Genomic DNA, 57,671 nt, shown 5'->3' on the forward strand with positions numbered 1-57,671 from the left:
AAAATAAGCAAGTAATAGAAAGTAATAAGAGCAAAAGAGAAACCCACAAGAATTATAAGCTTACAAAACAGCTTAATCTTGCGGGGTTTACTTATTTCTTATTTAAGAGCTCAAATATCGCTATTTAACGACAGCCCCATTTTTATATAAAAAAAGCCCTAAATGAATTTATTCATTTAGGACAAGATTTCTTTCTATGAAGAGGATAGATTGGGTTAGTAATTACCACCCATTCCACCACCCATAAGCATAAGCATTAACATATAAAGCATCATATTATTGTCCATATATGAGCCTTTTCCACCATCATTAAGCATTGATAAAAGTAATAACATCATCATCATATTATTATTATATTGCATTAGTAGTCCTCCTTTCAGAATTAAACTTTTCTTACAATTTCCTCAGTTTATCGTAAGTATAATATATTTTATGAAGGAGTATTTAAATGTGTGTTTGTATACATTTATTGCAAGGCTACTAATTAAGAAATATTTCCATTAGATTAGTTAAAATGTTGTTATCAAGCACAAAATTATCATTATCCATGATAAGCAATACTAAAATAAGCAAGAATATATCATTTATATCATCTTTATTCTTATTCTTATATTTATTATTAGATTTTAAGAATCCATCTGGAATATCATTTAAAGAATAGTAAGTATTAATACTTTCTATCATATAAATTTTCCTTTCTAATGATAGTATCTATAATAGTTAATCTTTATTATCTATTACAATAGTTATGAAATAAATGAACAGTATATTCATTTATATAATATTTATTAGAAATATCTTCCAAAAGAAATATCAATAAGTCTGATTAGGACCAAAGTATTAATAGAAGTTGCTTACAGCCTATGAAACTATTGACATTCTAAGTACAATCGTATACAATAATACCATAATTGAATATATATAAAATTTTTTGCATATATAGTAAAAAATTTGCTTAAGAGATCATTCTTACTTTTGTAGATTAATCTACTTAAAAAATAGATAAGGAGGAATTACAATGGGTTTAAATTTAACACAAAAGATTATAAAAGATCATTTACTTGAAGGTGAAATGATTCCAGGTAGTGAAATCGGTATAAAAATAGATCAGACCTTAACTCAAGATTCTACAGGTACAATGGCTTATTTGCAATTAGAAGCAATGGAAATTGATAAAGTAAAGACTAAGAGATCGGTTGCTTATATTGATCATAATATGTTACAACAAGGATTTGAGAATGCTGATGATCATAAGTACATACAAACTGTAGCTCATAAACATGGAGTGTATTTTTCAAGACCAGGAAATGGTATATGTCACCAAGTACATTTAGAAAGATTTGGTGTGCCAGGTGAAACTTTATTAGGTTCAGATAGCCATACACCAACTGGTGGTGGAATTGGTATGCTTGCTATTGGTGCAGGCGGTCTTGATGTAGCAGTTGCTATGGGAGGCGGAACATACTATATTACAATGCCAAAAGTAGTTAATGTTAAATTAACAGGAAAGCTAAAACCATTTGTTACTGCAAAGGATATTATCCTTGAAGTATTAAGAGTTATGACTGTTAAAGGTGGAGTTGGCAAAGTAATTGAATATACTGGAGAAGGGGTTAGTACTCTTAGCGTTCCAGAAAGAGCAACTATAACTAATATGGGTGCTGAACTTGGGGCTACTACTTCAGTATTCCAAAGTGATGATGTAACTCTATCATTCTTAAAGGCTCAAGATAGAGAAGAATTATGGAAAGAATTAAAGGCTGATGAAGATGCTACTTATGATGAGACTATAAATATCAATTTAGATGAACTTGAACCTCTAGTAGCAATGCCACATAGTCCAGATAACGTAGAAAAAATATCCAATATCAAAGATTTGAAAGTCTGTCAAGTCTGTATTGGAAGTTGTACCAACAGTTCATATCTTGATATGATGAAAGTATCTAAGATATTAAAAGGTAAAACAGTTCATCCTGATGTGAGCTTAGTTATAGCACCAGGTTCAAAACAAGTACTTAATATGTTAGCTGCCAATGGTGCATTAGCTGATATGATAGCTGCAGGAGCAAGAATATTAGAATCAGGATGTGGACCTTGTATAGGTATGGGTCAGGCTCCAGCAACAGACGCAGTTACACTTAGAACTTTCAACAGAAACTTTAAAGGACGTTGTGGAACAGTTTCAGCAGGAGCTTATCTACTTAGTCCAGAGGCTGCAGCGGTTAGTGCATTATCAGGGAAATTGACAGATCCAACTACTTGTACTACTGATATAGATGTTACTATGCCAGATAAATTCTATATTAATGACAATATGGTAGTTCCACCTGCTAAGGATGGTAGTAAAGTAGAAGTTGTAAAAGGACCAAATATCAAACCATTCCCACTTAATGAAGAACTTAAGGATGATGTTGAAGGAAAAGTTTTAATTATTGTAGAAGATAATATAACAACAGACCATATTATGCCTTCTAATGCTAAGTTATTACCATTTAGATCTAATATACCTCACTTGGCTAACTATTGTTTAACACCATGTGACGAAGAGTTTCCTAAGAGAGCAAAAGCTAATGGTGGAGGGATGATTGTTGGTGGAGACAATTATGGACAAGGGTCCAGTAGAGAACATGCTGCACTAGTTCCACTATATCTAGGGATAAAAGCAGTTCTTGCTAAGAGTTTTGCAAGAATTCACAAAGCTAACCTAATCAATTCAGGTATTTTACCACTTACATTTATTACTATGGCAGATTATGATACTATCAGTCCCTATGATGATTTATCAATGGATAATGTAATAGAGAGCGTAAAGACAGGAAAAGTAATTGTTCATAATAAGACTAAAAAACTTGATTATGAAATGAATATAGAACTATCTGACAAAGAATTAAAAATGATTATTGCTGGCGGTAAAATCAACTTTACAAGAAAAGAGGCTATGCCTCGTCTTGCGTAGTAAGTTTCAGTTGTTAGGAAAGTTTCATTGACACATATGAAAATGTTCCTATTTCATATGCTTAAAAGTAAAACTTTCCTATAAGATAAAAAATTTGTAAGATAAACGATACTTTACTAAGAAAGGGATGGAATAGGCATGGATTATATGAATAAATTCGAAGAACTTATCAAAGAACAAAAAGCTAGGGTAAAAATGATGAAGGAACAAGGTGATTTTGTCAATTATGATGAATTAGATACTATAGTAGTTGGTGTAGTTGGAGGAGATGGAATAGGTCCAGCTATAACTGATCAGGCACATAGATTATTAGAGTATTTATTAGCAGATGAAATCAAGAGTAAAAAAGTAACTTTTAAGATTATTGATGGATTAACAATCGAGAATAGAGCAAAAACTAATAAAGCTATACCAGACGATGTTCTAGAAGAATTAAAGCAATGTCATGTAATATTAAAAGGACCAACAACTACACCAAGAAAAGGGGATAAATGGCCAAATATCGAAAGTGCTAATGTTGCAATGAGAAAAGAACTAGATCTATTTGCAAATGTTCGTCCTGTTAAAGTTCCAGATAAAGGAATCGATTGGACTTTCTTCAGAGAGAATACAGAAGGTGCATATGTTCTTGGTAGCAAGGGTATTAATATTGATGAAGATATTGCTATAGATTTCAAGGTTATCACTACTGGGGGAGCAGAACGTATTGCAAGAGCAGCATTTGAATTCGCTAAGAAAAATGGCAAAAACAAAGTTACAGTAGTAACAAAAGCCAATGTTGTTAAAACTACAGATGGTAAGTTCTTAGAAATCTGTAAAGAAATAGGTGAAGAATATGAAGGTATTGAAGTTGATGACTGGTATATTGATATCATGACTGCTAAATTAGTAGATGAAAAAAGAAGAACACAATTTCAGGTAATGATTCTTCCTAATCTATATGGAGATATTTTAACTGATGAAGCAGCCGAGTTCCAAGGGGGAGTTGGTACAGCTGGAAGTTCAAATATCGGTAAGAAATATGCTATGTTTGAAGCTATTCATGGTTCTGCTCCTAGAATGGTAGACGAAGGTAGAGATATCTATGCTGACCCTTCAAGTATTATAAGAGCTGCTGGTATGTTATTAAATCATATCGGTTATTCAGAAAAGGCAGATAAACTATATAAAGCTCTTGAAATCTGTAATACAGAGAAAAAATATGTTATAACAGGAAGAGACACTGGAGCGACAAATGAAGAATTTACAAATTATTTAATGAAAACAATTGAAAAATTATAGATTATGTGTATAATATATATGTTGCATAGGAATTTTTATTTATACTTTACATAAGGTTAATATTGTAATATTATTTAAAAGAGAATTAGTGTAATATATATAGCATGCACAATTAATATTTGGAAGATATTATATTAATAAGTGTATCCTATAAATAAGAGGAGGCACACCAGTGAGCGAGTATAATCTTCACGAAGAAGTAACTGATAAATACTCTTTAAGAGGTAGAGTTTTTAATAAAATACGAGAAGATATATTAAAGGGTAGATATAAGAATAGTGAACCTTTAAAAGAAACACAGATATCTAGAGAATTAGGAGTTAGTAGAACTCCCGTAAGAGAAGCCATAAGGCAACTTGAATTGGAAGGTCTTGTAACAATTATACCAAACAAAGGTGCTGTAGTTTCTGGAATTGATGCTAAGGATATACAAGATATATATGAAATAAGATCATTGATAGAAGGACTATCTGCTAGATGGGCAACTACTAACATAAATGAAGAACAACTTGAATTACTAGAAGAAATTGTTTATTTATCTGAATTTCATTATAAAAAGGGACATTTAGACCAGCTTTATGAATTAGATACCAAATTTCATGAAGTGTTATACCAAGCTTCACATAGTAAGATATTAAAACATGTTTTGTCGGATTTTCACCATTATGTTCAAAGAATAAGAAGAGCTTCTATTTCATCTGAGGCAAGAGCTAAAAAATCAGTTGAAGAACATAAAGCGATTGTAGAAGCGATAAAATCGGGTGATGAAAATAAAGTAGAAGAATTAACGAATCTACATGTAAAAAACACCTTAAAGAACGTTGTAGACCATAAATTAATGGATATAATAGGAAAATAATATAAAAGGGAGAATTACTCTAACCAAGTAATTCCTCCCATTTTTCATATAAATTCTCTAATTCATTTTCGTAATGAGTTTTTTCATCAAGAAGCTTAGCAGCTTTTTCAGCATTAGTATATATTTCTTCAAGACATAGCTTTTTATCAATTGTTGAAATGTTATTTTCAATTTCATGAATATCAGCTTCTGTTTTTTTAATTAGATTATTAAGTTTACGTTTATTAGCTTGTTCATCTTTACTTTTTAGCCAGTCTTGTTTGTTAGAAGTAGCAATTGGTTTATCCTCATGATTTTTATTATTCATGCTATTTTCTAGCTCAAGCAATCGTTGTTTTTCTTCTTCTTGTTTTTTTTCTATTACATAACTATAGTTTCCTAAGTAGTTTTTTAATATATTAGGAGTAAGTTCTAATACCCTTGTTGCAATTTTATTTATAAAATAACGATCATGCGAAATAAATAGAACAGTACCAGTATAATTTTTGATAGCTGATTCAAGAATTTCTTTTGATATGATATCAAGATGATTAGTAGGTTCGTCTAATAACAAAAAATTAGCATTTGACAACATCAATTTTGCAAGTATCAATCTACCTTTTTCGCCACCACTAAGACTAGATATTTTTTTGAATACATCATCACCAGTGAATAAAAAAGCTGCTAATGTATTACGTATATGACCTGTATTCATATTGGGATAAGCATCTGATATCTCTTCAATCAAATTATTATCCCCATTTAGGGTGGTATGTTCTTGGTCATAATAACCAATGTTCACTTTAGCTCCTAGAGAAATAGTTCCCGTATCTCCAGTTAGCCCATTACTGATGATACGAAATAATGTTGTTTTACCTGTTCCGTTATCTCCGATGAGTGCTACTTTTTCACCTCTTTTAATCTGAAAATTAAGATTAGAAAATAGGTGTTTATTATCGAAGGATTTGGATACATCTGTAGCAGTAAGTACATCATTACCACTTATGACTCTCGGTGATAGTTTAAGATTCATTTTATCATTAATTAGTGTAGGTTTATCCACCATATTGATTTTTTGTAGTTGTTTTTCACGGCTTTGAGCTCGTTTGATAAGTTTATCTCTACCGTGGGACCTAAGTTCACGAATAACTTCTTCCTGCCTTTTTACTTCTTTTTGTTGTTCTATATAATGTTTAACTTCAATATCTTGATTAAGGGCTTTATGTTTAATATAAAAGCTGTAATTACCATTATAAATATGTGACTGAGTGTTTTCTATCTCTATAACCTTATTAACTATTTTATCAAGGAAATAACGATCGTGTGAGATAATTATAACAGTACCTTGATAATTGCATAAGAAACCCTCTAACCATTCACATGCTTTAATATCTAGATGGTTAGTTGGTTCGTCTAATAGTAATATATCTGGTTTTTCAAGAAGTATTTTTGCTAGTGCTACTCTTGTTTTTTGTCCTCCTGATAAGGTGGATATATTAGCGGTAAAATCTTCTTCACCGAATCCTAGACCTTTTAACACTCCTTTTATATTACTTTTATAGCTATATCCATTATTAAGTTCAAAAGTATGCTGTAGATTTGAATATGATTTCATAAGTGAGTCTAGAGCTTCGCTATCATTATCTAGTTTAGACATTTTTGATTCATATTCTCTTAATGTATTTTCCATTTGTATTATTTCTTTGCATGTCAATAGCATTTCATCATAAATAGTTTTTTCCGATGATAGAGTACTATTCTGTGATAGATAACCAAGTTTTGTTAAGCTATTAATTATAACTTGTCCTGAATCCGCTTCCAATTCATTAGTAATAATCTTGAACAGTGTTGATTTTCCGGCTCCATTAATACCTACTATAGCTGCCTTATCACCTTTTTCTAGCCAGAAGTTTACATTGTCTAGTACTGTATTTGTTACAAATGCTTTGCATATATTTTTACATGATAAAATCATAGTTGCCTCCTATAAATATTAAAATTACCATACTATGATACCATTAATCACTGGTTTTGAAAAGTTTAAGGGTTAAAATTAGAGGTTTTTGGTAAATATATAAATATCTATTGTGATAATTCTTTGCCAAATGAGAAATAACCTATTTTGTTCATACATAAGAATAAATTTCTTTGGGACAACATATATATGATAAAAGAACTTTTCTAAAGGGGATGATGACTTGAGTCGTAATGCAGGTTATATGAAAAAATTGAGAAAATCTCGTGTGGAGAGAAAACAATGTATAAGATGTGGTAAACCTCTATCACAAGAATCGCTTATTAGAGGTGTTAAGCAATGTGAAAAATGTCTTGATTATCAACGTAAAAGAAAATTAGGACAAATAAGTTCTAAGGTTAATACTACGTATTTTTATAATAGACAATACAAAAAAGATGAGATAAAGAGAAAAGAGCTAGGGAATTATATGGTTGAAAACAAAATAACAATCAAGGATCTAGCGAAAGAATCTAATTTATCTCAAAGAACTATACAAAGAATTTTATACACTGATGCAAACTATACAAAAAAAACTAAAGATGCTATTAATAAATATTTAGGAAAAGAACTTTTGTAGATAACAATATTAAGTTAATAAAAAAATATAAAATAAAACTTAGCAATTAAAAAGGGTATAGAATTAATTTTTTATATCTATTTTATATGTTACAAGTAATATGTGGCATTTATAAAACACAAATATGTATGAAATGTAGGATATTAAAATTTTTTATAAGCATAATTTTCTAGAAAAAGTTGTAAAATATCAGGGGTTTATGATATAATTTATAAAATATAGATTGTATACAATAAACAATTGATTGTTTTTATCTATATTTACTAAATATAGAATTTGTGTTAATAATTTTTACTGTGATATACATAAACAATAAGAGTTTATCAGCATTTGATTATTTGACATAGATTTAACAACCATATATAATTATTTGTATAAAAGTTCCAAAATAGTATCAAGGATTGGGGATTGATTATATGATACAAAAGAAAATATCAACAGCGGTAATTAAAAGATTACCAAAATACTACAGATACTTAGGAGACTTATTGGAAAAGGATGTTGTAAGGATTTCTTCTAAAGAGTTAAGTAACAGAATGGGTGTAACGGCTTCACAGATAAGACAAGATTTAAATAATTTTGGGGGTTTTGGTCAACAAGGTTACGGCTATAATGTCGAATATTTATATAACGCTATAGGTAAGATACTTGGTCTTGAGAATAAATATAATACGATTATTGTTGGAGCAGGAAACTTGGGTCAAGCACTTGCTAATTATACTAATTTTGATAAAAGGGGTTTTGAAGTTAAGGGATTATTTGATGTTAACCCGAGGCTTATTGGAATAACTGTAAGAGGCATTGAGATTAAGGATTTAGATGAAATGGGAAGTTTCATTAAAGAAAATAGTATTGATTTGGCAATCCTAACATTACCTAAGCAAAAAGCACCAAAAGTTGCTAATGATTTAGTGAGTTATGGTATAAAAGGAATATGGAATTTTGCTCCTATCGACCTAAAATTATCTAATAAAAATGTTATAATTGAAAATGTGCATCTGTTGGATAGTCTAATGACTCTATCATATAATATCAAAGAGAGAATATAAATAAGAGTCTATAGTTTGTGTTTTAGAATGAATAACTATTCTTAGAGGTATTAGGTACTCATATATATGGGTACCTTTTAATTATATTGTGCTATAGAATATAATAGTTTATTACGATATAATTAATATAGAAAATTTTTATTATATTACTAAGCAGGTATAAATTAAGTACATATAAATAATGAGGACGTGAAAGCATGTTTTTTTCAAAGAAAAATGTAGAGAAACCAATTAATATAGAAAAAAGAGTACATATATTAACATTGGATAATAGATGGCATGAGCTATTTAATAATAATAAAAAACCAAAAAAGATAGTTGAACTTGAAAAAAAGCTTAATAAGCTTCTTGGTGAACAAGGACAACTTACTAATGATATAAAAGAATATACTTTACTTAAAAAGAAAATGATGGTTGATATAGTTGATAATATGAAAGAAGCCATAGAAGATGAAGATGATAAAGCAATAGGAGAAATGGAAAAAAGCAAGAAATATATTAATGACATAAAAATAAAGATGGATAAGATGGAATCAAGAATGGAGAATATGCCAAAAGAGATTCAAACAACTAACAAAGAATTACTAGAATATACCATGCAAGATTGTTATATGCGAATGTTTAATACTAAGAATGAATTAGATGAATTAAATGAATGGGTTGAAAAAGTTAGGGCAGAATTAAAAGAAAAAGCTGTCAAACAGACAGAAGCGAAGGAAGAATATGATATGATGTATTCTTATATGCATGATCTAGTAGGATATGAAATTATTGAATTATATGATAAAAAATATCTGGGAGGAAGTAAATGATAAAAGGAATAGGTAATGATATTATTGAAGTGAGTAGAATAGAAAAGGCCGTTCTCAATAAAAGATTCCTAGAAAAATATTTTACATCCAACGAGAATAAATTATTTGAAACAAAAAATTATAGAGGCGAAACAATAGCTGGCAATTTTGCTGTCAAAGAAGCAGTCTCTAAGGTTCTTGGGACAGGGTTTTTACATTTTACTCCTATTGATATTGAGGTTTTACGTAATGATAAAGGTAAACCCTATGTAGTTTTATATAACGGAGCTAAGGATTTGGCGAGACAACTTGATATTTCTACGATACATGTATCAATATCACATTCTAGGGATAATGTAACAGCTATTGCATTAGGGGAGTAACTTAGTTAAAAAGGAGAGAGTTGAGTTGAAGGTTGTCAAAAGTTATGAAATGAAGGAAATTGATAGGTATGCTATTGAAGAGATAGGTATACCTGGTATTGTTTTAATGGAGAATGCAGCAATGTCTGTAGTGAGCGAAACTATACAGTTACTGAAGGGGAGCAATAATGTTGTTATTTGCTGTGGTACAGGAAATAATGGCGGAGACGGATTTGCAATAGGTAGAATACTTAGCTGTAATAATATAAAGGTCTCTATAATCATAATAGGTGATTCTAGCAAAATCACTGGTGATGCCAAAATAAACTATGATATAGCTAGACAATTGAATATTAATATACATGAATTAAATGATGAGAGACAGATGACAGAGTTAAAAAATATAGTTAGTGATTGTGATGTTATATACGATGCTATTTTTGGGACTGGTCTATGTAGAGAGATAACAGGAAAATATTTAGAAGCTATCAATATCATTAATAGAGCTAATGCTTATAGAATAGCTATTGATATACCTTCTGGAGTGAATGCTGATGATGGTAAGATTCTAGGGAATTCAGTGTGTGCTGATAAGACAATTACATTCTGTCTGCCTAAGGTGGGTTTGCTTTTGTATCCAGGAGCTAACTATGTTGGTGATCTGGTTGTTGCAGATATAGGTATACCTAATATATCTATCGATAGAATTAATTCTTATACCACAATAATGGATGATAATCTAGCAAAATATTTTATGCCTAATAGAGTAAATATGTCTCATAAGGGTTCTTATGGGAAAGTCTTAGTTATTGCAGGTACCAGTAAGATGACAGGGGCAGCCGTTTTGACATCTCTGTCGGCTTATCGTACAGGAACAGGATTAGTCAAGGTATTTATTGAAGAGTCTGTATCTAGTGTAATTACGACAAAAGTTCCAGAAGCAGTTATTGAGACATATAGTAGGGATAATAATAATATATCTAATGAAGACAAAGATAAACTATTAGAAATGCTTGGGTGGGCTGATACAATTGCTATAGGACCAGGTCTTGGGAATGACAATATTACAAGAGAGATACTTGAAATTGTAATTAGTAATTTTAATAAGACCATTGTTGTTGATGCTGATGGAATTAACGCATTATCAAAAGATAAAGAGATATTGAATAATCGAAAATGTGAGATAATAATTACTCCACATCTTGGTGAGATGTCAAGGCTTACTGATTATGATATTGATAAGATTACAAATAATACAATAAGTGTTGCAGTAGAACTTAGTAAGACCTATAAGATTACATGTGTCTTAAAAAGTGCTAGAACCATAATTTCTTCTCCTAATGGGATGGTTAATATTAATATATATGGTAATTCAGGAATGGCAACAGCTGGTTCAGGAGACGTTTTGACAGGTGTTATTGTATCATTGTTAGGGCAAGGATTAAATGCTTCAGATGCGGCAATATTAGGTGTCTATATCCATAGTAAAGCTGGTGATAAGGCTAAAGATGATAAAGGAGAACATGGGCTTATCGCTAATGATATAATATGTAATATACCTTATGTAATTAAATCAAGTCTTAATGAATAATAATATAATATATAAGTTTTTATAATAAGTTAGGAAAGTAATTATACTATCCTAACTATATTTTTATTATTTGAAACTATAAGGGCAACACTACTGGCTTAAAATTACAATAAGTAGTATAATATTAGTGTTTAAAGAAAATATTATTGATTGAAATGGGATAGATGTTTAAGTTCAATATATATATAATGTTTAATATATGGAGGAAAGTGAGAGAATGTACGAAAGAGTATATGCCCGTATAGACTTGGATGCAATAATACATAATATAACTAATTTCAAGAATAGAATATCATCAAACAGTACATTAATGCCTGTTGTGAAAGCAGATGGTTATGGTCATGGTGCGGTTCCTATCTCAAAAGAATTAATTAATTGTGGAATTGACAGATTTGCTGTTGCGACTATAGAAGAAGGTATTAGTCTAAGGAAAAATGGTATTGATAAAAGAATACTGATTCTAGGATATACTCCAGTTGATTTAGCTGATAAACTGGTTGAATACGATTTAATTCAGACTGTATATAATTATACAGCAGCTAAAAACATATCAGATATAGCTTATAAAGCTGGTAAAATAGGTAGAGTACATATAAAATTGGATACTGGAATGGGTAGAATAGGTTTTATCCCTAATGATGAATCTGTTAGTATAATCAAAGATATATATAATTTGCCTAATATTAAGATTGAAGGTATCTATACTCATTTATCTAAAGCAGATGAATTAGATAAGACTTTTACTAATAATCAATTAAAGATTTATAATGAGTTTATTAGAAAATTAGAGAGTAATGGTATCTATATACCTATTAAACATGTAGCTAATAGTGCAGGAATAATTGACTTGGATAGTACACATTTGGATTTGGTGAGACTTGGTATATCATTATATGGATTATATCCATCTAATGAGGTAATTAAGGATAATGTAAAATTACAGCCGGTTTTATCACTAATCAGTCATATTATACATATAAAAGAAGTAGAGAAAGGTACTCCTATCGGTTATGGGGGAACATATACAACAAAGAGGAAGTCAAAAATAGCAACTATTCCAGTTGGCTATGGAGATGGATATGATAGGCTGTTATCTTCCAAAGGTAGAGTATTAATTGGTGGGCAATATGCCAAAATATTGGGTAGAATATGTATGGATCAATTTATGGTAGATATTACAGATATAACGGATGTGAAAGATTTTGATGAAGTAGTTTTAATCGGTAAGCAGGGACATAATGAAATTACCGCCGATGATATTGCTAAGATAAAAGGTACAATAAATTATGAAGTTGTATGTCAGTTAGGTAAAAGAATACCAAGAGTGTATTATAAGGATAATAAATATATGTATTCTATTGATTATTTTGATTAGACACTTGGCTGTTAATTATATTCCGTTAAATAATATTAAAATTTTCTTATTAATGTATATTAATTTAATTATTGGTGATAATGGTAATATAAGAAAATAGGAGTTGAACTTTTACATAAAGTACGATCTATATAATTAAAATATATATTAAGAACGTATACTGAACTGCAAAAATACACATATAGATAAATTATTATAGAGATGTGTTATTAGTTGAAAGTGAGGTTAAGAAGTTCAGCAAGATTTAGCGGAGAGTGAGTAATGTGGTAGTAAAACGTGGGGATGTATTTTATGCAGACTTAAGACCAGTAATTGGTTCTGAACAAGGTGGTATACGTCCAGTACTTATCATTCAAAATGATGTAGGAAATAAATATAGTCCAACAGTAATATGTTCAGCAATAACATCGCAAATAAATAAGGCTAAGCTTCCAACTCATGTTGAAATCGAGGCAAAGAAATATGATTTAGTAAAAGACTCGGTTGTTTTGTTGGAACAAATTAGAACTATTGACAAAAAAAGATTAAAAGAAAAAGTGTGTCATTTAGAAGATAAGGTGATGGAAAAAGTAGATAAAGCTTTAGTAGTTAGTTTTGGCGTTGATACATAGTTAAGAGACTTCCGAAAGGAAGTCTTAATTATTTGCAATTTTATAATATAAGTTTATTTGAGTTTCTTATTATTGCGAGTAAGTCAGAAAAATATTTTGCTTTAACTTGTATTCAGTATGACACAAAAATTATTATTCTAAATTTGTATAATAATTGGCTATGTAGATTTTGTGAAAATAAAAATTGTAAATCAAATATATCTCTTGCGTTTTTTGGGGATTTGTATATAATGATAGATAATGAATATAGCAAATATAATTTGACGAAAGGGTACATCATGGATTTTAATGCAATTATTAATCAAATATTAGTACTGTTTATTGTGCTTTTTTTAGGTTTTTTTATAAGAAAGATAGATATAATTGATGAACATGCAAGTAAGAAAATTGCTAGTCTTGTTGTTAAGGTAACAGCACCATGTCTTATCATCAATTCGATGATGAAGAAGACGGAGCTTGGTAATAGAGAGATATTGGAAATGCTTAGTTTATCAATTGCGGTGTACATATGTATGTTTATCATGACTTTTATAATACCTAAATTATTGAAGGTAGAAAAAAATAATATTGGTGTATATAGATTTATGATTATGTTTTCAAATGTTGGGTTTATGGGATTCCCAGTTATTGAATCCATTTTTGGCAAAGAAGCTGTGTTCTATGGTGCAATATATAATTTACCGTTTTACGCACTTGTATATACTCTGGGTATATATTTAATTTCTATGGATAATAAAAAGAATATAAAGTTTAAGATAAAGGATATTTTTAACCCAGGAGTATGTGCTGTAATAATTGGATTGATTATTTTTTCCTTTAAATTAACATTGCCTTATGTTGCGACCAAGACTATTGATATGATTTCTAGTCTTACAACACCATTATCCATGATTGTTATAGGAGCATCATTAGCTGGTATTAAGATAAAAAATATATTTTCAAATACTAAACTATATATTTACAGTTTTCTAAAACTATTAGTTTTTCCAATTATAATCTTAATTATCGTAAGACAATTAGGGTTTAATGAGATTATGACTGGTGTACCAGTTATAATTACAGGAATGCCTGTTGCTGCGAATGCGGTAATTTTGAGTAAGGAATATGATGGTAATGATATACTTGCATCGGAAGGTGTGTTTATAAGTACCATGCTATCAATAATAACTATTCCGATATTAGTGTTTCTATTAAGTAATTAAGCTGAAATTAATAATTATAGAGGTGATTAGTAAAATGGTTAACCGTATTATAAAAAATGATAAAAAGTTTTATTCAAAATTATTTGCAATAGGTCTTCCTATTGCTTTTCAAAACTTGATAACGTCCGCACTTAATATGATTGATGTATTTATGATAAGTTCTTTAGGAGTTACTGCTGTTGCAGCAGTTGGTGGTGCCAACAAACTATACTTTTTACTAAATTTATTCCTATTTGGAACCAGTAGTGGTACTGGTATTTTTTCTGCCCAATATTGGGGGAAAAAGGATGTTAAGAATATTAAGAGAATATTAGGATTATGTTTAATAATAAGTGTTTCAGGGGGAGCATTATTTTCAATAGCAGCAATATTCTTTCCTAAGTTCGTTATGCACATATTTTCTACAGAGGAAGAAGTTATTATAGAAGGTATTAAATACTTAAGAATTATTGGTTTTAGTTATTGTTTCACAGCTATATCATTTGCATATATATTTGTGCTAAGAGGAATGAATCAAGTTAAAATGCCTATGATTATAACTATTATTAGTATTTGTATTAATACATTTTTAAACTGGGTATTAATATATGGTAATCTAGGAGTTGAACCTCTAGGAGTAAAAGGTGCGGCTATTGCAACATTAATTGCAAGAACAGTAGAATGTTCCCTATTAATTACTAGTGTTTATGTACTGAAATTACCTATTGCAGGTAAGATTAAAGAGTTATTTGATATTAGTAAAAGTTTTGTCTCAAAATATTTATATACAGTTTTACCAGTTATGTGTAATGAAGTTATGTGGTCACTTGGGGTTGCTACTTATTCTTTTGTGTATGGAAGAATGGGTGAGGATGTCATGGCAACTATGACTCTGAATCAGACTATTGAACAATTATTTATGGTCATGTTCTTTGGAATATCTAGTGCTTGTGCTGTGATATTAGGTAACGAAATAGGTAATAATAAGACCCAAAGAGCATTTGAGTACAGTAAAAAATTCATTAAGATAACTGTCATAACTGCTGTTTGTATGAGTTTACTTATTATAGGTGCTTCAGGTTTTGTAGTAAATCTTTTTGACGACCTGACAGATGTGGTTAGGTATAATTCCAGACTATGTTTAATTGTATTTGGGTTATTTGTACCATTTAAAGCCTTGAATCTAATACTAGTCATTGGAGTTCTAAGAAGTGGTGGAGATACTAGGTTTACTATGATTTTAGATATGTGTGGTGTATGGTTAATAGGGGTACCATTAGCTTTCTTAAGCGGATTAGTATTAAAATGGGATATTCAATTTGTTTATGCATGTATATTATCAGAGGAATTTTTCAAGATGACATTTGCATTGAAACGTATGTATTCTAAAAAGTGGTTGAATAATCTTGTTTAACAACTTTGTATAACAAACACAATTAGTAGTTAGTATATTTTAAAGGGAAGTTTAAAACCATTAAACTGTTCCCTTTATTTTTTTTGCAAGTTTATAATGACTTTTAATTGCATAAATTACAGTAAATAAGATAAAATATTTATTAATATTGAAATATTTTATAAAAATATTGACAATTTAGACAAATGATAATATAATAACAATGAAATATTAAATGAGTAATACTTAATTAAAAACAAACCAAATATCAAATATAAAAATAAAAAATAACATAAAAAGATGTTTGGTGCTTATTAGCACTTAACATAAATGATAAACTAACCTGTACAGATAGTTTAAAAAAAATTAAAAAGTACTGTTGATAAAAAACAGTAAAAAAACGGAGGAGAATTTTATATGAAAAAAGTATTAGGAATTATTTTTTGTTTTGCATTATTATCACAAAGCGTATTTGCAACTAGTAACTCTAGAACCGATAGTATTCCACAACTATATGGAACAATAAGATCGGATGTATGGATTCAAGCATATGCAGATTCTGACGGTACTGGACTGTTCCAAGTTACTGCTGATTACGATAGTTCAATATATACTAGACCTTCATGGATAAAAACTAAATGGGATTTTTATGCAATTGGTATATCTGCAAGTATTAATTTTAAAGCAGGTTCAGGGTCTATTTCAGGATATGGATACACAAATAGTAGTGGCGGATATTGGAAAAACACCAATGGAGCAAGTACAGCTTGGTATAGAGGAAGAGTAGGAGCTAACGGACTTACTATATATGTTGGTTGTGAAAATACTGCTTCAGGTTATGCAGCAGGAGTACCATTTTCAACTACTGCAAGAGTATAGTTAATATGTATAGTTGATAAAGATTAGGGCTGTTTCATTGAAACATTATAATATAATGTTTGATGAGGCAGCCCCATGTAGTATGAATACAATAAACTAAAATTATGGGGATAATAATATGAAGAGATTAATATACATATGTTTTATAATAATAATAGGAATAATTCTAATCTATATAGTCGATAGTCATCAATCAGCAGAAACGATAAAGGATGATAAACATCTAGTTTATGATGAGTCAATGGATAAGTATTTTACAAATTTTATAACAAATGAAAGCATAGAGTTAATGGAATATACTGATACAACATCATTAGAAGACACTATAATAAACATTAGAATATTAAATAAATATGGTGAATTAGACTCTGAAAAGATAGATATAAAAAGTCTAAAAAAAATGATTACTGAAGAATTAAATAGTACCGAAGAAAATAAGGGAATGAGACTATATAATAAGTATGAACTGCTCTCTTCTGTAAATAATTTTTGTGATGAATTGGGATTAAATGCAAGTGATTTTATAGATATTAATTATAATTCATTGGAAGATATAAAGAGTATAAGAAAATTAATTGATGAGGATAATAAAACCCTTGTTATGTATTTACAAATATTATCCAGAATAATAAGTATTAGTGATACAAATGAAGAGATTACATGTGTTAAAGATATAGTGAAAAGTATTAGTAATATTAGCTATGAACAGTACTCAAAACATGAACAAATGATGATCGGGTTTAATTTAATAGAAATAAAAAGAAAACTTGGTATTGAAGATGTTGACTTAGAAGATAAATATAGTCAGCAATTAAGTAATATGATTAATGAATATAATATATATGATGATATAAATATTGGAGATATAGTTGTACTTAACAAAGGTATTCAGTTATTCGCTAACTTATTTACAGATAATGAAAAAGTCTTGAGTATAATGGACAAATTAAGTTTAATGCTGACAAGTAAAAATGATTACTTTGCTTTTATTAAGATTAAGTTTTATGAAATAGCTAGTCAAATTAATTATTATAATAAAGATGTTTATGAATGGGTAAAAGCTATGCCCAGAAATGAAGGATACATTTATTATAAACCTGTAGATATTATACCAACTATAAGAAGTTTATATTTATTTTTAAGATCTTATGAATTAAATAATATGAAAATAGTAGATGTTGAAAAAAATATAAATAATTATTTGGAGTTAATATTAGATTCTAGCAACAAGAATAAACTGAATAATACAGAAATATATTATGGATATAAACTTAAAAAATATGTAAAAAATAAAAAGTTAGATAGTATTATTGAATTAAGTATAAAAAATAGTTGTAATAATATTAATAAAGTAGAAATAACAAAAAATAATGTATATGAATATGTTTTACTTTCAAAAACACTAAAAATGAAAGGAGACAATCACTATAAAAAGATTTCAGATAAGATAATAGCTTTTCTGGAAGATGAATCTAATTATGTTAATGATGAAGAGAGACTTTTCATGAAAATCATGAAGTTAAATATGAAATCCTATATGAATAAAAAAGAATTCGAAGAAGATATTATAAAATATGAAGATGATATATTAAATTATAATGGTGAAACAGAACTTTTACTTATCCATACTTATCTAGAAATATTTCAAAATTTAAAACAGGAGATATCCAATGAATCTAAACAAAAAATCAATAATAAATTAGAAGGATATAAGATTTATGGAGGGTATTGCAAAAGACATTCAAAATATGTTAGTTTATTTGATACTCAATTAGCAGAGGAAATAAAATATATGCTGTTAGATTAATATTTTTCTAATTATCATAAAATTATTAGATAGGAGTTGTATTTATGAAAGAAACTATTCTTAGACTTAGTAAAGTATCTAAAAAATATAATAATAAAGTTGTATTATCTAATGTGGATCTTGAATTAAACAAAAGTGAGTTTATTTTAATAAAGGGAGAATCTGGCGAAGGGAAATCAACGTTATTAAATGTAATAGCCTTCTTAGAGCCTATTGATTCTGGTAAGATTTTTTGGAGACAAAAAGATATAAGTACTATGGATATAAAAGATAAGAAAAATATTAGACGATCTAATATAGGATACATATTTCAAGATTATAATTTATTTGAAAATCTAACTTTGGAAGAGAATTTAAAGGTCTTTTTAAGATTATCAACTAATAAAAAGGAATTTGAGATAGAAAAGGACATTGACAAATGTTTATTAAAATTCAAAATGAGTGATAGAAAAAAGATATTTATTAAATTTCTGTCTGGAGGAGAAAGACAACGAGTTGCTATTATGAGAGCATTTTTAGTTGATAAATCTATTATATTAGCCGATGAACCTACAGCAAATATTGATGAAATAAATAAAAAGCGGATTATAGATTATTTTAATGAATGGAAAAATGAAGGTAAAGCTGTTATATTGGTTTCTCATGATGATTTCTATGATGATATTGCTGATAAGGTATACATTTTGAAAAAAGGAAATATTAGCATAATGAATAGAGGTGTAGTAGAATGAAAACAGTATTATTATTTTGCAATAGAAATTTTCGGAAATTCATTGGAGTTATATTTTCATTAATGACATTTATGCTGATTTTTAATCTTATATTAGGTATTGTTCTTTCTGTATATGACAATATGAAAATAGGAATAGTGGATAATAATTCTCTTTATTTCATGGAGGTATATAATGAAGATGAACCAATGAGTATGCCATATAACTTAAAAGAAGATTTGGAAATGCAAAAAGGTGTTGCAGGAGCATTTTTTGATTCTTCTCACCCTGTTAAATTAATTGATAATGAAAATAACAGTCTTGATATTACAAATATTTTTGGCGTTAGTATAGATGTATTGAAATTTTTTGGTATTGATAAAGATAATGTTGAAAACAACTTTATCTTCCTAAATAAATCATATAAAAACAATAAAAAATTTAAAGATATTAAAATGGGAGATAGAATATATATCAAAGATTATAAGTATGTAAAAGACGGTGAGTTATGGAAGAGTGAGGAGTATCTAATTGAGAGAACTTTTTATGGATTTGTTGATACTAAAAATTTATCTATGTTTAACAGTGATTTATCACTTATCGATTATGATACTTCCAAAAAGATTGCTAGAGGGATGACAAAAAACGGTGATCCCTATTTTACAAGATTGATTGTTATAGCTCCAGAAGTTGATATGCTTGAAGAAATATCTGATTATATAAAAGAAAAGAATTCTGTAGTTAAAACAAGGTACACGTTAGAAACAACAGGTAATTTACCTAGATTTGCAGTAATTATTGTTACTATTAGTATTTTTATTATTGTTATACTATTTTTAATAAGTACTTTTAGTGTTTCTTCTAATTTAACACAAATATTTAATTTGAGAAAAAGAGATATAGCTTTATTTGATATATTAGGCATAGAGGAATCAAAAGTTATGAAAATGTTTATTGGAGAAATATTTATTTATGGAATAGTAACTTTTTTGTTGACTTCTATCATAACATTTGTTTTATTTTATGGATTCAAAAGCTTTTTAGGTTTTGATATATTGACCAATTATCAACATATATATTATTTATTAAATTTTGTGCTTTCAGTAGGAATACTCGTTATAAACAGTTTTATAAAACTTAAAAAAATATTGAATACAAAAAATACTATGGAGTATTATAAGGAAGTGTTAAAATAATGAAGAAATATTTAAGCTTAATACTAGTAATTATATGTGCAATTATAGTTGCATTAGTCAGTTGCAGTAGAAGATTTGATTACTACCTAGATAATGGTAATAAGAATAATAAACTGAATATAGATGAAAGGGATTTACAATATCTAGAAGTTAGTGATGGTTATATTAGCATTACCCAATATAATGAAGAAAAATCAAAAGTAGAAAAGAAGTATATTAAGGATAAATTAACTAAAAAAAATGATTTATTAACCTCTAGTAATAATGGTAACTTTGTTTTAGAACAAAAAAATATGGGGGTTGGCTCAGATAGAATTATTTCTTTAAATCAGTTAAAAAGCTATAATCTTAAAGAAAATGGTTATCAAATAATAAGTGAAAATGATAATAACATACTACTTCAGGTATACAATCATAATGAACATGAATGGACTTTGAAATTCTTTAATAAACATCAATACAATCTATTAGACATTGACTTTTCTAAAACAATTAATAAAACTAATTCAGAAGTAAATGAAGGGATATCATTAGAAGAAAAAACATTTATCTTTCTTTTTAGAGAAGAAGATGGAACATATTTGTGTTATGTAAATGATCAAGATGTTAAATATACTAAAATTAGCGATGAAATAATGAGAGATATTAAACTGATTGATAGTGATTATAATCATATTTTGTTATATAAAGGATACAAAGAAGGAGATAATTATGGCATTAGTTATCCTAAAATTATAAGTTTGGCTTACGATATTAATAATGACAAATTAGTTGTAAATACAGAAAAAGTTATAGAACTACAAAGTACTGATGATCTAAATGGAAGTGATTGTGTTGGTTTTGTTAGAAAAGATAATAATTACTATCTATTACTTCATTATAGAGGGGTAGGACTATTAAAATTATATAAATTTAATGAATCTGGCGAAGGTAAAGAAATAAAAATGATTAATCAATTTGATCTTAAAAAAGTAGTAGAAGTAAATAAGGAATTTAAATGCTTTGATGGTCAAAGAGTAGTTACTTTTGATTTAACACAATACTAATTAGAGTGATGAATAGTTAATATAGATTAACTAAGATAAACTCGCAATGGTGATATTGTCAATTTCATTAAAACATGTTAAAATTTACAGGTGATTAATGTGAAGGAGTGAATATTTTTATGTCAGGACATTCAAAGTTTGCGAACATAAAACATAGAAAAGAAAGACAAGATGCCAAAAAGGGAAAGGTTTTTACTAAAATTGGTAGAGAAATTGCGGTTGCAGTAAAAGAGGGCGGTTCTGATCCATCTCTTAATTCTAAGCTACGAGATGTAGTTGCAAAAGCAAAAGCCAATAATATGCCTAATGACACTATATCAAGAAGTATCAAAAAAGCTTCTGGTGAACTTGGTAATATTAATTATGAGCATATTATATACGAAGGTTATGGACCAAGTGGAGTAGCTGTTATAGTAGATTGCTTAACTGAAAATAAAAATAGAACAGCTGCTAATATAAGACATGCTTTTTCTAAAAATAGTGGGAATCTAGGTACAACTGGTTGTGTTTCATTTATGTTTGACAAGAAAGGTCAAATAATTATAGAACGTACAGAAGATATAGATGAAGATGAACTAATGATGATAGCTCTTGATAGTGGAGCTGAAGATTTTGTTGCAGGAATAGATTTCTATGAAATCATTACTACACCAGAAGATTTTGGTGCTGTAAACACTGCTGTTGATGAAGCTCTAATTCAATCTGTATCAGCTGAAATTACAATGCTACCACAAACAACTACCAAACTTACAAGTGAAGATGATATTATGAAAATGGAAGGTCTTATAGATCAACTTGAAGAAGATGATGACGTTCAAAATGTATGGCATAATTTTGACGAAAACTAAAAATTGATAATATAAGAAGCATTAGTCTTTATATCTTTTTAAGATATAAGGGCTTTTTCTATTTTATGCAATAATTAGATATCACCTTATAAAAAATGTCTTAATAAAAATTAATTTAATATTTAAAATTTTAAAATAATATGTTATAATTGAATTGAGGAGGGGTAGTATATGAAAATTTGTATGGTTTTTGTATTATGTGGGTTGATTTATGGTGTGTTTGTAGCAATTCTCTTCTGTCAGATAAGTAATAAAAAGCGAAGTATTGCTTCTTTTGGAATAGGTTGTATAGTAAGTGCGTTTTTGGCTATCTACGAAATTTTTACAGATGGACTTGGTATAGATAAAACAGATGTATTCATTTGGTTTGTATTATTTTTTATAATTGGATTTATACTTTGCTTTGGAATATACATATATTGTTTGAACATACAGGAAGATAGAAAGTATAAAGTAAAACCTATCGATATACTCATGAACAACTACAATATATTAGAAGTACAGTCCAAAGATATGGAATCAGAGATAGAGAGTAGGAATAAGCTTAAGATAAAAGAGTTATTAGAAAAAGAAGAGGATATTAAACTAGCTAAACAAGAATTAAATGCTTTAGATAGAAAGATAAGAAATCAAATAAATCAAGGTATTTATATAAATATAGATAAACAAATTCCTATAACACAATACTTCATTGATAGGCTTCCGGAGTATGTAGAAAATGTTGCTAATTATACTATTGAATTATATGAAAAAACAAATATGTTCATAAAAAATTATTGTAATCATAGAAATAATAAAGACCAATTTGTACAAGGCTTTATATATGCAGTAGCTGTAATTACATGTAAGGTATTATTTGATACCAATAAAGATGTAAATGTCTGCATCAAATATTTTACGAAAGAATTCAATAACAAAGTATTTACTGATGTTAATAAAACTGATAATATATATAAGGTAACAGGAGATAAAGCAGTATTTGCAAAAGGTGATGAAAATATTAGCGCTAATTCTGGTAATTTTGAAGATGTTATGGTTATAGAATTCAATAAAGTGCATATAATTAAAATGGAGATAATGATTAGGAATAATTCGAAATATAAAGAGTTCACGTGCTTTTTAAAATATTGTAAGATTGACCAAATCATACAATTTTTCCTATTAGAGTTTATTGATGCATGTGATATTATAAATATAAGGGAGGCTAATAATGGCTAAGATTAACACAGTAGAGGCATTTATAAAAGCTTCAAAAATAATCAGTGAGACAAATGATCCTGTTATACTACAAAGAATAAATAATATACTATATCGTTCATTAAAACATAATGATGTATCAGATAATACAGATTATATTTATTTAACTAGAGAAGAAAAGAAAATATTTAGCGTTAGATAAAGCTATTTAACAAGAATAATTATTACTAAAAAGTTATAACTAGCTAACATAATTTACTAGATATGTAAAAATATAGATAAAATACTTATATTATTATAGGTAATTAGTACTATTTGGTTAATTATTTGACATATTTTTCTAATAGTTGTGTATAATTAATATATAATAATATATAAATGATAGGTACAGAGAAAGAAATAATTGGGATGGGTGTGGTCGTAATGTATGTAAATGACTTCGAAGTTAAAACTTTGGTTGAACTTACAGAACATTTTATTGACTTCTTGGACGTGCTATATAAAAAAGGAACCATAACAGAAAATCAATTTTTAGAAATGACAGAAAAGAAAATTGAATTTATTAATAAGATGAAGAATAATAATATTTCCTTAAAAGCATAGTCGTAATATACGACTATTTTTTTGTATGAAATAATGGTAATATAAATTCAAGAAAATCTTTAAAGATATTATTATAGCATGATATAATATTTATCTATGCTAGTAACTGCATAAAATATTCAAGTGGGAAAGTTGATAACAAGGAGATTAATTTTATGAATGAATTAAATAGAATGAAAGAATTGGTTCAGCTGTTAAATAGAGCAGGCGAAGAATACTATCAAAAGAATAATGAAATCGTGAGTAATTATGAGTATGACAATCTATATGATGAATTGATTAAACTGGAAAAAGAGACGGGTATAACAATGAGTGATAGTCCTACTAATAAGGTTGGATATACTCTTTTAAGCTCCTTGCCAAAAGAAAAGCATAAAATGAGAATGTTATCCCTAGATAAGACAAAAGAAATATCAGCACTGAAAGAATGGATAGGGGATAAAAAAGGGATGCTATCATGGAAATTAGATGGCTTAACAATAGTCTTGACATATAACGAAGGTAAGCTGGTTAAAGCAGTCACAAGAGGAAATGGAGAGGTTGGAGAAGTAATTACTAATAATGCTAAAGTTTTTAAAAACATTCCTCTTAATATTTCATACAAAGATGAATTAATCATTAGAGGAGAAGCAGTAATTAAGTATTCTGATTTTGAAATCATTAATGAACGTATTATTGATAAAGATAAATATAAGAATCCTAGAAATCTATGTAGTGGTACTGTAAGACAGCTTAATAATAAAATCACAGCTAAGAGATATGTGCATTTTTTTCCTTTTACTTTAGTTCAAGGAGATAATGTTGAGTTTTGTGATTCAAAAATCAATCAGTTGGAATGGTTACAATCTCTTGGTTTTGATACTGTAGAGTACAGTATAGTATATAAGGATAATATTGAGGATGAAATCAAAAATTTTGAAGATAAAATACAGGAAAATGATTTTGGTTCAGATGGTTTAGTACTAACTTTTGACTCTATTTCTTATTCTAGGAGTTTAGGACAAACAGCAAAATTCCCTAGACATTCAATAGCATTCAAGTGGAGTGATGAAGTAAAAGATACTAAGCTATTATATATAGAATGGAGTGCTTCTAGAACTGGAGCTATTAATCCTATTGCGGTCTTTGAACCTATAGAGCTTGAGGGAACTACTGTAAAAAGGGCGAGCCTTCATAATCTAAGTATATTAGAGCAACTGGAATTGATTAAAGGTGATACCATTGAAGTGTACAAAGCCAATATGATTATACCACAAGTTGCTAATAATTTGTCCAAAGATAAAACTGATAATCAAACATCAAGAGAAGTTTTGATTCCTAGCAAATGTCCAGTCTGCGGTGGTGAAGTTGAGGTAAAACAAGTTAATGATGTAAAAGTTCTATATTGTATTAATGAAGAGTGTCAAGCCAAGAAAATAAAATCATTTACACATTTTGTTGGTAGAGATGCTATGAATATAGAAGGGTTATCCGAATCTACAATACAAAAATTCATTGATAAAGGTTTTATAAAAACTTTTGCGGATATCTACAGAATTGAAAAATATAAAGATGAGATAATAGATATGGAAGGATTTGGCGAAAAGTCATATATTAATCTCATCAAATCCGTAGAAAAAAGTAAAAAGGTATTACTTCCTAATTTTATTTATGCACTAGGAATAATTAATGTAGGATTAAGTAATGCAAAATTGATTTGTAAACATTATGATTATGATCTTGATAAAATATTATCTGCATCAGAAGAAGAGTTAACACTTATTGAAGGGTATGGAAGTATTATTGCCAAGTCTTTTGTCAGGTATTTCAGTGATGAAAAGAGTATGGAAGTAATTAATGATTTGCTTGATTATGTTATCATTCAAAAAATAGAAAGTACCAATAATAACATTTTGGAAGGAAAGACTTTTGTTATAACTGGAAGTTTAACTATATATGCAAATAGAAAAGAATTAAAGGAATTGATTGAGAGCTTAGGTGGAAAAGTAACAGGAAGTGTTACTGGCAACACAGATTATCTTATCAATAATAACGTGGAATCATCATCTTCAAAAAATAAAAAAGCAAAAGAGTTGGGTGTACCAATTATAGATGAAGAAACCTTTCAATCCCTATTATAAACTCAAAGAGTAATAAAGTATTGTGTTAAAGCATGCCTTATGGTAGAATGTTATAAATCCAAAAAGGGAGGAATTAATGTGAAGATTACAAAAGAACAAGTTGAACATGTTGCTAATCTTGCCCGATTAAATCTTACGGAAGAAGAAAAAGAACAGATGACTACAGATATGGAAGTTATTATTGAATTTGCAAACAGGATTAATGAGATTAATATAGATAATACTAATCCTACAGCTCATATTATACCTATTAATAATGTATTTAGGGAAGATACAGTTAATCCTTCTTTTTCTAGAGATGAATTATTAAGTAATGCACCGAACAAGGAAAATGGATGTTTCAGTGTTCCAAGAATCGTTGAGTAAATTAAATAGCAGGGAGGCAAGATAATGGATTTAATTAAAATGACAGCCCACGAACTTAAAGATAGATTAGAATCAAAGGAAATAAGTAGTGTAGATATCACTAAATCTTATATAGATAGAATTGATAAAGTTGAAAGTAGTGTGAATGCTTATATTACATTAACTACATCACAGGCTTTAGCTAGGGCAGAAGAGATTGATGACAGAAGAGCTAAAGGTGAAAACTTAGGTATACTGGCAGGAATTCCTATAGGAATTAAGGACAATATGTGTACCAAGGGTATAAAAACGACTTGTGCTTCTAAGATGCTTGAGGATTTTGTACCTCCTTATAATGCAACTGTTACCCAGAAGTTAAATAATGAAGGTGTAGTATTATTAGGAAAACTTAACATGGACGAATTTGCTATGGGTTCATCTAATGAAAATTCATATTTTCATAAGACTATGAATCCTTGGGATCTAACTAGGGTTCCAGGAGGTAGTTCAGGTGGTTCTGCAGCAGCTGTTGCAGCTAATGAGGCCGTTTTTACTCTAGGTTCTGATACTGGAGGTTCTATTAGACAACCAGCTCATTACTGTGGAGTTGTAGGAATGAAACCTACTTATGGAACAGTATCACGTTATGGTTTGGTAGCATTTGCTTCATCACTTGATCAAATAGGACCTTTGACAAAAGATGTTGAAGATATGGCTCTTGTACTAAACACAATTACAGGATATGATAAATTAGATTCAAGTTCTTATAATAAAAAATACGAAGATTTCGGAGAAAATCTTACAAAAGATATAAAAGGTAAAAAGGTTGCACTACCAAAAGAGTATTTTTCTGATGGAATCCAACCTGAGATAAAAGAAAAAGTTATAGATGTTGCTAAGAAATTAGAAGAATTAGGTGCAATTGTTGAAGAAGTAAATATGAACATGACTGACTTGGCTTTGCCAGCATACTATTTAATATCTTCAGCTGAAGCATCCTCCAACTTAGCTAGATATGATGGCGTAAAATATGGATATAGAGCTAACAACTATGATAATCTAGTGGATTTGTACAAGCAGACTAGAGATGAAGGGTTTGGCAAAGAAGTTAAAAGACGAATTATGCTTGGAACATATGCCCTTAGTTCAGGATACTATGATGCTTATTATAAAAAAGCTCAGCAGGTAAGAACATTAATTAAAAATGAATTTGACAAAGTGTTTGAAAAATACGATATAATATTAACTCCAACAGGACCATCTACAGCATTCAAAATAGGTGAAAAAATAAATAATCCTATAGAAATGTATATGAATGATATATGTACAGTACCTATAAATATTGCTGGAGTACCAGCATTATCAATGAATTGTGGATTTGATAGTAACAATATGCCAATAGGTGTACAATTTATTTCAAAAGCATTTAATGAAAGAACAATATTACAGATGGCATATGCTTATGAACAAAATAGAGATCTACCTAATATAACACCACAGATTTAAATTATACTATAAGCTATAAATAATAGATTCTAAACAGAGGTGAAGAAATTGAGCTATTCAGATTATGAAGTAGTTATTGGATTAGAAGTACATTCCGAGCTAAAAACTAAAACAAAAATATTTTGTAGCTGTACAACAGAATTCGGAGGGGAACCTAATACACATTGTTGCCCTATTTGTACAGGTATGCCAGGTACATTACCAAAACTAAACGAAAAAGTTGTAGAATATGCTATTAAAGCAGGATTAGCAATGGATTGTAATATAAATGAATTCAGTAAACAAGATAGAAAAAATTATTTTTATCCAGACCTTCCAAAGGCTTATCAAGTATCACAATATGACCTTCCGTTATGTTATGAAGGTGAGATAGAGATAGAAGTAAATGGAGAAATTAAGAAAATTAGAATTAATAGGATACATATAGAAGAAGATGCTGGGAAATTGATTCATGAATCCGGCGAAGGCTCTATAGTAGATTACAATAGATGTGGCGTTCCGCTAATTGAAATTGTTACTGAACCTGATTTTAGATCTTCAGAAGATGTTAGGATTTTCTTGGAGAAGTTAAGGACAATCCTTCTATATGCAGATGTATCTGACTGTAAAATGAATGAAGGTTCTCTAAGATGTGATATAAACTTGTCCATTAGAAAAAAAGGTGATACCCAATTAGGTACTCGTACTGAAATGAAAAACATGAATTCCTTTAATTATGCAGTTAAGGCTATTCAGTATGAAGCAAAAAGACAAATAAAAGTTATAGAAAGTGGCGATAAAGTCATTCAAGAAACAAGAAGATGGGATGAATCAAAAGGTATAACAGTATCTATGCGAAGTAAGGAAGAAGCACATGATTATCGTTATTTCCCAGAACCTGACCTTATGCCTATAATAACATCAAAAGAAAAAATTGAAGAAATAAGAAATTCATTACCTGAAATGCCTGATAGCAGAGTTAGAAGATATGTAGAGGAATATAAGATAACAGAGTACGACGCTAGATTAATTGCTGCTTCCAGAAATATGGCTGATTATTTTGAAAAAGCAGTAATAGATATTAAGAATAAAAAAGCGGTAGCTAATTGGATTATAACTGAAATCTATAGTAGATTAGATGAAGAACAAAAAGAACAAGCTAAAATACCGTTTGAACCTGATGTTCTAACAGAACTTGTTAATCTAATTGAAGATGGTACAATTAGTAATAGTATAGGTAAAAAAGTTTTTGCTGAGTGTTGGGAAACAGAAAAACGTCCAGGTGAAATTGTTGAAGCAAAAGGACTTAAGCAAATTAGTGACGATAGTCAGTTACAAAGTTTAGTAAAAGAAGTTATAGAAGCTAATCCAAAAGCTGTTAATGATTATTTGAGTGGAAAACAAGCTGCAATAGGAGCGTTAGTTGGTCAAATGATGAAAGCGACTAAAGGGAAAGCTAATCCTAAAATGGTTAATGAATTATTAAGAGGAGCAATTAGTAAGTTAAACAATTAAAAAAACTTAAAAAGGTGCTGTTTCATAATTATAAACAGTACCTTTTTTAATATTTTAAGGTTAAGTACTTATAGAAGATTCTTCATTAATATCTTCTTTTTTCGAGATGTAATAAGGACAGTCAATATTGACGTTTTTATTATTACTTATGTTGTTAAGAGTTACAGAGACAGATAAATTGCATTTTCCTTCTTTTTGATAAATGCAGTTGTGTGTGCAATTAATATCCATAAGATAAATGCACCTCCTGTTATGGTATTTTATCCATAATTACTGAAAATAAACCAAAACTTACAGTTAAATGTTTGTAAAAATTATAAAAGGTGATAAATATGTTAATATTTGGATGGGGATATAAAACAATTAAGAAATACGGAAATATAGGTAAAAGTAAATGTAATATTTGTAAGTTAGTAACAGATTGGCAATTGGTTAAAGTAACTACTTGGTTTACATTATTTTTTATACCTATTATACCTGTTAATGTAAAAAGAATAATTATATGTACTAATTGTAATGGGAGACATATAGTTGATAAGCAAACTTTTGATAAATTATTAAATATCATAAAATCTAATAAGGGTAATATTAATTTACAAGAGATGCAATATTACAATAAAACGGAAACACAAAAAAATTATTTAAAAGAGATGGAAGAGTTTAGAAAAAGTAAAGATAATGAAGATAAACAAAATGTTGATAAAAAACTTACTGAAAAAGATATTGTAGATGGAACGAGTACACCTAACACAAGGCATTCACTTAGAAAACAATTTGAAGAAATGGGATTGCAGAAAGGCATGACTGTAATTATACATTCTTCAATGAGTAATATTGGATGGATAAGTGGAGGGGCAGTAGCGGTTGTTCAAGCTTTAATGGATGTCATTACTGATGAAGGGACCATTATTATGCCAGCACATACTACTGATTATTCGGATCCTGCGGATTGGGAAAATCCACCAGTACCAAAAGATTGGGTTTCTATAATAAAAGAGCATATGCCTGCTTTTGATAAAAATATTACGCCAACCAATAAAATGGGGCGTATAGCAGAAACATTTAGGACTTATCCAGGAGTATTACGAAGTAGTCACCCACATGTTTCTTTTACTGCTTGGGGTAAGAATGCTGAAGACATTACCAGGAATCACTCATTGGAGTATAGCCTAGGATGTAATTCACCACTAAAAAAAATATATGATCTAGATGGGATGATTTTATTATTGGGTGTAGGCTATGAAAATAATACTTCCTTTCACCTAGCTGAATATATGATTAGTAAGAAGAAAGAAGAAAATCTGGGAGCACCTATACTTTTAGACGGCAAAAGAAAATGGGTTGAGTATAAAGATATAGAACTTGATGTAGATGATTTTGATAAGATAGGATTAGAATATGAAGAAATCAAAGGAGTCATCAAACATAAGATAGGTAAAGCTGAGTCTAGACTGTTTAGTCAAAGACAAGCAGTAGATTTTGCCATAGAATGGATGAAAAAAAATAGATAATAATTAAGGAGTTATGTAGAATGAAATATATTAAGATGTGGATATTTCTAATAACACTTATTGTAATTACAGGTTGTTCGAAAGAAGTAATTAAGATTGAAGAAGATGTTTACAAAAAATCACAACAAATTCTTCCTGATGATACGTATATAATGTCTGATATAAATGAAGATATCTCTCTTGTATATGGTGAAAGTAAAACTATCTACATAAAAGAGGATGATGAATATATAGAAGTAAGTAAGACGCTCTGTTCATATCCTAAAATCGCACCTAATGAATCAGCAATAGTATTTGTTACAGGTGAACCAGACTATCCAGGTGAATTATACTTATATAATTTGAAAGATCATGAAAAGACAATGCTACTAGGTAATGATGAAGGTAGTAATACGCCAAAAGATGTAGAATGGTTAGATGATAAAAGATTATTAGTAATTAGAGGGTTTGGACATAAAGCAGTAAGATTAGGCGGGGAAATATCCATTTATAATATTGAGACAAAAGAGGTTATCCCATTACTAGTACCTGCTGAATTATCCGAATATAGAACTATAAAAAAGAAAGATGATATTTTTGAAATTGAATATGCTACATGGGAAGATGAAACACTTAGTAAAACCAATTCAAAAATCATAATATATAACATTACAGAAATTGAAAAATTAGTTGATAAGTAAAAAGAATATAATTATAAAATTTAATAAAAATAATTAATATACATATAATAATGTTAATAGTATGGAATAAATTAACTAGAATTTTTTGCAGAGAGGTAGATATCATGAAAAAATTTATTATGTTACTATTAATACTTAGTACTATGATTATATGTATAGGATGCAAAGGAAATAGAGTAGATAACGATAATTATAATAGAGCCAAAGATGTATTTTTGGAAGAAATTTATCCAAGATAGTAAAATCGGTCAAACAATAATAAAATATAGTTGATTTTCTAAAACTGATACTCTTAAGAGTAAGGTAAGAAAACCAACTATATTTATTCATATTAACGTAACTTTTTCATCGCTAGGATTAACATACATTGAATAGTTAGTATGATAAATAACATAACCAGGTACTGAGCCAGCTGGTTTTTTAATATGCTTTCTTAATGTATAATCAACTGCCACTTTAGTTGAATTATTCGCTTTGCTATAATAAGCGGCTAGAGCAGCCGCTTCTTCATAAGCTGTATCACTTAATTCTCTGCCATTAGTTTTGACAATTATATGTGAGCCAGGAACTTCTTTTGTATGAAACCACCAATCATTAGCGCTAGCAGTTTTCATAGTCAATTCATCATTTTGTAAGTTGTTTTTACCAACATAGATGTCAAAACCATCAGAAGACTTATAATGGAAAGGCTTGGATTTTTGCAATGCCTTTTTATTCTTGTTTTTTCTGAATCTAAGATAACCGTATTCCATTAATTCTGTACGTATCAATTGTAAATCTTCTTCTGCCTCAACAAAATTTAGAGAATTCTGTATAGATTCAAGATGGCTAATTTCACTTTTGGTATCTTTTATCTGTTCAGTCAATGCATGAAAAGTTCTTTTAAGCTTATTATATCGATTATAATATTTTGCAGCATTCTCAGAGGGTGATAAATTAGGTTTTAGACTAATAGTGGTTTCTTCGTTAGTGTAGTAATTGAACGCTTTCAGTTCTTTATCTCCTTCTTTTATTGCATATATGTTAGCTGTAATTAATTCTCCTTTAATCTTATATTTATCTCTTGATTCCGTATCTTTTATCTGCTTTAACTGTAAATCTAATTTCTTATAACATCTCTCAAGATTTGTTGCTATTATTTTCTTGATATCACTGGATTTTTGGCTTATCCTGGAGGTATTAGAACTTTTGGCATAATAACTATCCAGTACATGAGAAATTGACTCATAATCTATAGATTCATAATCTCCCCCATAACTACTTAACTCAATTGACGAAAACTCTTTATATGTTCCTTCTTCATCAGTAATTATATTAGGTGTATAATCGCCTCTCTCTATTAAATTCATCAATGATTCAAAAGTGGTATATATATTATTAAAATCACTATCAGTCAATTCACTGGTTGGTGTAGAACTATTAATACCAGCCCTATAACATATTTCCTCGGAAATCACAGGACTTATACCATTAAAAGTAAAGTAGAGTGCTTTGTGAATAATGGTATTCTTATCATTTAGTATAGCAATAAAATTATCCAAAGTAAAATTATCCAGAGGATTTATTTTATTCTTAGCTGGAGGATAAGTATAGATTCTATTAGGTAATACTTCCCTAACAGAACTAACATTAAGGGATACATGTTTTATACTATCTAATATTCTATTATTTTCTTCACAGAAGATTATATTACTATGCCTACCCATTATTTCAATAATTAGCTTTTTAATGCACAAGTCACCTAGTTCATTAAGGTGTTCAAGGTGAATTTCTACTATTCGTTCAAAATTAGGTTGAATAACTTTAAGAATCTTACCACCAATAATATGTTTTCTTAATAACATACAGAAATTAGGGGGATTCAATGGATTCTTTTTTGGTATTTCTGTCAAGTGAATGCGTGGCATATTAGCTAAAGCTGATAATAATAATCTATATGAATTTTTATTATTTCTTATTGATATAATTAACTCGTCATTTTCAGGTTGATAGATCTTATCAATTCTACCACCAGTTATTAATTGATTAAGTTGGGATACAATATTCGAAATTACAATTCCGTCTAGTGCCATGTATCAATCATTCCTTTCTAAGTATTCTTGTTAAGTAATTATAATCACAAGTATAACACTAAGTAAATTAAAAAGGAAGTAATAGACTTAAATATATGGTATAAAAGGCGGTTTATCAATAATTAATTGGTGAGTATAAATATACTCATTACTATTTATGCATATAACAGAATATTATGACTAATAAATTACCTTAAATTATTTCATTCATTTTTATTATTAAAGCTTGCAAAGTACATCGTTTTATATTACAATAGTATACAAGTATAAATTTTATTGTGGTTGTAATTTACAGGGATTCATAGCTTTGGCAATAATTTGTATGATTGTATACAATCCATAGGCGTATAAAACAAACAAGATACATTTGGTCATTTCTAATGGAATAAAAACCAATTACTTCTGGAAATCTTATTTACTTTATTAATATTTATAAGTGCAAAATAATAATAATACAAGGAGTTGATAGTTTGAGTGATAAAGAGATATATAGGAGAATACTGAAGTTCGCTAATTTAGCTGAAAACAATAACAAAATTGATTTTGAACTGTATGACAAATTTGGAGTAAAAAGAGGATTAAGAAATAAGAATGGAACAGGTGTTTTAGCTGGTCTAACAGAAATTGGAGATGTAATTGGTTATAGATTAGATGATAGTGAAAAAATCCCTACAGAAGGTTCTTTGCTTTATAGAGGTATTGATGTTAAAGATATAGTTGATGGATTTCAGTCAGAAGAACGATTCGGGTTCGAAGAAGTATGTTATCTGTTACTATTCGGTTCACTTCCTACTAGTAGTGAACTTAAGGAGTTCAATGAAATATTAGGAGAGAGCAGAGAAATTCCAGAAGGTTTTACTGAAGATATGATATTAAAAGCTCCAAGTCCTAATATTATGAACAAATTAGCTAGAAGTGTTTTGGCGACTTATTCTTATGATGATAATCCAGATAATACAAGTATAGAGAATATGTTAAGACAATGTATAGAATTAATAGCCAGATTTCCAATATTGGTTGCTTATGCATTCCAAGCAAAATCCCATTATTATGATAACAATAGTCTTTATATTCATAATACCACAAGAAATTTAAGTACTGCAGAAAACTTTTTACATATGTTACGTGTAGATAATAAATTCACCAAATCAGAAGCTGAATTACTTGATCTATGTCTTGTACTACACGCTGAGCATGGTGGTGGTAATAACTCAGCCTTTACAGCAAGAGTAGTTTCATCTTCAGGTACAGATACTTATTCTGCCGTAGCAGCTGCAATAGGATCATTAAAAGGTCCTAAACACGGTGGAGCTAACAATAAAGTTAGACAGATGATGGATGATATCAAGGCTCATATAAAAGACTGGGAAGATAAAAAGGAAATAGAGAATTATCTTACTAAAATATTAAAAAAAGAAGCAAATGATGGATCAGGACTCATCTATGGTATGGGTCATGCAATCTATACATTATCTGACCCAAGAGCTGTTATGCTTAAGAAGAAAGCTCATCAATTAGCTATTGAGAAAGATATGATGAAAGAATATAATCTATATCAATCTATTGAAAATCTAGCACCAGAAGTTTTTGCAAAAGTAAAAGGATCTTCCAAAGAAATATGTGCAAATGTAGATTTCTATTCAGGATTTGTTTATAATATGCTTCAAATTCCACCTGAATTATTTACTCCTATATTTGCTATTGCAAGAATTGGAGGATGGTGTGCACATAGAATAGAAGAATTCTATGGAGCTAACAGGATAATAAGACCTGCATATAAAAATATTACGGAACCTAGAGAATATAAAAATATAAATAATAGGTAAGTTAATATTATAATGAAATAGTTATTAGTGATGCTAATTATAAGAAAAGTGTTTTGCTAGGCAAAACACTTTTTCTTACTTAAATGATTATAAATTAACTAAAATTCAATAATAAAATAGTCCTTGACAAAACCCGTATCTTTTAATATACTTTTAGAAAATAAAAGCAATGAAGAGAAGAGTAATTAAATTAGAAGCTTACAGAGAGTTTCCTTGTGCTGAGATGGAACAGTGAATATTTAATGAACCAAGACTCTGAGCTGCATACGGATCTTATTAGTTATCTGAGATAATATGATAAGTGATGCTATGACGTTTGTTCACGTTACAGAACTATAGTATAATAAGTACTTGATGAGATTAGTATGGTGACATATTAATGAATTAGGGTGGTACCGCGAATAAATCGCCCCTACGAATATTTGTAGGAGGTGTTTTTTTATGAGCTTTTTTTCATGAAACAACTTGGAAATAATCCTAAATAATAAGTATGAATACAATAAAAACTATTTGAAGGAGTTTGCTTATGAAAGACAATAGAAGAAGGAGACCAAGACCAGAATTTCCTAAAAAAGCTGTTGTTACAGCAGGAATGCCTTATGGTAATAAAGAATTACATTTTGGACATGTAGGAGGAGTATTTGTTCACGCTGATACTTACGCAAGATTCTTAAGAGATAGAATAGGTAAAGAAAATGTTATATTCGTATCAGGAACAGATTGTTATGGTTCTCCAATATTAGCTAGTTATAGACAACTGGTAGATGATAATAAATTTGAAGGAACAATAGAGGATTATGTAAGACAAAACCATAATAAGCAAAGTGAAGTTTTAGATAAGTATGAAATGAGTCTTAACTTATATGGAGCTTCTAGTTTGGACAAACCTGGAGAATTCCACAAAGAAGTTTCAGAAGACATATTCAATAAATTATATGAAAATGGTTATTTAACTAAGTTATCTACACCACAATTCTATGATCCGGAACATAAAGTATTATTGAATGGTAGACAGGTAGTTGGTAAATGCCCTATAGAAGGATGTAATTCTGACAAAGCATATGCAGATGAATGTTCAATGGGTCATATGTACATGCCTAATGAATTAATAGATCCTAAAAGCATTCTATCAGGTAAAACACCAGAACTTACAGATGTGACTAACTGGTATTTCAAATTAGATGAATATAATGAAGTCTTAAAAGACAGAATCAAGGATCTAAAAGAGAATTCTAATTCTCGTAAATACCTATTAAATACTATTGAAGAATTCTTAAAGCCACCAATTATATATGTTAAGAGAAAGCAGTTAGAAGATGATTTAGCTGATATACAAAAAAAATTACCTAAACATACAATAATTGATGAACAAAAAAAACCTTCAATAACTTTTATATTTGATAATTTGGAGGATAGAGATACGGCAAGAGATGTTTTTGATGAGCTTGGAATAAGATTCAGAACTGGAAAGACATTAGTTCCTTTCAGATTATCAGGAAATATTGATTGGGGAATTAAAGTACCTGAGAAAGAAGACTTAGAAGATTTGACATTCTGGGTATGGCCAGAATCACTATGGGCACCAATTTCTTTTACTAAAACTTATTTAGATTCAATTGGCGAAGATCCAGAGAATTGGAAGGATTGGTGGGAATCAAAAGATTCAAAAGTATATCAATTCATCGGGGAAGATAATATTTATTTTTATGGTATTGCTGAAATGGGTATGTTCTTAGCATTACTTGGCATTAATAAGGATAGTAGCCTAGATTGGGAAAACATTAATCTACCTCATCTAATACCTAATAATCATGTATTGTTCATGGATAAAAAGGCAAGTAGTAGTAGTGATATCAAACCACCTATGGCAGAGGAATTATTAGATTATTATACTCCAGAGCAATTGAGAATGCATTTTTTAAGTCTTGGATTAGCTAAAAAAAGTGTAAGTTTCACACCACAGGTATTTATGAAAGAAGAAGATAGACAAGGACCAGATACTGTTTTAAAAGATGGTAATTTACTTACTAATGTATTTAATAGACTTATTAGATCTTGTTTCTATACATCTCAAAAGTATTTTGATTCTAAAATCCCTATGGGAGAAATAGACGAAAAGATATTGGAGGAATCTAAAGAGGCAATACTAAATTATGAAAGACATATGTATAATCATGATTTTCATAGGATTGTATATGTACTTGACAGCTATATAAGAAAAATGAACAAATACTGGGTTAATAATATGAAGAAAGCTGAAGCTGAAGAAGATAATGAACTTAGAGAAAAAGTTCTAATAACAGCTTTTCATGGTGTACGTACTGCTATTACATTGATACATCCAATTGCTCCAAATAGTTGCAAAATGGTTAGAGAATATCTGAAAGTAAATGAAAGCATTTGGGATTGGAATTATATTTTTGATAATATATATACATTTATTGATGATTATGATAGTCATAAGATGAAATATCTAGAACCTCGAATAGATTTCTTTGAGAAACATGAAAGTCAGTATAATAAGTAATTAGAAATAAAATATATTTAGAATTAACATATGGGCTTTAGTAAGTAAAAGTGAATAAAAAAGAGAGCGTTCCATTTTATTTTGGAGGGCTCTTTTTTTATAAAAATTACGATAATATTAAAAAGGAAAAAAGGGGAAAAAAGGAAAAAAGAAAGAAATGAAAGTAAATGAAAAAATATAACTTGAAATAAATGAAAATATATGATAATATAAAAATACAAAAAATAATATATACAAGCAAAATAATGGAGGGATCATAAAATGGTTAAAAAACCTTTTTCAATGTCTTTTGATTTAAAAACAGGGAATACAGAGGAAAATAAAACTACTTCAAGATTTTTATCTAACATGAAAGATATGTATATGGATGTAGATAAAGCAGAAGAAATGATTAAGAAGGAAGATGTAAAAGTCTATGATTTTACAGAGCTAGGATTTGACGAAGTAGAACAAGATTTATTATATGGTACAAGTATTGTTTATCCTGGTAAAGTTGGAAATGAGTATTTTATGACAAAAGGGCACTTTCATACAAAACTTGATCTTGCAGAGGTGTATTACTGTTTAAGTGGTAGAGGCTATATGCTAATGGAAACTCCTGAAGGTGATTGGGAGGCTGTTTTGTTAGAAGCAGGAAAAGCTGTTTATGTTCCAGGTAGATGGGCTCATAGAAGCATTAATATAGGAGATGAACCATTGGTTACTTTCTTTGTTTTTAGAGCTGATGCAGGACATGATTATGGAACTATTGAGACAAAAGGTTATAGAAAGCTAATTGTGGAAAAAGATGGGAAACCAGAAATTATTGATAATCCAAAATGGAAATAGATAGAATGTCATACTAATGAAAGGAGAGTTTTATGAGTTATAAGATTCTAATTACTCCAAGATCTTTTGGGAAGAATAATTCTAAACCGTGGGATATGCTAAAAGAAAAAGGATATGAAATAATAACTAATCCATATGGAAGAATTATGACAGAAGAAGAAATGATAGATTGTATAAAAGATGTAGATGGGGTCATATTAGGTGTTGATCCTTGCAACAGAAAAGTACTAGAAAAAGCGACCAATCTTAAATGTATTTCAAGGTATGGTGTAGGATTAGATAATATTGATATGGAGTATGCAAAGGAAAGAAATATACCAGTACATAGAACAGTTGGAGCTAATTCTAATGCTGTAGCAGATTATGCATTTGGACTTATGCTTGATATTACAAGGAAGATAAGTTGTATAGACAGGGAATGTAGAAAAGGAAACTGGAAAAAAATTAAAACTTCTGAAATGTGGGGTAAAAATATAGGTGTTTTAGGATTAGGTGCTATTGGAAAAGGTGTGGCAAAAAGAGCTTCTGGATTTAATATGAATGTATTGGCTTATGATGTTTTTAAGGACGAATCTTATGCAAAAGATAATAATATTAAGTATGTTGATCTGGAAACGATTTATAAAGAGGCTGATTTTATTAGTTTGCATTTGCCTTTGACAAAAGAAACTAAGGATCTCATAAGTTATAAGGAATTTGATATGATGAAAGATTCAGCTATTGTAGTCAATACTGCTAGGGGTGGTGTTATTAATGAAGATGCATTGTGTGATGCTTTATTAAATAACAAAATACTAGGTGCAGGTATTGATGTGTTTGAGGAAGAACCACCTTCAAATAATCAGTTTACTAAACTAGATAATATTGTAATAGGTTCACATTGTGCGGCTTCAACATTAGAAGCAATTGATAATATGAGTATGATGGCAACAACTAATTTGATAAACGAATTATAGATTAATTGAAAAAAGTAGGAGGTCAATAAAATGGATAAGGAAACAGTAATTAAGAGAATATCTGAGGTAGGCTTAGTGGCAGTAGTTAGAGCTGAAAGTGCAGAAAAAGCAAAAAAAATTACAGAAGCATGTATAAAAGGTGGAGTAGCAGCTATAGAAATTACATTCACTGTTCCACAAGCTCATGAAATTATTGCTAAACTATCAAAAACATATTCAGAAGATGATATTATCTTAGGAGCAGGTACAGTACTAGATTCTGAAACAGCACGTCTTGCTATATTAAGTGGTGCACAATATATAGTTAGTTCAAGCTATAGTGAAGAAACTGCCAAGTTATGTAATCGCTATCGTGTACCTTATATGCCTGGATGTATGACCATGAAAGAAATTGTAGAGGCTATGGAAGGTGGAGCAGATATAATTAAAGTATTCCCAGGTGATATGCTAGGAACTAAATTTATTAAGGCTGTAAAAGGACCAATGCCACAAGTGAAAATGATGCCTACAGGCGGAGTTGATGTAGATAATGTTAAAGACTGGGTGAATGCTGGAGTTGTGGCTTGTGGAGCTGGAAGTAGTTTAACAGCAGGAGCAAAAACAGGTGATTATGATAAAGTTGTTGAAACTGCAAAATTATTTATTGAAAGAATAAACGAAGCAAGAAAAAATGTAAGGTAGTGATAAGGATGTTTATACGAACAGTTTTGGGTGATAAAAGTATAGACGAATTAGGTCATTGTCAATGTCATGAACATATATATCTAGAAAAGGGGTATTCTGCTGAGATTAACCCTGTATTATGTATTGATGACTATAACAAATCATTAAAAGAATTGACTGATTATTATGATAATGGAGGAAGAGCAATTGTTGATGCACAGCCTATAGGATGTGGTCGTTGCGCAGATAAACTAATAGATTTAGCATCAAATAGCAAAGTAGATATTATTGCTTCTACAGGCTTTCATAAGCTTATTTTCTATCCTAGAGAACATTGGATTTATAAAATTAGTCAAGGGGAATTTGAAGAGTTAATGCACAAAGAAATTGAAGAAGGAATGTTCATTAATTGTAATACTAATTATCCGAGGGAACAAATTGACAATAAAGCTGGAATGATCAAAGTAGCATGTGACAAACAAGGACTTGATAATACATATAAAAAATACTTTGCAGCGGCAGCTGCTGTTGCAAAAAAAACAGGTATATCAATACAATGTCATATTGAAAGAGCAGAAACTGGTATGGAAATCGTGGATTATCTACTAGAATCTGGTGTAAGTGCTGATTCAATAATTTTAGCTCATATGGATAGAAGAGTTGATACTATTAAGGAAAATCTTTTGGTTGCTAAAAAAGGGATATATCTTCAATATGATACTATAGGAAGATATAAGTACCATAGTGATGAAGATGAAATAGCTCTAATTAAAAATATGTGTAGTGAAGGTTATATAGATAATTTGTTATTAGGATTAGATACAACACGAGCAAGATTGCTGAGTTATAAAGGGACAATAGGTCTTAGTTACATAAGAAAACATTTTATCAAAAAAATGATGGATAATGGTTTTAATAATGAGCAAATAAAAAGTTTGTTAATAGCAAATCCAAAAAAAGCATTAGCAAAGAAATAATTGAAAAGGAGAATTAAAAATGAGTGTAATATTACCAGGTAAAGCAACACAACCAACGTTTTATTTTATAGGTGTAACAACAACAAAATCATCTATTATGAAAGTTTTTCCAAGATGGGCAAAAGAAGCTTTGGGACTCGAAGATGCTGTAATAAAAGGTATTGATATAGAAATACATGCTGATCCTAAGGATTATATTGATGTAGTTGATTTTATTAAAAATGATGAATTATCTCTAGGTGCATTAGTAACAACTCATAAACTAGACTTGTTTGAAGCAACTGAAGATATGTTTGATTATCTTGATCCACATGCCAAAAGGTTTAGAGAGTTATCCTGTATATCTAAGAGAAATGGTGAGCTTAGAGGTCATGCAAAAGATCCTATTTCAAGTGGACTTACTATGGAAAATTTTATTCCGGCTGGATTTTGGGAAGAGAACAAAGGAGAAGTTTTTATAATGGGAGCAGGAGGCAGTGCTCTAGCTATAAGTTCTCATTTAACTAGAGAAAAATTTAAAGATGACGTACCATCAAAAATAGTAATAGCAAATAGAAGCCAGCCAAGACTTGATGCGGCAAAAGAAAAATTAATAGGAATTAATGACAAAGTTAGGTTTGAATACTTACTTGGGCCAACACCAGAGGATAATGATGGATATTTGAGCGATATTAAGCCTTATTCGTTGGTTATTAATGCAACAGGTTTAGGTAAAGATAGACCAGGCTCCCCATTAACAAATAATGCTGAGTTTCCAGAAAATAGCCTTGTATGGGAGTTGAATTATCGAGGAAATTTAATATTTATGGATCAAGCAAAAGCACAAGAACAAGAAAAACAATTAACAATAGAAGATGGTTGGATTTACTTTATTCATGGTTGGACTCAAGTTATTGCAGAAGTATTTGATATTGAGATAACTGGAGAAAAGCTAAATCATTGTGAAAAGATAGCTTTTGAAATGAGATAATCAATACATTATTATAGGATAATAGTTGAATAATGTTAAAAAATGGGTAAAATTAAAAAAAAATGAAAAAGCATGAAAAATTGCTTTATATAAAGTGCACAAAAATAATAGAAAAATGTATAAAAAAGCAACTTTTTGCACATATAATATTGACAAAAATACTATACGATAGTATAATTTAATAAAACAAAAATAAATAATAAAATATGAAAAAGAACAAAAGAGGTGAAGCGGTATAATGAGTAAAAAAGTCGGTATATGTTTAATTGGTTCTGGAAGAGCAGGTATGATTCATGCTAATAATTTTAATACAAAAGTCCCTAATGCAGAAATGGTAGCTGTATGTGACCCAGTAGAAGAAGCCGCTAAAAAGGCATGTGAACAACTTGGTATAAGTACATATTACTTGGATTATAAAGAAGCATTAAAAGATGATAATGTTGACGCAGTTGTTGTTGCATCACCTACAAAATATCATAAAGAAATAGTTGTTGCAGCAGCAAATGCAGGAAAAGATATACTATGTGAGAAACCAATGGCAATGAACGTAGAAGAATGCGATGTAATGATAAAAGAGGCAAAATATAATAATGTAAAACTTCAAATAGCTTTTATGAGAAGATTTGATGAAGGCTTTATGCAAGCAAAAGAAATAATAGACTCAGGTGAAATTGGTGAAGTTGTTTTAGTGAAATCATTAACAAGAGGTCCTAGTATTCCTAAGCCCTGGATGTATGACATTTCAAAAAGCAATGGACCATTAGCAGAAGTAAATAGTCATGATATTGATGCTATGAGATGGCTTGCAGGAAGTGAATTTAAAACAATTTATGGAATAGCTGATAATTATAGAGCACCTCAAGTAAAAGAACAGTATCCAGATTACTATGATAATGTTATTATGGCAATTCAATTTGAGAATGGTGTACAAGGACTAATGGATGGGGCAACATCAGTTCGATATGGATATGATGCAAGAGCAGAAGTATTAGGTACTGAAGGTTGTATATTTATTGGTGGTACAAATGCTAACAATACTGTTACTTGTAGTCTTAATAATGGTAAGAAAAGAAAAGTAATGAATAGTTGGATGAACTTATTTAAGGATGCTTATACAGCTGAGGATGTTAGTTTTATTGATTGTATTATTAATGACCAAGAACCAAAAGTAACAGGTCATGATGGTAAAATGGCTGTAAAGATAGTAGAAGCAGGTATGCAGTCAATAAAAACAAAAAAAGTGATTGATCTTAATAAAATGTAATGGAGGTATATAATGGATACAATGTTGGCTGCAAGAATGTATGGTAAACAAGACATTAGAATTGAGCAAGTCCCTATACCAGAAATTAACGATAATGAAATTTTAATAAAAGTTAAAAGTGCTGCAATTTGTGGAACTGATCTGAGAATGTATATGAATGGATATAAAGATATATCAGAAAATAATCCTAGAATACTGGGACATGAATTTGCAGGAACAATAACAAAAGTAGGTAAAAATATTAATAAATATCAAGAAGGAATGACAGTAGCTGTAGCTCCTAATATGGGATGTGGAGTATGTGAATTTTGTTCATCAGGTAAAAGTCATTTATGTCAAGATTTTTTTCAAGCTCCAGGAATTAATATAGATGGTGCTTTTGCAGAATATGTAAGAATTCCTGAACCAGCTGTTAGACAAGGAAATGTAATTGTTCTTGATGAAAGAGTTTCAACAGAAGAAGCTGCACTAAATGAACCTCTATCATGTGTTTATAACGCATTTCAAAAAGTAGGAGTATTTCCTGGCGATAATGTATTAATTATTGGTGCTGGACCAATTGGTATTATGCATGCGAAACTAGCTAAGATGGCAGGTGCTGCTAATGTTATGATTAATGATTTATCAAAAGAGAGATTAGACATATGTAAAAAAATAGATAATAGTTTTATAGGGGTACATAGTGATGAACTTGAAGATATAATTATGAAAGTAACTAAAGGTAAAGGATTAGATGTTTGTATTACTGCTAATCCAGCACCAATTACTCAGAAAATAGCACTAGGTCTAATGGCTATGGAAGGAAGAGTTAATTTCTTTGGTGGATTACCAAAAGATAAAGAAAATGTATCACTTAATACTAATTTGATTCACTACAAAGAATTAGTTATAACAGGAAGCACAAAAGCAAGTGTAGCTATGTTTTCTAAGACTCTGCAATTTATTGCGGAAGGACTAATTGACGTAAAATCTCTTGTATCCAATAGATATGAATTAAAAAATATACATGAGGCAATAGAGTCATCAAAAAATGCAACAGGTCTTAAGAATGTAATAAGCTTTATATAATATTTTTGAACATTATTTTCAGAATAACTTAACAAAGCATTTTTATCTTAATATTCAAACATTAATGATAAATTGGTATTCAAAATAAAATTACATATTGAACTTAATAATAATTAATTATTAAGTTCAATTGTTTATATTTGTATATATAGGAGGGTATTACAATGAAAGCTAAACTAGTTCCATTGTATTTTAAAGAAGGTAGAGATGAAGAATTTGATATTCAGTTAAATGCATTGAAGAGAATGCTTGAAGATGTAGCTGAATTTGAACAACCAATTGCTGTAGGAGAGGCGTTACCAGATGTAGATGCAGTCATTTTTCCTCAGCTTATAGGAGAAGCGTATAAAGTTATTAACGATATAAAGAAAATTGATGTACCAATATTAGCTGTGACATCAGAGTTTGGTACAGTTGCCATGTGGGATTGGGAGATTGTGACATATTTAAAAGCTAATGGTCTTGATACATATGCTCCTTATAATCTTGAGCTAACTAAGAAATTATGTAAAACACTAGCAATGAAAAGAAGTCTTAAGGGTGCAAAATTTTTAGTATTTCAAGATGATCCAGGTGAAGGTATGCAGGCAAGTATTTTCAAACGTTTTTATTGGTGGGAAGATGAATGTGCAAAGACTATGCTAGATAAATTTGGGATAGCAATTGTAAAGAAAAGCTTTCAGGCACTAGGAGAAGAAGCTAAAAAGATAACAGATGAAGAAGCACTTGCTATGTTAAGTAAAAAAACATTTGAAACAGAAGGTGTATGTCAAAAAGGACTTGCAAGTGCCATGAAAATGTATATGGTTATAAAAAAAGAAGTAGAAAATGATAGTAGTATTATAGGAGCAGGAATTAACTGTCTTAATGAATCTTTTTACTCTGATACAACACCTTGTTTAGCGTGGAACTTATTATTTGAAGAAAAAGAATTAATGTGGGCATGTGAAGCTGATACTATGTCATTATTAACCAAATATATTATCTACAAATCTTTAGGGGTACCATTAATGATGACAAACTTATATCCTTTCCTCATGGGTATGGCTGCCCTAAAACATGAACGAATTGATAAATTTCCACAAGTTGATAATCCCGAAAATCATGTTTTAGTTGCTCATTGTGGTTATTTTGGACTTATACCTAGATGTTTTTCTAGTAAATGGGTATTAAAAGAAAAAGTATTAGGTATTGTTGATGACAACGCTACTGCTATTGACGGACGTATGGCAGAAGGAGATGTTACATTAATACAAATGCATCCTACACTCGAAAAGATGCTGGTAATTGAAGGAGAGTTAGAAGGGTATCAGCAATATCCAAATTCTGACTGTCTAAACGGTGGAATTATCAGAGTGGATAATGGTTATGTTATGATGGATAAATTATATTCTCATCATGCTATTTTGGCAAAAGGAAAACTAAGCAAGGATGTTTATTATATAACAAAATTATTGGGTATAGAAATGGAAGAATGCTAATGAGCATAAGAATTTTTTTAAGGAGGATGTGAATTGGAAACAATACTAGAAATGAAAAAAATTCACAAAAGCTTCTTTGGGGTTGAAGTTCTACATGGGGTTGATTTTGATGTTAGAAAAGGTGAATGTATTGCCATATGTGGAGAAAATGGGGCAGGAAAATCAACACTTATGAAGATATTAACAGGCATACATAACAAGTTTTTAGGTGAAATAATTTATAAAGGAGAAAATATCCAACATCTATCACCTTTAGAGATTCAACATAAAGGTATTTCAATGATTCATCAAGAGTTGAATTTATTAGATGAGATGACAGTAGCACAAAACATCTATTTATGCCGAGAACCAAAGAAAAATAGATTGATCGATTTTAAAAAGATGAATAAAGATGCAAAACAATTATTAGAGAGATTAGAAGAAATTGATCCAAAGGCTAAAGTTAAAGATTTGGGTATAGCTAAAAAGCAGATAGTTGAAATTGCAAAATCATTATCCTACAATGCTGATCTTATTATTATGGATGAACCAACAGCCGTATTAACAATTAATGAGACAAAAATGTTATTTCAACTAATAAGACAATTAAAGAAAAATGGTGTAGCTGTTGTTTATATTTCCCATAGATTGAAAGAAATAAAAGAAATATGTGATCGTGTTACTATACTTAGAGATGGAACCTATATTACAACAAAGGACATTGAAGAGGTTTCTGAAAAAGATATTGCAGAACTAATGGTTGGTAGAGAAATTGAAGAAGTAAATCAAAAAGAATATAGTGGTTCAGGCAATATTGCATTGAGTGTACAACATGTTTCTGATGACTTCTTAAAAGATGTGAGTTTTGAATTAAAAGAAGGTGAGATATTAGGTATCTCTGGATTAGTAGGAGCTGGACGTACTGAATTAGCAGAATATATATTTGGAATTAGAAAAGCAAAGAAGGGTGAAATTTCTGTTTATGGTGAACATGTAAGTATTAAATCCCCTATAGACGCAATAAAATATCGTATTGGTTTTGCAACAGAAGATAGAAAAGGCTCAGGTCTATTTCTTGATAGAAGTATTAGAGATAATACTAACATTGTAAGTATGTTAAAAAGTAAAAATATCTTTAATAATAGAAGAAAAGAAGAGATATTGGCTAAAAATATGATTGACGTTTTTAGAGTTAAATGCCAGAGTACAGTACAAAAAATTAAGAACTTAAGTGGTGGTAATCAACAAAAAATAGTTCTAAGTAAATGGATTGCTGTTAGTTCTAAGATATTAATACTAGATGAGCCAACAAGAGGCGTAGATATAGGAGCAAGAAAAGAAATATATGACATTATTAATAGATTAGCAGAAGAAGGAAAATCAGTTATTGTTATATCATCGGATCTAACAGAGGTGTTAGCCATATCACAAAGAGTTCTTGTCATGCACCAAGGAGAAATAAGAGGAGAAATTGTTGGTGATGAAATTAATGAAGAAAATATAATGATTCTTGCAACGGGTATTGGGGAGTAATAAAAACGGAGAGAAGGAGTAATTGCAAGTGAGTAATATAAAAAACAAACCAAACATAACAAAAAAAAATTATATAAGAAGATTATGGAATAACAATAGTTCTATATTTGCATTGGTGGTATTGGTGGTATTTGCAGCTATCTCAAGTGATAAATTTTTTCAAGTATCAAATATTATGAATGTATTAAGGCAAACATCTATTGTGGGGTTAATCGCTATTGGGATGACTTTCGTTGTTATTGGTGGAGGTATTGATTTATCCGCAGGTTCTGTTCTTGCATTAAGTGGTGGAGTTATTATATTAATGCAATCACAAGGATTACCAATTGTTTTATGTATATTAGGTGGGTGTATTGCTGGAATACTAGTAGGTATTATGAATGGGCTTTTTATTACTAAAGCAAAATTAGCTCCATTTATTGTTACATTAGCAGTAAGTACAATAGCACGTTCATTGTTAATTCATTTTGCAAATGGTGCTACACTTATTGGTAAGAATGATCAAGCTTTTACAAGAATAGGTAACGGAAAAATTGGAGTTGTACCAATTCCAGTAATTATATTTGCTATAGTAGCTATTATAGCTCATTTTGTACTTAATAATACAAAATTTGGTACATATATATATGCAATTGGTGGGAACGAAAAGACAGCGGTGTATTCAGGAATAAGAGTAGATAGAATAAAGATAGCCACATATATGGTAATAGGATTATGTATTGGACTAGCATCAATGATAGAATCTGCAAGACTTGCATCTGTATCATCATCATCATCAGGAATATTATATGAGCTAGATGCTATTACAGCAGTTATCATAGGTGGAACGTCACTAAACGGTGGAAAAGGTAGAATATCTGGAACGATTATTGGTATGCTCATATTGGGAATTATAAGTAACATCATGAACTTATTAGGAATTTCTCCATATCTTAATGGAGCAGTAAAAGGATTAATAATCTTAATTGCTGTACTTATGCAAAGAAAAGATAGGTAGTAGATATATATTAAACATATATATAAATCTTAATTTCAAAAAGGAGTGAGTGTTATGAAAAAGTTTTTTAGTTTTAGTATGGTTTTAGTAATGGCAATATTAATAATTGGGTGTGGGTCAAATAAAAGTACTGAAAAGGTATCAACTGATAAGGAGCAAACACAATCAGATGGTGAAGAAAAAACAAAGATTGATAGAAAATATAAAATAGGAGTATCCTTACCTTCACCAGCAAATCAATGGGTGGGAGCAATAATTGATTATGCTAAAAAAGAAGCCCAAAAAGATTCAGAAGAATTCGATATAAAAATAGTTGTATCTGATAATCCAGCAGCTCAGGTTGCTGCAATTGAAGATTTACTTCAAGATGAATTAGATGCAATGGTAGTTTTACCTCTAGAGTCTGCACCATTAACTCCTATATGTGAATCTGTATATGATAAAGGCATTCCTTTATTAGTTTTGGATAGAGGAATAGCCAGTGATAAATATAATAGTTTCTTAGCAGGAGATAATTATGGTATTGGAAGGGCAGCAGCACATTATATTGCTAAAGAATTAGGTGGTAAAGGTAATGTGGTTGAGATGCTTGGCGTTCCTTGTGAAATTGTACAATTAAGATCAGATGGATTTAACGATACTATTAAAAAATACTACCCAGATATTAATATTGTTGCTAGAGCAACTGGAAATTTTTCAAGAGAAGTTTCATTAAAAGCAATGGAAGATATATTGCAAGCACAATCATCTATTGATGCAGTTTATTCACATGATGATGAACAGACACTAGGTATTAAACTTGCAGTAGAAAATGCTGGAAGACAAGATGAAATGTTTCTTACAGGAGCAGGTGGAAATAAAGGTATATATCAAGAAATGTTAAATGGAAATAAATTAATTAGAGCATCTTTTACTTATTCACCTACAATGGGAGGTTCTGCAATAAGAGTGGCTAAAAAGTTAGCAAAAGGTGAAGGTTTAGAAGATACCCTAGAGAAGGAAGTACCTAGACAAATTATATTAAATGCTTCTACAGTTACATCTGATAATGTTAAAAAATTCTATGATGAAGATTCTAGTTATTAATATTTGTTATAAATAAGTGAATAGATAATTTTATATTCATAAATAAAATTATCTTATATAAAATAATAAAAAACAATATAAAAACAAAAGGAGATGTTATTTATGTCATATGTAGTAAGACACAAAAATGAAATTGTTAATTATCCAGTTGAAGGATGTCATGGAGGAGAAGGATATATATATGTTCGTCAAATGTTAGGTTATGAGCCTGCATTACCAGTACCAGGATTTCCTGAAGATTTTGAGACACTAGTTAATTTTGTTCATGTAACAACTTTACCAGAAGGAACATCCATAGGATTACATCCTCATAATGAAAATGAGGAGTTCTACTTAGTTATTGCAGGAACTGGGGAGATGACAGTAGATGGGGATAAGCATATTATGAAACCAGGTTCAATCTGCTTAACTAAAAGTGGAAGCAAGCATACATTCAAGAATATAGGAAGTGAAGATTTACAGATAGTTGTTGTTGAGGCAGTTATGAATGCTTCACTTAAAAATGTAGCAGATAAAGGCTGATAAGGTAAAATGATAATAAAAGTAGGTGTTGAATTAAGCAGTAATGGCTTAATTCAACATTTATATAGGAGGGTTTAACAATGAAACTTAATATAGCTCTAATTGGGTATAAGTTTATGGGGAAAGCACATAGTTATGGCATTGATGCAGCTCCATTTTTCTTCAAAGATGGAATTGAACCTGTGAAAAAAGTCATTTGTGGACGAACAGAGCATTTAGTTAAACAAGCAGCTGAAGATTTTGGCTGGGAAGAATACTGTACAGATTGGCGTGAAATAATAAAAAGAGATGATATTGATGTAGTTGATATAGCAACACCAACTATAAATCACAAAGAGATTGCCATAGCAGCTATTAAAGCAGGGAAGCATGTTTTTTGTGAAAAACCACTAGCTATGAACGCAGAAGAATCAAAAGAAATGATGGAAGAAGCAAAAAAAGCTGGTGTTATCAATATGCTTGGACACAACTATAGAAGATGTCCAGCAGCAGCTTTTGCAAAAAAAATGATTGAAGATGGTAAACTTGGAAAAATATATCATGTTAGAGCAGTTTATTTACAAGATTGGATTATGGATCCTAATTTCCCAGCTATATGGAAGCTTAATAAAGAGATTGCTGGTTCAGGACCTCATGGAGATTTAAATGCACATATTATTGATTTAGCTAGGTTTATGACAGGTGATGAGATTGACGAAGTAGTGGGAATGAAAGAAACCTTTATTAAGAAAAGACCATCACCAGTAGTTGAAAAAAAATTGAATTCTATGTTAAAAGCTGATGGATCTAGTGAAGATGTTAAAATGGTTGATGTAACTGTTGAAGATGCCTGTTCATTTCTAGCAAAATTCAAAAAAGGTGCTTTAGGTACTTTTGAAGCAACACGTTTTGCTGGAGGACGAAAAAACTTTAATCGTATAGAAATTAATGGAGAAAAAGGAACTATTATCTTCGAGTTTGAAGATATGAATCGACTTCAATATTTTGATCTAGAAGAGCCTAAAGAAATTCAAGGATTCAAATCAATTATGGTAACCGAAGATTGTCATCCTTATATAGCTAATTGGTGGCCACCTGGACATATTATTGGTTATGAAAATACTTTTGTAAATGAATTCGCTGACTTTTTCAGAGGAATTAAAGAAAACAAAGAAGTAACACCTAATTTTTATGATGGATGGAAAGGTAATCAAGTTTTAGATGCAGTTATGAAATCAACTGATACAAAAACTTGGCAAAAAGTTGATGAGATGTAATAAAGATCTAAGTTTATTAGAATGGGGGGTACATAGATAAGATGATTAGTAAATTATTTGAAACAATTAAAATTGGAAAATTAACTATACCCAATAGATTTGTAGTTCCACCAATGGTAACAAATTACTGTGAAGAAAATGGTATGGCAACTAATCAATTAGAAGATTATTTTGTAGAAAGAGCAAAAGGTGGATGGGGCTTAATTATTACTGCTAACTTTGCTGTAACACCAAAAGGTAGAGGATGGAAATATAATGGTGGTATTTGGCACGACGAACATATTGCACCATTAAAAAAGATGGTTGATCATGTACATAAATATGATTCAAAAATAGCATTACAATTGTACCATGCAGGAAGAGAGACCACTTATGATATATTAGGAGATGTACCTGAGGCACCATCACCTATTAAAGATCCAACTATGCCAGATATTCCTAGAGAACTAACTATCGAAGAAATTGAAGATTTAATACAAAAATTCGGTGATGCAGCACTAAGAGGTAAAAAAGCTGGATTTGATGCGTGTGAAGTTCATTGTGCACACGGTTACTTAATTGATACCTTTTTATCTCCATTTTCTAATAAGCGAACTGATAAATATGGTGGTACTATATGGAATAGGACTAGGTTTGTGAGAGAAGTTATTAAGAATATTAAAGACAAAGCAGGAAAAGATTATCCTGTAATATGCAGAATTTCTTCTCATGAGCTAGTAAGTGGAGGTTTAACCATAGAAGATACAAAAGTAATTTCAAGGATATTAGAGGCCTCTGGTGTTGATGCAATACATGCGTCTTTTGGTGTATTCAAATCAGGTAGTAGTATAGCCGCTCCTGTATTTGAAAGACATGGAAGCATGACTGATTATGCAGCTGAGATTAAAAAAGTTGTTAATATACCTGTTATTGCTGTTGGTAGAATCAATGACCCTTTTATAGCAGATTCGATTATTGCATCAGACAAAGCTGATTTGGTGGCTATGGGTAGAGGATCACTGGCTGACCCCGAGTTGCCTAATAAAGCAAAAGAACAAAGCTATGATGACATTATTCGTTGTATAGGTTGCAGACAAGGATGTTCGGCTAGACTTTTTGTTAACAAACCCATTGGCTGTACACTAAATCCACGAACAGGAAATGAAAAAGAATATACAATATCAAAAGCATCTACAAAAAAATTAGTTTATGTTATTGGTGGAGGTATTGCTGGAATGGAAACAGCTATCGTATCAGCAAAGCGAGGCCATGATGTACACTTATATGAAAAAAGTAATCAATTAGGTGGACAATGGCTGTTAGCGGCAGTTCCTCCTAATAAAGAAGAACTTAACGCTTTTACGGTTTGGGCAAAATATCAGCTAGACAAATTAAAAGTTAATATTCATAAAAACACAGCTATGACTAAGGAAAAATTACTTATAGACAAACCTGATGTTGTTGTAATTGCTACTGGAGCAAAAGAAAGATTGCCAAGAGAGTATAAACAATCGAATAAGTATTTTAGTTCTACAGATATTTTATCAGGGAAGAAGATACCAGGTGAAAAAGTTGCTGTTGTAGGAAGCGGTTCTGTTGCAGCTGAAACAGCAAATCATTTAGCAGCACACAATCATAATGTAACACTTTTAATTCGTAGAGATGCTTTGCTTGATGACTATGAAAGTGCTGTACGTGAGTTTTTACTAAAAGACCTCGAATTAAATGGAGCTACTTTATTAACTAATACAATTGTAGATACTTTTAATGATCAAGAACTAATTGTACTAAGTAATGAGGAAAAAATTAATCTAGGACATTATGATTCTATCGTTTATGCTATAGGTTATGATTCTGTTATTGAAATGAATGAGCTTGAAAAACAGGATATAGACGTACGAATTATTGGAGATGCAAAAAAAGTAAGAAATGGGTATTTTGCAATTAGAGAAGGTTATGAAACAGGATTAAGTATTTAAAGATAAGGTAAATAGTAATAAAAAATAACTTGGAGGTTTTATATGAAAAAAATAATGACTATATTACTTGTTATGGTTTTAATATTCTCTTTTGTTGGATGTAGCAGTAAGACATCTGATACTACTACTAATAATATTGAAACAGAAAATAATAATACTGAGACTAAGGAAGATAAAAAAGAAACAAAACAACCTGGAGAGAAATATACAATTGGTGTTTCATTACCAGGTCCTGATAACCAATGGGTGGCAGCTGTTATTGATTTTGCTAAAAAAGAAGCTAGTATTGATACAGACAAATTTGATGTAACAATAACTACTGCTAGTACACCTGCTCAACAAGTAGCAGATATTGAAGACTTATTAACAAAAAAGCCAGACGCTATGGTAGTATTTCCATTAGAGTCAGCTCCAGTTACACCTATATGTGATCAATTATACTCACAAGGTATTCCACTAGTTGTATTAACTCGTGGAATTAATAGTGAAAGTTATGATGTATTCATACATGGTGACGACAAAGCAGTTGGTATACAAGCGGCTCATTATATTGGACAGAAACTTAATGGTTCTGGAAATGTAGTTGAGATGCTATGTGCACCTTCTGAAATACAAGTACTTAGAACAGAAGGATTCCATGAAACACTAGAAGCATATTACCCAGATATTGAAATCATTGCTCAAGGACAAGGTAATTTTGCTAGAGAGCCTGCACTAAAAGAAATGGAGAACCTATTACAAGCACATGATAAGATTGATGCAGTATATTCTCAAGATGATGAACAGTCACTAGGTATATTGGCAGCGATACAAGCTTCTGGACGTGAAGGAGAAATGCTCGTTACTGGTGTCGGAGGTAATAAAAGTGTATTAGAGCTAATGATGGATGGTGATGACAGTATCTCAGCAAGTTTTTCATATTCTCCATTGCAAGGTGGAAGTGCTGTAAAAATAGCTAAAATGCTAGTTACAGGACAAGGATTTACTGAATTATATGAACCAGGTATTCCAAGAGAAATCATATTATCAGCTGAGCCTATTACATTAGATAACGCAAAGAATTATTACAATAAAGACTCAAAATATTAATAATTTATTTCTCCTACTATAAAAAATATGGGGCTGTGGGATAATACATTTATTAAAGGTTAATAGATAGACTGACTTACAAAATTTATAGTCTTTACAAAAATGTATTATGATTACAGCCCCATTAGTAAAATGTGAAAAACTCTGTATACATTATATATGGTGAAGATTTACATAAGATTAAGTTGATAATGCTTGGGAGGGAAAAAATGAAAACAAAATATATAATAGGTGTTGATATTGGCACACAAGGAACAAAAGTTGTATTATTCTCTGAAGATGGTAATAATATTATGGAAACCTTTGTATCATCTAATTTGATATATTTAGACGATGGCGGTATTGAACAAGACCCTGAGATTATCTACCAATCTGTTGTGCAAGGTATAAGAAAAATAATTGAACACTCTAAGATTCAACCAAAAGATATTGTTGCAGTAGGAATGGATGGACAAATGGCAGGTATTATGGGAATTGATGACAGATTCCAACCTGTTGGAAATTATGATTCGTGGTTAGATAATCGTTGTGAAGTTTATATGGATTATATTCGTTCGTACAGTGAAGAAAAAATAATTAAAATAACAGGTGCACCCATAAGCTATGCACATGGACCTAAAATAATATGGAGAAAAAAGACAAGACCTAATGAATATTCTCGTATAAAAAAATTCATTATGTTAACAACATATGTAGCTGGAAGATTAGTCGATATGAAGTGGGAGGATGCTTATATAGATTATACATATCTGCATTTTTCTGGTTTTGGAGATGTTAATAAAAAAGAATGGTCTACCCAGTTACTAAATTATTTTGATGTGGACATAGAAAAAATGCCTAGAATATGTAATCCGTGGGATATTGTGGGTGAAGTTTCAGAGAAAGGTTCTAATGATTCTTTACTAGCAGTAGGAACTAAAATCATAGCTGGTTGTGGCGATACAGCGGCTACTATACTTGGAGCAGGGGGGACTAGACCTTCTATAGCTGTAGATATTGCAGGAACAGCATCCGTTTTCGCTTGTTGCACTGATAAGTATATTCCAGATATAGAAAATAAGACTCTTATACATGCCAGGTCTATTATTGATGGATTATGGACGCCATTAGCCTATGTAGGTGGAGGTGGCCAGTGTCTTGCATGGTTTAAAGATAGTGTTGTTAATCAAGTAGGATTATCCTTTGATGATCTAAACCAAGAAGCGTCACAGGTTCCAGCAGGCTCAGATGGACTAATATTTATTCCGCATTTTTCTGGCAGAACATGTCCGAATAATCCTAGAATAAGAGGGTCTTGGTTGCATATGAATTGGTTCCATACAAGAGGTTTTCTCTTTAAATCCATTATGGAATCCATAGCCTTTGAATATAAGTTTTACACAAATACATTATATAAATTATCTAATGAAGTTAATTTGAAAACTATTTATGGAGTTGGAGGAGGAGCTAAGAGTTCATTATTTGCTCAGATAAAAGCTAGTGTATTAAACTGCAATTATATTCCTATGGATAGACCTGATTCTGCTACCCTAGCTTGTGCAGTTGTTGCCGGTTATGGTGTTGGTTTGTATCAAGATATAGAAACAACCATTCAGAGGTTTATTTCTACAAAAAACACTATAAGTAGTAATGAACAAGAATATATGGTATACTTAGAACAATATAAAAGGTATATTAGATATATTGAATTACTTGAAAACATGTATTAGAACTTGATAACAACAAAAAACAAATAAAATACTTGAAAAAATATCAGAAGCTGATAGAATGCTAATAGACTATAAAAAGGGGGGATTGAATGGATTCAAAACCAATGTTTGCAGAAGAAAGAAAGGAACAAATCATTAAAATGGTTAATGAAAAAGAAAAAATATATGTTCCTGAAATGAGTAATTTATTTAAAGTTTCTACTGCAACAATCAGAAATGATTTGAATGAGCTTGAAAAAGCAGGCCGTTTAATAAGAACCCACGGCGGTGCTATAAGTATTCAAAATTCAGGATTAGAACTAAATACGGAGCAAAAAAAAGTTAAAAATAATACAGCTAAATATTTGATTGCCAAAGAAGCATTGAAACTAATTGATAGCGGAGATATTATACTTATTGATACAGGAACTACCACTTACCAATTAGCTACTTTACTAACAGAAAAAAGAAATATTACAATTATTACAAATGATATCGAAATTGCATTAGAACTTGAAGAAGTAACAGGCTTAAATGTAATCTTAGTAGGTGGAATGTTAAGAAAAGGGTTTCACTGTACATTAGGTCCATTTGCCAATAAGATATTATCAGAAATCTCTGTAGATAAGGCATTTATTGCTACAAATGCAGTTGATGCTAAGATGAGTCTTTATACTCCAGATATGAATCAAGCTTCAATAAAACAGCAGATGATAGCATGTGCTAGAGAGAAATATTTAGTTTGTGATAGTACTAAGTTCAAAAGAAAATCTTTTTCAAAGTTTGCTGATATTTCTGATTTTGATATTGTAATAACTGATGACCAGATAGAAGATGAGGATTATAATTATATGTGTAAGGTTACAAAAGTGATAAAAGTTAAATGAAAAAGTTAAGTTGGAGATTATATCTCCTTCTTTTTTTGTTTTTTAGCTACCCGTTGACTAGATATTTATAGTAGGGTATA

At 29.8% G+C, this 57,671-nt stretch carries 52 protein-coding genes and 1 other annotated feature; of the genes, 47 read left to right on the plus strand and 5 right to left on the minus strand.

The features are described 5' to 3' along the window. Window positions 1–215 precede the first annotated feature (215 nt). Both N4A55_RS08390 and N4A55_RS08395 read right to left on the minus strand, forming a co-directional pair. Window positions 216–362 (minus strand): hypothetical protein, encoded by a 147-nt coding sequence (locus N4A55_RS08390; RefSeq protein ID WP_293755157.1) that lies wholly within the window; start codon window positions 360–362, stop codon window positions 216–218. A 118-nt stretch (window positions 363–480) separates the two neighbouring features. Next, a complete protein-coding gene (locus N4A55_RS08395) occupies window positions 481–684 on the minus strand; it encodes a hypothetical protein (RefSeq protein WP_293755158.1) in 204 nt (67 codons plus the stop codon). Window positions 685–1,018: 334 nt separating this feature from the next. On the opposite strand from N4A55_RS08395, the gene N4A55_RS08400 reads away from it, so the two are divergent. From N4A55_RS08400 to N4A55_RS08410, 3 genes are all read left to right on the plus strand, one after another. After that, entirely contained in the window at window positions 1,019–2,956 is a 1,938-nt protein-coding gene (locus N4A55_RS08400) for an aconitate hydratase (RefSeq protein ID WP_293755159.1), read from the plus strand. A 138-nt stretch (window positions 2,957–3,094) separates the two neighbouring features. Further along, window positions 3,095–4,237 carry an isocitrate/isopropylmalate family dehydrogenase gene (locus N4A55_RS08405; protein WP_293755160.1) on the plus strand — a complete coding sequence of 381 codons (1,143 nt, stop codon included), beginning with the start codon at window positions 3,095–3,097 and terminating at the stop codon, window positions 4,235–4,237. A 172-nt stretch (window positions 4,238–4,409) separates the two neighbouring features. Next, window positions 4,410–5,096 carry a GntR family transcriptional regulator gene (locus tag N4A55_RS08410; RefSeq protein ID WP_293755161.1) on the plus strand — a complete coding sequence of 229 codons (687 nt, stop codon included), beginning with the start codon at window positions 4,410–4,412 and terminating at the stop codon, window positions 5,094–5,096. 19 nt (window positions 5,097–5,115) lie between these two features. Here the strand turns inward: N4A55_RS08410 and N4A55_RS08415 are convergent, their stop codons facing one another. Beyond that, complete coding sequence (locus tag N4A55_RS08415) at window positions 5,116–7,050, minus strand: ABC-F family ATP-binding cassette domain-containing protein (protein WP_293755162.1); 1,935 nt, start codon at window positions 7,048–7,050, stop codon at window positions 5,116–5,118. Window positions 7,051–7,273: 223 nt separating this feature from the next. On the opposite strand from N4A55_RS08415, the gene N4A55_RS08420 reads away from it, so the two are divergent. From N4A55_RS08420 to gatB, 22 genes are all read left to right on the plus strand, one after another. Next, window positions 7,274–7,669, plus strand: a complete 396-nt coding sequence (locus N4A55_RS08420) for a helix-turn-helix domain-containing protein (protein WP_293755163.1) — start codon at window positions 7,274–7,276, stop codon at window positions 7,667–7,669. Between the two features lie 416 nt (window positions 7,670–8,085). After that, window positions 8,086–8,718, plus strand: coding sequence for a redox-sensing transcriptional repressor Rex (locus N4A55_RS08425; protein ID WP_293755164.1), 633 nt, complete (start codon window positions 8,086–8,088; stop codon window positions 8,716–8,718). Window positions 8,719–8,915: 197 nt separating this feature from the next. Beyond that, window positions 8,916–9,530, plus strand: a complete 615-nt coding sequence (locus N4A55_RS08430) for a hypothetical protein (RefSeq protein ID WP_293755165.1) — start codon at window positions 8,916–8,918, stop codon at window positions 9,528–9,530. Beyond that, window positions 9,527–9,892 carry a holo-ACP synthase gene (gene acpS, locus N4A55_RS08435; RefSeq protein WP_293755166.1) on the plus strand — a complete coding sequence of 122 codons (366 nt, stop codon included), beginning with the start codon at window positions 9,527–9,529 and terminating at the stop codon, window positions 9,890–9,892. Before N4A55_RS08430 ends, acpS begins: the two co-directional genes overlap by 4 nt. Window positions 9,893–9,917: 25 nt before the next feature. Then, on the plus strand, window positions 9,918–11,462 hold the full coding sequence (locus N4A55_RS08440) for an NAD(P)H-hydrate dehydratase (RefSeq protein WP_293755167.1): 1,545 nt from the start codon (window positions 9,918–9,920) through the stop codon (window positions 11,460–11,462). A gap of 217 nt (window positions 11,463–11,679) precedes the next feature. Next, a complete protein-coding gene (gene alr / locus N4A55_RS08445) occupies window positions 11,680–12,837 on the plus strand; it encodes an alanine racemase (RefSeq protein WP_293755168.1) in 1,158 nt (385 codons plus the stop codon). Between the two features lie 263 nt (window positions 12,838–13,100). Then, a complete protein-coding gene (locus tag N4A55_RS08450; RefSeq protein WP_293755169.1) occupies window positions 13,101–13,448 on the plus strand; it encodes a type II toxin-antitoxin system PemK/MazF family toxin in 348 nt (115 codons plus the stop codon). Between the two features lie 230 nt (window positions 13,449–13,678). Then, window positions 13,679–14,650 carry an AEC family transporter gene (locus tag N4A55_RS08455; protein WP_293755170.1) on the plus strand — a complete coding sequence of 324 codons (972 nt, stop codon included), beginning with the start codon at window positions 13,679–13,681 and terminating at the stop codon, window positions 14,648–14,650. A gap of 34 nt (window positions 14,651–14,684) precedes the next feature. After that, a complete protein-coding gene (locus N4A55_RS08460) occupies window positions 14,685–16,043 on the plus strand; it encodes an MATE family efflux transporter (protein ID WP_293755171.1) in 1,359 nt (452 codons plus the stop codon). A 396-nt stretch (window positions 16,044–16,439) separates the two neighbouring features. Next, the gene (locus tag N4A55_RS08465; RefSeq protein ID WP_293755172.1) at window positions 16,440–16,901 is read left to right on the plus strand and encodes a hypothetical protein; all 462 of its coding nucleotides are present in this window, start codon (window positions 16,440–16,442) and stop codon (window positions 16,899–16,901) included. A 118-nt stretch (window positions 16,902–17,019) separates the two neighbouring features. Next, window positions 17,020–18,708: a hypothetical protein gene (locus tag N4A55_RS08470; protein WP_293755173.1), complete on the plus strand. Its 1,689-nt coding sequence runs from the start codon at window positions 17,020–17,022 to the stop codon at window positions 18,706–18,708. Window positions 18,709–18,752: 44 nt separating this feature from the next. Then, the gene (locus N4A55_RS08475; RefSeq protein WP_293755174.1) at window positions 18,753–19,439 is read left to right on the plus strand and encodes an ABC transporter ATP-binding protein; all 687 of its coding nucleotides are present in this window, start codon (window positions 18,753–18,755) and stop codon (window positions 19,437–19,439) included. Then, entirely contained in the window at window positions 19,436–20,614 is a 1,179-nt protein-coding gene (locus N4A55_RS08480) for an ABC transporter permease (protein WP_293755175.1), read from the plus strand. Before N4A55_RS08475 ends, N4A55_RS08480 begins: the two co-directional genes overlap by 4 nt. Then, on the plus strand, window positions 20,614–21,660 hold the full coding sequence (locus N4A55_RS08485) for a hypothetical protein (protein WP_293755176.1): 1,047 nt from the start codon (window positions 20,614–20,616) through the stop codon (window positions 21,658–21,660). The genes N4A55_RS08480 and N4A55_RS08485 overlap by 1 nt, the downstream gene beginning before the upstream one ends. A 119-nt stretch (window positions 21,661–21,779) precedes the next feature. Further along, window positions 21,780–22,508: a YebC/PmpR family DNA-binding transcriptional regulator gene (locus N4A55_RS08490; protein ID WP_293755177.1), complete on the plus strand. Its 729-nt coding sequence runs from the start codon at window positions 21,780–21,782 to the stop codon at window positions 22,506–22,508. A 171-nt stretch (window positions 22,509–22,679) separates the two neighbouring features. After that, window positions 22,680–23,726 (plus strand): hypothetical protein, encoded by a 1,047-nt coding sequence (locus N4A55_RS08495; protein ID WP_293755178.1) that lies wholly within the window; start codon window positions 22,680–22,682, stop codon window positions 23,724–23,726. After that, a complete protein-coding gene (locus tag N4A55_RS08500) occupies window positions 23,719–23,907 on the plus strand; it encodes a hypothetical protein (RefSeq protein ID WP_293755179.1) in 189 nt (62 codons plus the stop codon). Before N4A55_RS08495 ends, N4A55_RS08500 begins: the two co-directional genes overlap by 8 nt. Window positions 23,908–24,128: 221 nt before the next feature. Further along, complete coding sequence (locus N4A55_RS08505; protein ID WP_113674721.1) at window positions 24,129–24,308, plus strand: hypothetical protein; 180 nt, start codon at window positions 24,129–24,131, stop codon at window positions 24,306–24,308. Window positions 24,309–24,463: 155 nt separating this feature from the next. Next, window positions 24,464–26,428, plus strand: coding sequence for an NAD-dependent DNA ligase LigA (gene ligA / locus N4A55_RS08510; RefSeq protein ID WP_293755180.1), 1,965 nt, complete (start codon window positions 24,464–24,466; stop codon window positions 26,426–26,428). Window positions 26,429–26,506: 78 nt separating this feature from the next. Then, window positions 26,507–26,794 carry an Asp-tRNA(Asn)/Glu-tRNA(Gln) amidotransferase subunit GatC gene (gene gatC, locus N4A55_RS08515; RefSeq protein ID WP_293755181.1) on the plus strand — a complete coding sequence of 96 codons (288 nt, stop codon included), beginning with the start codon at window positions 26,507–26,509 and terminating at the stop codon, window positions 26,792–26,794. A gap of 24 nt (window positions 26,795–26,818) precedes the next feature. Further along, entirely contained in the window at window positions 26,819–28,279 is a 1,461-nt protein-coding gene (gene gatA / locus N4A55_RS08520; protein ID WP_293755182.1) for an Asp-tRNA(Asn)/Glu-tRNA(Gln) amidotransferase subunit GatA, read from the plus strand. A gap of 48 nt (window positions 28,280–28,327) precedes the next feature. Then, on the plus strand, window positions 28,328–29,773 hold the full coding sequence (gatB, locus tag N4A55_RS08525; RefSeq protein WP_293755183.1) for an Asp-tRNA(Asn)/Glu-tRNA(Gln) amidotransferase subunit GatB: 1,446 nt from the start codon (window positions 28,328–28,330) through the stop codon (window positions 29,771–29,773). Between the two features lie 60 nt (window positions 29,774–29,833). On the opposite strand, the gene N4A55_RS08530 is transcribed toward gatB, so the two are convergent. Continuing rightward, a complete protein-coding gene (locus N4A55_RS08530; protein WP_293755184.1) occupies window positions 29,834–30,004 on the minus strand; it encodes a hypothetical protein in 171 nt (56 codons plus the stop codon). Window positions 30,005–30,105: 101 nt separating this feature from the next. Between N4A55_RS08530 and N4A55_RS08535 the strand changes: the two genes are divergently transcribed. The 3 genes from N4A55_RS08535 (at window position 30,106) to N4A55_RS08545 (ending at window position 32,203) form a co-directional block, all read left to right on the plus strand. Then, the gene (locus N4A55_RS08535) at window positions 30,106–31,284 is read left to right on the plus strand and encodes an AAC(3) family N-acetyltransferase (protein ID WP_293755185.1); all 1,179 of its coding nucleotides are present in this window, start codon (window positions 30,106–30,108) and stop codon (window positions 31,282–31,284) included. A gap of 20 nt (window positions 31,285–31,304) precedes the next feature. Then, the gene (locus tag N4A55_RS08540; RefSeq protein ID WP_293755186.1) at window positions 31,305–31,964 is read left to right on the plus strand and encodes a DUF4652 domain-containing protein; all 660 of its coding nucleotides are present in this window, start codon (window positions 31,305–31,307) and stop codon (window positions 31,962–31,964) included. A gap of 104 nt (window positions 31,965–32,068) precedes the next feature. Next, on the plus strand, window positions 32,069–32,203 hold the full coding sequence (locus tag N4A55_RS08545; RefSeq protein ID WP_293755187.1) for a hypothetical protein: 135 nt from the start codon (window positions 32,069–32,071) through the stop codon (window positions 32,201–32,203). An 87-nt stretch (window positions 32,204–32,290) separates the two neighbouring features. Here the strand turns inward: N4A55_RS08545 and N4A55_RS08550 are convergent, their stop codons facing one another. Continuing rightward, a complete protein-coding gene (locus N4A55_RS08550; RefSeq protein ID WP_293755188.1) occupies window positions 32,291–34,036 on the minus strand; it encodes an Rqc2 family fibronectin-binding protein in 1,746 nt (581 codons plus the stop codon). Between the two features lie 470 nt (window positions 34,037–34,506). Here N4A55_RS08550 and N4A55_RS08555 point away from each other — a divergent pair, with 470 nt between their 5' ends. The 19 genes from N4A55_RS08555 to N4A55_RS08645 all read left to right on the plus strand — a co-directional run bounded on the left by N4A55_RS08555 (window position 34,507) and on the right by N4A55_RS08645 (window position 57,591). Further along, window positions 34,507–35,862, plus strand: coding sequence for a citrate/2-methylcitrate synthase (locus N4A55_RS08555; protein WP_293755189.1), 1,356 nt, complete (start codon window positions 34,507–34,509; stop codon window positions 35,860–35,862). A 160-nt stretch (window positions 35,863–36,022) separates the two neighbouring features. Beyond that, window positions 36,023–36,279, plus strand: a binding site (T-box leader). Between the two features lie 109 nt (window positions 36,280–36,388). Then, complete coding sequence (locus tag N4A55_RS08560; RefSeq protein WP_293755190.1) at window positions 36,389–38,389, plus strand: methionine--tRNA ligase; 2,001 nt, start codon at window positions 36,389–36,391, stop codon at window positions 38,387–38,389. Between the two features lie 261 nt (window positions 38,390–38,650). Next, the gene (locus N4A55_RS08565) at window positions 38,651–39,217 is read left to right on the plus strand and encodes a glucose-6-phosphate isomerase (protein ID WP_293755191.1); all 567 of its coding nucleotides are present in this window, start codon (window positions 38,651–38,653) and stop codon (window positions 39,215–39,217) included. A gap of 32 nt (window positions 39,218–39,249) precedes the next feature. Continuing rightward, a complete protein-coding gene (locus N4A55_RS08570) occupies window positions 39,250–40,173 on the plus strand; it encodes a phosphoglycerate dehydrogenase (RefSeq protein WP_293755192.1) in 924 nt (307 codons plus the stop codon). A 30-nt stretch (window positions 40,174–40,203) separates the two neighbouring features. Next, entirely contained in the window at window positions 40,204–40,854 is a 651-nt protein-coding gene (locus N4A55_RS08575; protein WP_293755193.1) for a bifunctional 2-keto-4-hydroxyglutarate aldolase/2-keto-3-deoxy-6-phosphogluconate aldolase, read from the plus strand. Between the two features lie 8 nt (window positions 40,855–40,862). Beyond that, entirely contained in the window at window positions 40,863–41,813 is a 951-nt protein-coding gene (locus N4A55_RS08580) for a phosphotriesterase family protein (RefSeq protein WP_293755194.1), read from the plus strand. Window positions 41,814–41,832: 19 nt separating this feature from the next. Then, complete coding sequence (locus N4A55_RS08585) at window positions 41,833–42,783, plus strand: shikimate dehydrogenase family protein (protein WP_293755195.1); 951 nt, start codon at window positions 41,833–41,835, stop codon at window positions 42,781–42,783. Window positions 42,784–43,021: 238 nt separating this feature from the next. Beyond that, window positions 43,022–44,047, plus strand: a complete 1,026-nt coding sequence (locus N4A55_RS08590; RefSeq protein ID WP_293755196.1) for a Gfo/Idh/MocA family oxidoreductase — start codon at window positions 43,022–43,024, stop codon at window positions 44,045–44,047. 12 nt (window positions 44,048–44,059) lie between these two features. Continuing rightward, window positions 44,060–45,115, plus strand: a complete 1,056-nt coding sequence (locus N4A55_RS08595; protein WP_293755197.1) for an alcohol dehydrogenase catalytic domain-containing protein — start codon at window positions 44,060–44,062, stop codon at window positions 45,113–45,115. Between the two features lie 164 nt (window positions 45,116–45,279). Next, window positions 45,280–46,596, plus strand: a complete 1,317-nt coding sequence (locus N4A55_RS08600) for a hypothetical protein (RefSeq protein ID WP_293755198.1) — start codon at window positions 45,280–45,282, stop codon at window positions 46,594–46,596. Window positions 46,597–46,629: 33 nt separating this feature from the next. Next, complete coding sequence (locus N4A55_RS08605) at window positions 46,630–48,108, plus strand: sugar ABC transporter ATP-binding protein (protein ID WP_293755199.1); 1,479 nt, start codon at window positions 46,630–46,632, stop codon at window positions 48,106–48,108. A 28-nt stretch (window positions 48,109–48,136) separates the two neighbouring features. Continuing rightward, complete coding sequence (locus N4A55_RS08610; protein WP_293755200.1) at window positions 48,137–49,105, plus strand: ABC transporter permease; 969 nt, start codon at window positions 48,137–48,139, stop codon at window positions 49,103–49,105. Window positions 49,106–49,159: 54 nt separating this feature from the next. Beyond that, the gene (locus tag N4A55_RS08615) at window positions 49,160–50,191 is read left to right on the plus strand and encodes a substrate-binding domain-containing protein (protein WP_293755201.1); all 1,032 of its coding nucleotides are present in this window, start codon (window positions 49,160–49,162) and stop codon (window positions 50,189–50,191) included. 102 nt (window positions 50,192–50,293) lie between these two features. Then, complete coding sequence (locus tag N4A55_RS08620; protein WP_293755202.1) at window positions 50,294–50,713, plus strand: cupin domain-containing protein; 420 nt, start codon at window positions 50,294–50,296, stop codon at window positions 50,711–50,713. An 80-nt stretch (window positions 50,714–50,793) separates the two neighbouring features. Further along, complete coding sequence (locus tag N4A55_RS08625; protein ID WP_293755203.1) at window positions 50,794–51,969, plus strand: Gfo/Idh/MocA family protein; 1,176 nt, start codon at window positions 50,794–50,796, stop codon at window positions 51,967–51,969. A gap of 41 nt (window positions 51,970–52,010) precedes the next feature. Continuing rightward, entirely contained in the window at window positions 52,011–53,927 is a 1,917-nt protein-coding gene (locus N4A55_RS08630; protein ID WP_293755204.1) for an NAD(P)/FAD-dependent oxidoreductase, read from the plus strand. A gap of 42 nt (window positions 53,928–53,969) precedes the next feature. Further along, window positions 53,970–55,016 (plus strand): substrate-binding domain-containing protein, encoded by a 1,047-nt coding sequence (locus tag N4A55_RS08635; protein ID WP_293755205.1) that lies wholly within the window; start codon window positions 53,970–53,972, stop codon window positions 55,014–55,016. 209 nt (window positions 55,017–55,225) lie between these two features. Further along, window positions 55,226–56,725, plus strand: a complete 1,500-nt coding sequence (locus N4A55_RS08640) for a xylulokinase (protein WP_293755206.1) — start codon at window positions 55,226–55,228, stop codon at window positions 56,723–56,725. Between the two features lie 89 nt (window positions 56,726–56,814). Further along, complete coding sequence (locus tag N4A55_RS08645; protein WP_293755207.1) at window positions 56,815–57,591, plus strand: DeoR/GlpR family DNA-binding transcription regulator; 777 nt, start codon at window positions 56,815–56,817, stop codon at window positions 57,589–57,591. The last annotated feature ends 80 nt before the right edge of the window (window positions 57,592–57,671 follow it).

It is taken from the genome of Vallitalea sp. (assembly GCF_025211055.1).
Taxonomy (GTDB): domain Bacteria; phylum Bacillota; class Clostridia; order Lachnospirales; family Vallitaleaceae; genus Vallitalea.

Excerpts from the sequence above, each read along its gene's own strand:
- N4A55_RS08390 (WP_293755157.1), bottom strand. The coding sequence starts at position 362 with ATGCAATATAATAATAATATGATGATGATGTTATTACTTTTATCAATG.
- N4A55_RS08395 (WP_293755158.1), bottom strand. The coding sequence starts at position 684 with ATGATAGAAAGTATTAATACTTACTATTCTTTAAATGATATTCCAGAT.
- N4A55_RS08400 (WP_293755159.1), top strand. The coding sequence starts at position 1,019 with ATGGGTTTAAATTTAACACAAAAGATTATAAAAGATCATTTACTTGAA.
- N4A55_RS08405 (WP_293755160.1), top strand. The coding sequence starts at position 3,095 with ATGGATTATATGAATAAATTCGAAGAACTTATCAAAGAACAAAAAGCT.
- N4A55_RS08415 (WP_293755162.1), bottom strand. The coding sequence starts at position 7,050 with ATGATTTTATCATGTAAAAATATATGCAAAGCATTTGTAACAAATACA.
- N4A55_RS08425 (WP_293755164.1), top strand. The coding sequence starts at position 8,086 with ATGATACAAAAGAAAATATCAACAGCGGTAATTAAAAGATTACCAAAA.
- N4A55_RS08430 (WP_293755165.1), top strand. The coding sequence starts at position 8,916 with ATGTTTTTTTCAAAGAAAAATGTAGAGAAACCAATTAATATAGAAAAA.
- acpS (WP_293755166.1), top strand. The coding sequence starts at position 9,527 with ATGATAAAAGGAATAGGTAATGATATTATTGAAGTGAGTAGAATAGAA.
- alr (WP_293755168.1), top strand. The coding sequence starts at position 11,680 with ATGTACGAAAGAGTATATGCCCGTATAGACTTGGATGCAATAATACAT.
- N4A55_RS08455 (WP_293755170.1), top strand. The coding sequence starts at position 13,679 with ATGATAGATAATGAATATAGCAAATATAATTTGACGAAAGGGTACATC.
- N4A55_RS08460 (WP_293755171.1), top strand. The coding sequence starts at position 14,685 with ATGGTTAACCGTATTATAAAAAATGATAAAAAGTTTTATTCAAAATTA.
- N4A55_RS08465 (WP_293755172.1), top strand. The coding sequence starts at position 16,440 with ATGAAAAAAGTATTAGGAATTATTTTTTGTTTTGCATTATTATCACAA.
- N4A55_RS08470 (WP_293755173.1), top strand. The coding sequence starts at position 17,020 with ATGAAGAGATTAATATACATATGTTTTATAATAATAATAGGAATAATT.
- N4A55_RS08475 (WP_293755174.1), top strand. The coding sequence starts at position 18,753 with ATGAAAGAAACTATTCTTAGACTTAGTAAAGTATCTAAAAAATATAAT.
- N4A55_RS08480 (WP_293755175.1), top strand. The coding sequence starts at position 19,436 with ATGAAAACAGTATTATTATTTTGCAATAGAAATTTTCGGAAATTCATT.
- N4A55_RS08485 (WP_293755176.1), top strand. The coding sequence starts at position 20,614 with ATGAAGAAATATTTAAGCTTAATACTAGTAATTATATGTGCAATTATA.
- N4A55_RS08490 (WP_293755177.1), top strand. The coding sequence starts at position 21,780 with ATGTCAGGACATTCAAAGTTTGCGAACATAAAACATAGAAAAGAAAGA.
- N4A55_RS08495 (WP_293755178.1), top strand. The coding sequence starts at position 22,680 with ATGAAAATTTGTATGGTTTTTGTATTATGTGGGTTGATTTATGGTGTG.
- N4A55_RS08500 (WP_293755179.1), top strand. The coding sequence starts at position 23,719 with ATGGCTAAGATTAACACAGTAGAGGCATTTATAAAAGCTTCAAAAATA.
- N4A55_RS08505 (WP_113674721.1), top strand. The coding sequence starts at position 24,129 with ATGTATGTAAATGACTTCGAAGTTAAAACTTTGGTTGAACTTACAGAA.
- ligA (WP_293755180.1), top strand. The coding sequence starts at position 24,464 with ATGAATGAATTAAATAGAATGAAAGAATTGGTTCAGCTGTTAAATAGA.
- gatA (WP_293755182.1), top strand. The coding sequence starts at position 26,819 with ATGGATTTAATTAAAATGACAGCCCACGAACTTAAAGATAGATTAGAA.
- N4A55_RS08530 (WP_293755184.1), bottom strand. The coding sequence starts at position 30,004 with ATGGATATTAATTGCACACACAACTGCATTTATCAAAAAGAAGGAAAA.
- N4A55_RS08535 (WP_293755185.1), top strand. The coding sequence starts at position 30,106 with ATGTTAATATTTGGATGGGGATATAAAACAATTAAGAAATACGGAAAT.
- N4A55_RS08540 (WP_293755186.1), top strand. The coding sequence starts at position 31,305 with ATGAAATATATTAAGATGTGGATATTTCTAATAACACTTATTGTAATT.
- N4A55_RS08545 (WP_293755187.1), top strand. The coding sequence starts at position 32,069 with ATGAAAAAATTTATTATGTTACTATTAATACTTAGTACTATGATTATA.
- N4A55_RS08550 (WP_293755188.1), bottom strand. The coding sequence starts at position 34,036 with ATGGCACTAGACGGAATTGTAATTTCGAATATTGTATCCCAACTTAAT.
- N4A55_RS08560 (WP_293755190.1), top strand. The coding sequence starts at position 36,389 with ATGAAAGACAATAGAAGAAGGAGACCAAGACCAGAATTTCCTAAAAAA.
- N4A55_RS08565 (WP_293755191.1), top strand. The coding sequence starts at position 38,651 with ATGGTTAAAAAACCTTTTTCAATGTCTTTTGATTTAAAAACAGGGAAT.
- N4A55_RS08570 (WP_293755192.1), top strand. The coding sequence starts at position 39,250 with ATGAGTTATAAGATTCTAATTACTCCAAGATCTTTTGGGAAGAATAAT.
- N4A55_RS08575 (WP_293755193.1), top strand. The coding sequence starts at position 40,204 with ATGGATAAGGAAACAGTAATTAAGAGAATATCTGAGGTAGGCTTAGTG.
- N4A55_RS08580 (WP_293755194.1), top strand. The coding sequence starts at position 40,863 with ATGTTTATACGAACAGTTTTGGGTGATAAAAGTATAGACGAATTAGGT.
- N4A55_RS08585 (WP_293755195.1), top strand. The coding sequence starts at position 41,833 with ATGAGTGTAATATTACCAGGTAAAGCAACACAACCAACGTTTTATTTT.
- N4A55_RS08590 (WP_293755196.1), top strand. The coding sequence starts at position 43,022 with ATGAGTAAAAAAGTCGGTATATGTTTAATTGGTTCTGGAAGAGCAGGT.
- N4A55_RS08595 (WP_293755197.1), top strand. The coding sequence starts at position 44,060 with ATGGATACAATGTTGGCTGCAAGAATGTATGGTAAACAAGACATTAGA.
- N4A55_RS08600 (WP_293755198.1), top strand. The coding sequence starts at position 45,280 with ATGAAAGCTAAACTAGTTCCATTGTATTTTAAAGAAGGTAGAGATGAA.
- N4A55_RS08615 (WP_293755201.1), top strand. The coding sequence starts at position 49,160 with ATGAAAAAGTTTTTTAGTTTTAGTATGGTTTTAGTAATGGCAATATTA.
- N4A55_RS08620 (WP_293755202.1), top strand. The coding sequence starts at position 50,294 with ATGTCATATGTAGTAAGACACAAAAATGAAATTGTTAATTATCCAGTT.
- N4A55_RS08625 (WP_293755203.1), top strand. The coding sequence starts at position 50,794 with ATGAAACTTAATATAGCTCTAATTGGGTATAAGTTTATGGGGAAAGCA.
- N4A55_RS08630 (WP_293755204.1), top strand. The coding sequence starts at position 52,011 with ATGATTAGTAAATTATTTGAAACAATTAAAATTGGAAAATTAACTATA.
- N4A55_RS08635 (WP_293755205.1), top strand. The coding sequence starts at position 53,970 with ATGAAAAAAATAATGACTATATTACTTGTTATGGTTTTAATATTCTCT.
- N4A55_RS08640 (WP_293755206.1), top strand. The coding sequence starts at position 55,226 with ATGAAAACAAAATATATAATAGGTGTTGATATTGGCACACAAGGAACA.
- N4A55_RS08645 (WP_293755207.1), top strand. The coding sequence starts at position 56,815 with ATGGATTCAAAACCAATGTTTGCAGAAGAAAGAAAGGAACAAATCATT.